Source organism: Chryseobacterium echinoideorum (genome assembly GCF_007474535.1).
Lineage (GTDB): Bacteria > Bacteroidota > Bacteroidia > Flavobacteriales > Weeksellaceae > Chryseobacterium > Chryseobacterium echinoideorum.
The window spans coordinates 173,014-230,684 of the sequence record NZ_VKNW01000008.1 but is presented as its reverse complement, the minus strand read 5'-3'; the positions used below and the strand labels follow the sequence as shown (position 1 = coordinate 230,684).

The 57,671-nt window shown below is 34.4% G+C and carries 57 protein-coding genes and 1 tRNA gene (1 of these 58 running past the window's edge); 32 read left to right on the top strand and 26 right to left on the bottom strand.

Going from position 1 to position 57,671, the window contains the following annotated elements; all coding sequences use genetic code 11:
• The first annotated feature begins 13 nt into the window (after positions 1–13).
• From FOL89_RS12145 to secG, 3 genes are all read left to right on the top strand, one after another.
• Positions 14–1,327, top strand: coding sequence for a M16 family metallopeptidase (locus FOL89_RS12145; protein WP_144283062.1), 1,314 nt, complete (start codon positions 14–16; stop codon positions 1,325–1,327).
• Between the two features lie 48 nt (positions 1,328–1,375).
• Positions 1,376–3,421: a M16 family metallopeptidase gene (locus FOL89_RS12140; protein ID WP_144283061.1), complete on the top strand. Its 2,046-nt coding sequence runs from the start codon at positions 1,376–1,378 to the stop codon at positions 3,419–3,421.
• 124 nt (positions 3,422–3,545) lie between these two features.
• Positions 3,546–3,896 carry a preprotein translocase subunit SecG gene (secG, locus tag FOL89_RS12135; protein ID WP_144283060.1) on the top strand — a complete coding sequence of 117 codons (351 nt, stop codon included), beginning with the start codon at positions 3,546–3,548 and terminating at the stop codon, positions 3,894–3,896.
• A 50-nt stretch (positions 3,897–3,946) separates the two neighbouring features.
• Here secG and FOL89_RS12130 read toward each other — a convergent pair whose 3' ends face one another.
• Both FOL89_RS12130 and recR read right to left on the bottom strand, forming a co-directional pair.
• Positions 3,947–4,786 (bottom strand): glycosyltransferase family 2 protein, encoded by an 840-nt coding sequence (locus FOL89_RS12130; RefSeq protein WP_144283059.1) that lies wholly within the window; start codon positions 4,784–4,786, stop codon positions 3,947–3,949.
• A complete protein-coding gene (recR, locus tag FOL89_RS12125) occupies positions 4,787–5,398 on the bottom strand; it encodes a recombination mediator RecR (RefSeq protein WP_144283058.1) in 612 nt (203 codons plus the stop codon).
• A gap of 120 nt (positions 5,399–5,518) precedes the next feature.
• Between recR and FOL89_RS12120 the strand changes: the two genes are divergently transcribed.
• From FOL89_RS12120 to FOL89_RS12080, 9 genes are all read left to right on the top strand, one after another.
• Positions 5,519–6,124, top strand: a complete 606-nt coding sequence (locus tag FOL89_RS12120) for an LURP-one-related/scramblase family protein (protein WP_144283057.1) — start codon at positions 5,519–5,521, stop codon at positions 6,122–6,124.
• Between the two features lie 54 nt (positions 6,125–6,178).
• Positions 6,179–6,670 (top strand): hypothetical protein, encoded by a 492-nt coding sequence (locus FOL89_RS12115; RefSeq protein ID WP_144283056.1) that lies wholly within the window; start codon positions 6,179–6,181, stop codon positions 6,668–6,670.
• Positions 6,671–6,823: 153 nt separating this feature from the next.
• The gene (locus FOL89_RS12110) at positions 6,824–8,269 is read left to right on the top strand and encodes an aminoacyl-histidine dipeptidase (RefSeq protein WP_144283055.1); all 1,446 of its coding nucleotides are present in this window, start codon (positions 6,824–6,826) and stop codon (positions 8,267–8,269) included.
• A gap of 138 nt (positions 8,270–8,407) precedes the next feature.
• Positions 8,408–8,806, top strand: coding sequence for an OsmC family protein (locus FOL89_RS12105; protein WP_144283054.1), 399 nt, complete (start codon positions 8,408–8,410; stop codon positions 8,804–8,806).
• A gap of 2 nt (positions 8,807–8,808) precedes the next feature.
• Complete coding sequence (locus FOL89_RS12100) at positions 8,809–9,090, top strand: GNAT family N-acetyltransferase (RefSeq protein ID WP_185146974.1); 282 nt, start codon at positions 8,809–8,811, stop codon at positions 9,088–9,090.
• A 285-nt stretch (positions 9,091–9,375) separates the two neighbouring features.
• Positions 9,376–10,950: a sodium:solute symporter gene (locus FOL89_RS12095; protein ID WP_144283053.1), complete on the top strand. Its 1,575-nt coding sequence runs from the start codon at positions 9,376–9,378 to the stop codon at positions 10,948–10,950.
• An 85-nt stretch (positions 10,951–11,035) separates the two neighbouring features.
• Complete coding sequence (locus FOL89_RS12090; protein WP_144283052.1) at positions 11,036–11,881, top strand: GIY-YIG nuclease family protein; 846 nt, start codon at positions 11,036–11,038, stop codon at positions 11,879–11,881.
• Between the two features lie 113 nt (positions 11,882–11,994).
• Entirely contained in the window at positions 11,995–12,846 is an 852-nt protein-coding gene (locus tag FOL89_RS12085; protein WP_144283051.1) for a transketolase, read from the top strand.
• Positions 12,847–12,933: 87 nt separating this feature from the next.
• Positions 12,934–13,878 (top strand): transketolase family protein, encoded by a 945-nt coding sequence (locus FOL89_RS12080; RefSeq protein ID WP_144283050.1) that lies wholly within the window; start codon positions 12,934–12,936, stop codon positions 13,876–13,878.
• 59 nt (positions 13,879–13,937) lie between these two features.
• Here the strand turns inward: FOL89_RS12080 and miaA are convergent, their stop codons facing one another.
• The gene (gene miaA / locus FOL89_RS12075; protein ID WP_144283049.1) at positions 13,938–14,858 is read right to left on the bottom strand and encodes a tRNA (adenosine(37)-N6)-dimethylallyltransferase MiaA; all 921 of its coding nucleotides are present in this window, start codon (positions 14,856–14,858) and stop codon (positions 13,938–13,940) included.
• Between the two features lie 181 nt (positions 14,859–15,039).
• Here miaA and FOL89_RS12070 point away from each other — a divergent pair, with 181 nt between their 5' ends.
• The 8 genes from FOL89_RS12070 (at position 15,040) to FOL89_RS12035 (ending at position 20,735) form a co-directional block, all read left to right on the top strand.
• Entirely contained in the window at positions 15,040–15,897 is an 858-nt protein-coding gene (locus FOL89_RS12070) for a YicC family protein (RefSeq protein ID WP_144283076.1), read from the top strand.
• Between the two features lie 84 nt (positions 15,898–15,981).
• Positions 15,982–16,545: a guanylate kinase gene (gmk, locus tag FOL89_RS12065; RefSeq protein WP_144283048.1), complete on the top strand. Its 564-nt coding sequence runs from the start codon at positions 15,982–15,984 to the stop codon at positions 16,543–16,545.
• 71 nt (positions 16,546–16,616) lie between these two features.
• On the top strand, positions 16,617–17,636 hold the full coding sequence (nadA, locus tag FOL89_RS12060; protein WP_144283047.1) for a quinolinate synthase NadA: 1,020 nt from the start codon (positions 16,617–16,619) through the stop codon (positions 17,634–17,636).
• Between the two features lie 116 nt (positions 17,637–17,752).
• Positions 17,753–18,139: a dihydroneopterin aldolase gene (gene folB / locus FOL89_RS12055; protein ID WP_144283046.1), complete on the top strand. Its 387-nt coding sequence runs from the start codon at positions 17,753–17,755 to the stop codon at positions 18,137–18,139.
• A gap of 26 nt (positions 18,140–18,165) precedes the next feature.
• Positions 18,166–19,527, top strand: a complete 1,362-nt coding sequence (locus tag FOL89_RS12050) for a DUF4403 family protein (RefSeq protein ID WP_228444908.1) — start codon at positions 18,166–18,168, stop codon at positions 19,525–19,527.
• Between the two features lie 21 nt (positions 19,528–19,548).
• A complete protein-coding gene (locus tag FOL89_RS12045; protein ID WP_144283045.1) occupies positions 19,549–20,058 on the top strand; it encodes an RDD family protein in 510 nt (169 codons plus the stop codon).
• A gap of 48 nt (positions 20,059–20,106) precedes the next feature.
• Positions 20,107–20,177, top strand: a tRNA-Cys gene (locus FOL89_RS12040).
• A 186-nt stretch (positions 20,178–20,363) separates the two neighbouring features.
• On the top strand, positions 20,364–20,735 hold the full coding sequence (locus FOL89_RS12035; protein WP_144283044.1) for a glyoxalase: 372 nt from the start codon (positions 20,364–20,366) through the stop codon (positions 20,733–20,735).
• A gap of 2 nt (positions 20,736–20,737) precedes the next feature.
• Here the strand turns inward: FOL89_RS12035 and FOL89_RS12030 are convergent, their stop codons facing one another.
• The 3 genes from FOL89_RS12030 to gldJ form a co-directional block, all read right to left on the bottom strand.
• A complete protein-coding gene (locus tag FOL89_RS12030) occupies positions 20,738–21,289 on the bottom strand; it encodes a DNA-3-methyladenine glycosylase I (protein WP_144283043.1) in 552 nt (183 codons plus the stop codon).
• 74 nt (positions 21,290–21,363) lie between these two features.
• Entirely contained in the window at positions 21,364–22,635 is a 1,272-nt protein-coding gene (locus FOL89_RS12025; protein ID WP_144283042.1) for a UDP-N-acetylmuramoyl-tripeptide--D-alanyl-D-alanine ligase, read from the bottom strand.
• 131 nt (positions 22,636–22,766) lie between these two features.
• Positions 22,767–24,356 carry a gliding motility lipoprotein GldJ gene (gene gldJ, locus FOL89_RS12020; protein ID WP_144283041.1) on the bottom strand — a complete coding sequence of 530 codons (1,590 nt, stop codon included), beginning with the start codon at positions 24,354–24,356 and terminating at the stop codon, positions 22,767–22,769.
• A 165-nt stretch (positions 24,357–24,521) separates the two neighbouring features.
• On the opposite strand from gldJ, the gene porU reads away from it, so the two are divergent.
• The 3 genes from porU (at position 24,522) to FOL89_RS12005 (ending at position 32,071) form a co-directional block, all read left to right on the top strand.
• The gene (porU, locus tag FOL89_RS12015) at positions 24,522–28,415 is read left to right on the top strand and encodes a type IX secretion system sortase PorU (protein WP_144283040.1); all 3,894 of its coding nucleotides are present in this window, start codon (positions 24,522–24,524) and stop codon (positions 28,413–28,415) included.
• A 56-nt stretch (positions 28,416–28,471) separates the two neighbouring features.
• The gene (gene porV / locus FOL89_RS12010) at positions 28,472–29,635 is read left to right on the top strand and encodes a type IX secretion system outer membrane channel protein PorV (protein ID WP_144283039.1); all 1,164 of its coding nucleotides are present in this window, start codon (positions 28,472–28,474) and stop codon (positions 29,633–29,635) included.
• 174 nt (positions 29,636–29,809) lie between these two features.
• Positions 29,810–32,071, top strand: coding sequence for an FUSC family protein (locus FOL89_RS12005; RefSeq protein ID WP_144283038.1), 2,262 nt, complete (start codon positions 29,810–29,812; stop codon positions 32,069–32,071).
• Here FOL89_RS12005 and FOL89_RS12000 read toward each other — a convergent pair.
• On the bottom strand, positions 32,052–32,666 hold the full coding sequence (locus FOL89_RS12000) for a 4'-phosphopantetheinyl transferase family protein (protein ID WP_144283037.1): 615 nt from the start codon (positions 32,664–32,666) through the stop codon (positions 32,052–32,054). The genes FOL89_RS12005 and FOL89_RS12000 overlap by 20 nt on opposite strands.
• A gap of 158 nt (positions 32,667–32,824) precedes the next feature.
• Between FOL89_RS12000 and ahcY the strand changes: the two genes are divergently transcribed.
• From ahcY to FOL89_RS11985, 3 genes are all read left to right on the top strand, one after another.
• Positions 32,825–34,141 (top strand): adenosylhomocysteinase, encoded by a 1,317-nt coding sequence (gene ahcY / locus FOL89_RS11995; protein ID WP_144283036.1) that lies wholly within the window; start codon positions 32,825–32,827, stop codon positions 34,139–34,141.
• A 145-nt stretch (positions 34,142–34,286) separates the two neighbouring features.
• A complete protein-coding gene (gene yiaA, locus FOL89_RS11990; RefSeq protein WP_144283035.1) occupies positions 34,287–34,676 on the top strand; it encodes an inner membrane protein YiaA in 390 nt (129 codons plus the stop codon).
• Between the two features lie 204 nt (positions 34,677–34,880).
• On the top strand, positions 34,881–36,554 hold the full coding sequence (locus FOL89_RS11985; RefSeq protein WP_144283034.1) for a BspA family leucine-rich repeat surface protein: 1,674 nt from the start codon (positions 34,881–34,883) through the stop codon (positions 36,552–36,554).
• Positions 36,555–36,602: 48 nt separating this feature from the next.
• Here the strand turns inward: FOL89_RS11985 and purE are convergent, their stop codons facing one another.
• Positions 36,603–37,106 carry a 5-(carboxyamino)imidazole ribonucleotide mutase gene (gene purE, locus FOL89_RS11980; protein WP_144283033.1) on the bottom strand — a complete coding sequence of 168 codons (504 nt, stop codon included), beginning with the start codon at positions 37,104–37,106 and terminating at the stop codon, positions 36,603–36,605.
• 175 nt (positions 37,107–37,281) lie between these two features.
• On the opposite strand from purE, the gene FOL89_RS11975 reads away from it, so the two are divergent.
• Both FOL89_RS11975 and FOL89_RS11970 read left to right on the top strand, forming a co-directional pair.
• Positions 37,282–38,193: a DMT family transporter gene (locus FOL89_RS11975; protein WP_144283032.1), complete on the top strand. Its 912-nt coding sequence runs from the start codon at positions 37,282–37,284 to the stop codon at positions 38,191–38,193.
• A 19-nt stretch (positions 38,194–38,212) separates the two neighbouring features.
• On the top strand, positions 38,213–38,572 hold the full coding sequence (locus tag FOL89_RS11970; protein ID WP_144283031.1) for a hypothetical protein: 360 nt from the start codon (positions 38,213–38,215) through the stop codon (positions 38,570–38,572).
• A 45-nt stretch (positions 38,573–38,617) separates the two neighbouring features.
• Here the strand turns inward: FOL89_RS11970 and FOL89_RS11965 are convergent, their stop codons facing one another.
• Together FOL89_RS11965 and FOL89_RS11960 are read right to left on the bottom strand one after the other, a co-directional pair.
• Positions 38,618–39,727 carry a 5-(carboxyamino)imidazole ribonucleotide synthase gene (locus FOL89_RS11965; RefSeq protein WP_144283030.1) on the bottom strand — a complete coding sequence of 370 codons (1,110 nt, stop codon included), beginning with the start codon at positions 39,725–39,727 and terminating at the stop codon, positions 38,618–38,620.
• 49 nt (positions 39,728–39,776) lie between these two features.
• A complete protein-coding gene (locus FOL89_RS11960) occupies positions 39,777–40,337 on the bottom strand; it encodes a DUF1543 domain-containing protein (RefSeq protein WP_228444907.1) in 561 nt (186 codons plus the stop codon).
• 185 nt (positions 40,338–40,522) lie between these two features.
• On the opposite strand from FOL89_RS11960, the gene FOL89_RS11955 reads away from it, so the two are divergent.
• From FOL89_RS11955 to FOL89_RS11945, 3 genes are all read left to right on the top strand, one after another.
• Entirely contained in the window at positions 40,523–41,263 is a 741-nt protein-coding gene (locus tag FOL89_RS11955) for a hypothetical protein (RefSeq protein ID WP_144283029.1), read from the top strand.
• Between the two features lie 142 nt (positions 41,264–41,405).
• Positions 41,406–42,236, top strand: a complete 831-nt coding sequence (locus FOL89_RS11950) for a sulfite exporter TauE/SafE family protein (protein ID WP_144283028.1) — start codon at positions 41,406–41,408, stop codon at positions 42,234–42,236.
• The gene (locus FOL89_RS11945; RefSeq protein WP_144283027.1) at positions 42,233–42,616 is read left to right on the top strand and encodes a DUF1634 domain-containing protein; all 384 of its coding nucleotides are present in this window, start codon (positions 42,233–42,235) and stop codon (positions 42,614–42,616) included. The genes FOL89_RS11950 and FOL89_RS11945 overlap by 4 nt, the downstream gene beginning before the upstream one ends.
• A gap of 16 nt (positions 42,617–42,632) precedes the next feature.
• Here FOL89_RS11945 and gloA2 read toward each other — a convergent pair whose 3' ends face one another.
• Positions 42,633–43,010, bottom strand: a complete 378-nt coding sequence (gene gloA2 / locus FOL89_RS11940) for an SMU1112c/YaeR family gloxylase I-like metalloprotein (RefSeq protein ID WP_144283026.1) — start codon at positions 43,008–43,010, stop codon at positions 42,633–42,635.
• Complete coding sequence (locus tag FOL89_RS11935) at positions 43,007–43,480, bottom strand: nuclear transport factor 2 family protein (RefSeq protein WP_228444906.1); 474 nt, start codon at positions 43,478–43,480, stop codon at positions 43,007–43,009. Before FOL89_RS11935 ends, gloA2 begins: the two co-directional genes overlap by 4 nt.
• 140 nt (positions 43,481–43,620) lie before the next feature.
• On the opposite strand from FOL89_RS11935, the gene FOL89_RS11930 reads away from it, so the two are divergent.
• The gene (locus tag FOL89_RS11930; protein ID WP_144283025.1) at positions 43,621–44,706 is read left to right on the top strand and encodes an endonuclease/exonuclease/phosphatase family protein; all 1,086 of its coding nucleotides are present in this window, start codon (positions 43,621–43,623) and stop codon (positions 44,704–44,706) included.
• A 232-nt stretch (positions 44,707–44,938) separates the two neighbouring features.
• On the opposite strand, the gene FOL89_RS11925 is transcribed toward FOL89_RS11930, so the two are convergent.
• The 14 genes from FOL89_RS11925 to FOL89_RS11860 form a co-directional block, all read right to left on the bottom strand.
• Entirely contained in the window at positions 44,939–45,514 is a 576-nt protein-coding gene (locus tag FOL89_RS11925; protein WP_144283024.1) for a hypothetical protein, read from the bottom strand.
• The gene (locus FOL89_RS11920; RefSeq protein ID WP_144283023.1) at positions 45,508–46,566 is read right to left on the bottom strand and encodes a diphosphomevalonate/mevalonate 3,5-bisphosphate decarboxylase family protein; all 1,059 of its coding nucleotides are present in this window, start codon (positions 46,564–46,566) and stop codon (positions 45,508–45,510) included. The genes FOL89_RS11925 and FOL89_RS11920 overlap by 7 nt, the downstream gene beginning before the upstream one ends.
• Before the next feature lie 14 nt (positions 46,567–46,580).
• A complete protein-coding gene (locus tag FOL89_RS11915) occupies positions 46,581–47,003 on the bottom strand; it encodes a hypothetical protein (RefSeq protein ID WP_144283022.1) in 423 nt (140 codons plus the stop codon).
• An 8-nt stretch (positions 47,004–47,011) separates the two neighbouring features.
• A complete protein-coding gene (locus FOL89_RS11910) occupies positions 47,012–48,781 on the bottom strand; it encodes an AMP-dependent synthetase/ligase (protein ID WP_144283021.1) in 1,770 nt (589 codons plus the stop codon).
• On the bottom strand, positions 48,781–49,797 hold the full coding sequence (locus FOL89_RS11905) for an NAD-dependent epimerase/dehydratase family protein (RefSeq protein WP_144283020.1): 1,017 nt from the start codon (positions 49,795–49,797) through the stop codon (positions 48,781–48,783). The genes FOL89_RS11910 and FOL89_RS11905 overlap by 1 nt, the downstream gene beginning before the upstream one ends.
• Positions 49,798–49,800: 3 nt before the next feature.
• Positions 49,801–51,957 carry a peptidase domain-containing ABC transporter gene (locus tag FOL89_RS11900; protein WP_228444905.1) on the bottom strand — a complete coding sequence of 719 codons (2,157 nt, stop codon included), beginning with the start codon at positions 51,955–51,957 and terminating at the stop codon, positions 49,801–49,803.
• 6 nt (positions 51,958–51,963) lie between these two features.
• On the bottom strand, positions 51,964–52,971 hold the full coding sequence (locus tag FOL89_RS11895) for an MvdC/MvdD family ATP grasp protein (RefSeq protein WP_144283019.1): 1,008 nt from the start codon (positions 52,969–52,971) through the stop codon (positions 51,964–51,966).
• Positions 52,961–53,920: an MvdC/MvdD family ATP grasp protein gene (locus FOL89_RS11890; RefSeq protein ID WP_144283018.1), complete on the bottom strand. Its 960-nt coding sequence runs from the start codon at positions 53,918–53,920 to the stop codon at positions 52,961–52,963. Before FOL89_RS11890 ends, FOL89_RS11895 begins: the two co-directional genes overlap by 11 nt.
• A 74-nt stretch (positions 53,921–53,994) precedes the next feature.
• Positions 53,995–54,192 (bottom strand): microviridin/marinostatin family tricyclic proteinase inhibitor, encoded by a 198-nt coding sequence (locus FOL89_RS11885; RefSeq protein WP_144283017.1) that lies wholly within the window; start codon positions 54,190–54,192, stop codon positions 53,995–53,997.
• A gap of 115 nt (positions 54,193–54,307) precedes the next feature.
• Positions 54,308–55,096, bottom strand: a complete 789-nt coding sequence (locus FOL89_RS11880) for an alpha/beta fold hydrolase (protein WP_144283016.1) — start codon at positions 55,094–55,096, stop codon at positions 54,308–54,310.
• A 48-nt stretch (positions 55,097–55,144) separates the two neighbouring features.
• Positions 55,145–55,759 carry a nucleotidyl transferase AbiEii/AbiGii toxin family protein gene (locus tag FOL89_RS11875; RefSeq protein ID WP_144283015.1) on the bottom strand — a complete coding sequence of 205 codons (615 nt, stop codon included), beginning with the start codon at positions 55,757–55,759 and terminating at the stop codon, positions 55,145–55,147.
• A complete protein-coding gene (locus FOL89_RS11870; protein ID WP_144283014.1) occupies positions 55,714–56,019 on the bottom strand; it encodes a DUF6922 domain-containing protein in 306 nt (101 codons plus the stop codon). The genes FOL89_RS11875 and FOL89_RS11870 overlap by 46 nt, the downstream gene beginning before the upstream one ends.
• A gap of 24 nt (positions 56,020–56,043) precedes the next feature.
• A complete protein-coding gene (locus FOL89_RS11865) occupies positions 56,044–56,763 on the bottom strand; it encodes a pyridoxine 5'-phosphate synthase (protein ID WP_144283013.1) in 720 nt (239 codons plus the stop codon).
• Positions 56,760–57,671, bottom strand: the 3' portion of a protein-coding gene (locus FOL89_RS11860) for a hypothetical protein (RefSeq protein WP_144283012.1). It continues 60 nt past the right edge of the window; the window shows 912 of its 972 coding nt (coding positions 61–972); its start codon lies beyond the right edge, outside the window — the gene reads right to left on this strand; the stop codon is at positions 56,760–56,762. Before FOL89_RS11860 ends, FOL89_RS11865 begins: the two co-directional genes overlap by 4 nt.

Sequence of the window (57,671 nt, the reverse complement as noted above, 5' to 3'; positions counted from 1 at the left end):
ACAATTTCTATTTATGAAAAAACGACTTCTTAGTGCTGCAGCGGCTGCCTTTTTTGGAGCAATGCTGAACGCACAGCAAATCAAGTTTGAAGAATATGATTTACCAAACGGTCTTCATGTCATTCTTCACCAGGACAATTCTGCACCTGTAGTAACAACGGGTATTATGTATCATGTTGGGGCGAAAGACGAAGTAGTGGGAAGAACAGGTTTTGCGCATTTCTTTGAACACCTTTTATTTGAAGGAACTCCTAATATCAAAAGAGGAGAATGGTTTAAAATTGTTTCGTCTAACGGCGGAAAAAATAATGCCAACACAACTAATGACAGAACGTATTATTACGAAACATTTCCTTCCAATAACGAACAGCTGGGTCTGTGGATGGAGGCTGAGAGACTTCGTCATGCACAAATCAACCAGGTTGGTGTAGATACTCAAAGAGAAGTTGTAAAGGAAGAAAAGAGATTGAGAATGGATAACCAGCCTTATGGAAATCTATTCACCAATGTACAGAAAAATCTTTTTACAAAGCACCCTTATCATTGGTCAACTATTGGTTCTATGGAAGATCTGAATGCAGCGAAACTGGAAGAGTTTCAGGCATTTTATAAGAAATACTATGTTCCGAATAATGCAACTTTGGTTGTAGCAGGTGACATTAAGCCTGAGCAGACAAAAAAATGGATTCAGGAATACTACGGAAGCATTCCGAAAGGAACTGTTTACCCTAAAAGCTTCCCTAAGGATGAACCAATAACAAAGGAGAAAGAAGTTACAGCTTATGATCCTAACATTCAGCTTCCTGCTTATGTTTTCGCCTACAGAACTCCGGGGAATAAAGAAAAAGATGCTTATGTATTAGATATGCTTTCTTCTTACCTCAGCAGCGGGAAATCTTCTGTGCTTTATAAAAAGCTGGTAGATCAGGAGAAAAAAGCGCTTCAGGTTGCAGCGTTTAATCAAGGTCTTGAAGATTACGGTATTTTTGCTTTCTTCGCTATTCCTATGGGAGCAACTACAAAACAGACTTTACAGACTGACATTGATGCTGAGATTAAAAAGCTTCAGACTACTCTTATTTCTGATGAAGATTATCAAAAGCTTCAAAACCAATATGAGAATCAGTTTGTAAATGCCAATTCAAGTATAGAAGGGATAGCCTCATCGCTTGCTACTTATAATGTTTTGCTTGGAGATACGAATTTAATCAATAAAGAAATTGATATTTACAGATCTATCACAAAACAGGATCTTCAAAATGCGGCTAAAAAGTATTTGAATTCTAACCAAAGAATCATCCTTAATTACTTACCTGAAAAAAAATAATCTAAAAAACTTAAGTTTTAAGAAGATTATCCATTAAAATTTTTACAAATGAAAAAGCAATTAACATATATAGCCGTAGCATTTTTATTCTCAGGAATGCTTTCAGCACAAAAAATTGATTTGAACGCAATGCCAAAGCCAGGACCTACTCCTGTCATCAACATTGCCAAACCAAAAACTTTTCAGCTTAAAAACGGGATGACCGTAATGGTTGTGGAAAACAACAAGTTACCGAGAGTAAACATGAGCCTTTCAATGGACAGACCTCCTTATTATGAAGGGGACATTGCCGGAGTAAGCGAAATCATGGCAGATCAGTTGGGTAACGGAACCACCACTTTAAGCAAAGACGAATTTAATAAAAAGGTAGACTTTCTGGGAGCTAATTTAAACTTCAGCTCAGGAGGTGCTGCGTCCAATTCTCTTTCAAAATATTTTCCGCAAGTTTTAAATTTAATGGCTGATGCGATTATCAACCCTAAATTTTCTGCAGACGAAATTCAAAAATCAAAAGAAAGATCAATTGAAGGCTTAAAAGCTTCAGAAAAAAGTGCTGATGCTATTGCATCAAGAGTTTCTAATGCATTAGCATACGGAAAAAACACTTCAAGGGGAGAGTTTGAAACAGAACAATCTATCAGCAAAATTCAATTATCGGATGTACAGAATGTGTACAAGAAGCACTATGCACCAGACAATGCGTATCTTGTAATTGTAGGTGATGTAAAGTTTGAAAAAGTAAAACCGATGGTTGAAAAAGCTTTTGCTAACTGGAAAAAAGCAGGAACAACATATCCGCCTCTTGAACCGGCTAATAATGTTGCCAAAACAGAGATCAACGTAGTAGATGTTCCTACCGCAGTACAATCAGTAGTTTCAGTAGAAAATCTTAACACGCTGAAAATGAGAGATCCCAACTATTTTCCTGCAACTATTGCCAATTACATTCTCGGAGGAGGTGGTGAAGCAAGACTTTTCATGAATCTTCGTGAGAAAAACGGATTTACTTACGGAGCTTACTCAAGCATGAGTGCAAGCAAGTACTCTCCTTCATTTTCTGCGCAGGCAAGCGTAAGAAACGAAGTGACTGACAAGGCAATAAAAGAGTTTATGAACGAGCTTAATGCTATCTCAACAGTAAAACCGGATGAACTTGAAAATGCAAAAGCAAAACTTAAAGGAAGTTTCATCATGTCTTTGGAACAACCTTCTACTATCGCAAGATTTGCAGTAAACCAAAAAGTACAAAATTTACCGGAAGATTTCTATACCAATTATCTGAAGTCAATCGATAAAGTAACCGCAGCTGATGTTTCTAATGCAGTAAAAACAACCATTACTCCAAATCAAAGCAGAATTTTTGTTGCCGGTAAAGCATCTGATATTTCTGAAAGTCTGGAAAAATTAGGTTATCCTGTAAAATATTACGACAGTAATGCAAATCCTGTTGCCAAACCTTCTGTACAAAAAGTTGATGCCGGGGTAACTGTTGCTTCTATTGCCGATAAATATATTACAGCTATCGGAGGTAAAGAAAATATTGCTAAAATTAATTCTTACACTGTAAATGCTTCAATGTCTATGCAGGGGCAAAATATTGATATTAAAAACATTAAAGCAAAGGGAGGTAAAGAATTACAGCTTGTCACAGCCAATGGAATGACTTTCCAAAAGCAGGTATTCGACGGAAAAACCGGATATTCTGAACAAATGGGACAAAAGGCAGAAATGACCAAAGAGGAAGTTGCTGACAGATTAAAAAACACTGAACTTTTTGAAGAACTTGGTTTCGCTAAATCAGGAGATTATAAATTGGCAGGAATCGAAAAAATAAACGGCGAAGATTCTTATGCCATTAAATCCGGAGACAGCACCTATTATTACAGCGTGAAAACAGGTCTTAAAACCGGAGAAACTAAAACAATGACCGCTCAGGGACAAACATTTACAATACCAACAACTTTTTCAGATTACAAAGATGTTGCCGGTGTGAAAATGCCTTATACAATAACTGTAAATCAAATGGGAATGGATATGGCCATGAAGGTAAAATCTTATGAAGTAAATCAGGCTAAAGACTCAGACTTCAAATAAGAATCAATATATTTTTTAATTAAACGGCAGCATTCAGCTGCCGTTTTTATTTTTTATGCCGATCTTATTTTGCTGTTCGGCAAAAAAACATTAAATTTGCCCATTCAAAAAGATATCAAAATTAATGGATACTATATTTACACTATTGATGGTTCTTATTATGATTGCCTGCGTGCTTCTGGTAATCGTTGTTATGGCTCAAAACCCAAAAGGCGGAGGTCTTTCAAGTACATTCGGAGGAGCATCTTCTGCACAGTTTGGTGTACAGAGAACCAATGATTTTATGGAAAAATCTACATGGACTTTAGGAACAGTAATTATTGTTTTAATTTTGATCAGTGTTGTAGTGACAGGTAAACCAAAGAAAACGGCAGCTCCTATTCCATCAGCTCCTGCTAAAACGGAAGCTCCTGCGAATAAAACAACGCCAGCTTCTACTACTAATTCAGCTCCGGCAAACGTACCTGCTAAATAAGATTAATTTAACTAAGAATAATAAAATGCAACTCAATTGAGTTGCATTTTTTATTTAAACTTTATTTTTTCGATTTTATATCTTAGCTTCAAACCAACTTTAAGAAAAGAATACTGCACAGGTTTTTGGTTTTTGTAATATTTATCAATAAAAATCTGCATTGCTCCGTAGAATCTCTGCAGATAAACCTCATCCTTTATAGTGCTTTCTCCCTTATGATGAAGAATTGAGGCTTTACCATAATAGTAATTTTTAAATCCGTGATTCAGCAAAGTATAGCAAATATCAATATCCTCTCCGTACATAAAATAATTCTCATCCAATCCTCCCACAGTATGATATATTTCCCTTTTTACCAGAAAAAAAGCTCCTGTGATCACTTCAGTCTCTGCAATTTCATATTCTCCGATATCGCTTCGGTAGTATGATTTTGAATTATTATTTTTAAATCCTGCAAAAAGTTTTTCAAAAGAATTGAACATATCAGGAACTGATCTTTTACTTTCAGGAAGAAAATTTCCATTCACATCATGCATTCTTACACCGAGACAACCAAATTCCGGCTTAGAATCTGCAAAGTCTAAAATTTTGTTTAAATATAACCCTTCAAGCTCTGTATCGGGATTTAAAAGAAGAAGATACTCTCCTTTTGCAGACCGTATTGCCTTATTATTCGCCTTAGAAAAACCGTCATTGGTGGAAGAAGCTATAAAATCAAAATCAGGAAATTCACTAATCAGACTTTTCCATGATACATCTGTAGAATTATTATCTATCACTATAACCTCATACTCTACCTCAACTCCATATTTCTGAATTGAAAGAAGACAGCTTCTTAATAACTGTGTAACATTGTAGTTAACGATAATAAACGAAAGCTTCACCATTATTTAGTCTTTTTCATTATAGGGCAATCTGTTGACAATAGACCTTCCCAAAGAAATTTCGTCTGCATATTCCAGCTCATCACCCACTGAAATCCCTCTCGCAATACTGGAAAATTTAACATGCGAATTTTTGAATTTTTTGTAAATATAATAAGCTGTGGTATCTCCTTCCATCGTTGCGCTTAATGCAAAAATAAATTCTTTTGCATTTCCCGCACTAAGCTTCTTCTCAATACTCGGAATATTAAGCTGATTTGGTCCCACTCCTTCCATTGGAGAAATTTTACCGCCCAGAATAAGATACTTCCCTGTATATTTCCCTGTATTTTCAATCGCAATCACGTCCCGTACATCCTCCACAATACAAATTACTTCATCACTTCTTTTGTGGCTGCTGCAAATGTCGCAGATTTCAAAATCTGAAAAATTGTGACATTCTTTACAGTATTTTATTTCATTAACAAGACTGATGATAGAATTTCCCAAGCCCGTCGCTCTGGAACTGGGCTGCTTAAGAAGATGAAGAGCTAAGCGCAAAGCGGTTTTCTTTCCTATTCCGGGAAGCCCTGAAATTTCGTCAACTGCTTTTGCCAATACTTTACTCGGATAATCCATATTTGCAAAAATAACAATTATACTTGATAACCAGAAGCTAAATAAGGCTAAAATCTATCTTAAACAAGAAGAGAAATTTATATAAAAAACCACTATCTTTGAAATGATAAAAAAAACAGAATGACATTGAACCACCTGAACTATCCGCTTGATTTTAAATTTAAAATTACCACTCTTGCCAGTGATTTCAATATTACAGATAAAAATGGAAACTATGTGGCGTATGTACGTCAGAAAATGTTTAAACTGAAAGAAGATGTGATCGTTTTCAACGATGAAAGCAAAACCAAAGAACTTTTCAGAATTCAGGCAAACCAATGGATTGATTTTAATGCATCCTATTCTATCAAAAGTATTGTGGATGAAAAAAGCTTTGGGAGACTTGCCAGAAAAGGAATGCGTTCTATATGGAAATCTACTTACAATATTTTAGATCAGGCTGATCAGAACAGATTCACTATTACAGAAGACAACCCATGGGTGAAGATTTTTGACAATATGGTGGGAGAAATTCCGGTTATCAGCATGTTTACAGGATATTTCCTTAATCCTTCCTACACCGTAAAAGGAATTGACGGCAAAGATTATTTCAGACTCAAAAAGATGCCTTCTATGTTTGGAAGAAGGTTTCAGCTGGAAAGATTAATTGACATAGACGATGAAGATGAAAGTCTTGTTATTCTGTCTTTATTGATGATGGTTCTTCTGGAAAGATCAAGAGGATAAAAAATAAGCTGTTGGCTTACAATTTGTAAACTGTAAATTTTTTAAAATTTATCAATGAAATATCTAATCATTTTATTTTCAGCTTTTATGCTGATTGCCTGTAAAAAAGAGAAAGAAAACATTTCGGAATCAACAAAAACAGACTCCATACAAACCGTTCAGGATTCTGTAAAAGGAAATCTGCAAAATACGGCTATCGCCATCGGAACATTTTCTTTTCCTAAAGAAATAAAAGAATGCTCTTGTTTTTTCTCTAAAAACAGAGAAGATTTTCTTAACGAAAAATATATTTATGCAGATGATGCCGGCAAAACAGCTTATATGATGCTAGACGGAAAAAGAATGGCAATGAATCTTATATCATCCAGCGATATGGAAGGCGATGATGAGCTGTCTAAAGAAATCGAAAACGAAAATTATAAAATATCTGTAAAAGGAAAAAAAATAAAAAACGAAGAGGCGTTATTATTTGAAGGCACCTTAACGATAGAAAAACCGGACGGAACCAAAAGCGTAATTCCTATTTACGGCGAATGCGGATGTTAAGCAATTAGCAATTAGCAATTAGCAATTAGCAATTAGCAATTAGCAATTAGCAATTAGCAATTAGCAATTAGCAATTAGCAATTAGCAAAAATACAGCTCCTGAATTTCGGGAGCATTTTTTTTATCCGTAAATTTGAGAAAAATAAAATTTTTATGGAATTATCCAACATAGAACCTCAGATTATCTGGAAGAATTTTTCTAAACTGAATGCCGTTCCGAGACCTTCAAAAAAAGAAGAAAAAGTAATTGCATTTATCAAAGAATTTGGTGAAAATCTAGGACTCGAAACCGCTGTTGATGATACAGGAAATGTTATCATCAGGAAACCGGCAACTCCCGGAATGGAAAACCGCCAATCTATTGTCATGCAGTCGCATCTGGATATGGTCTGCCAAAAAAATAATGATGTAAACTTCGATTTTGAAACTCAGGGAATTCAAATGGAAATAGACGGTGACTGGGTAAAGGCAAAAGGAACTACTTTGGGAGCGGACAACGGCTTAGGCGTGGCAACCATTATGTCGGTTTTAGAAAGTAAAGACATTCCTCATCCTGATTTGGAAGCTTTATTTACCATTGATGAAGAAACGGGGATGACCGGAGCATTAGGATTGAAACCAGGACAATTAACCGGTCAGATTTTACTCAATCTTGATACCGAAGAAGATGATGAAATTGATATTGGCTGTGCCGGTGGAGTTGATGTAACGATAACCCAGTCCTATGAGTTAGAAGAAGCAAAAGGACAGTTGATAAGAATTGAGATAAAAGGTTTGCAGGGTGGTCATTCCGGAATGGATATCCATAAAGGATTTGGAAATTCCAACATTATTTTAGGAAGATTTTTATATGAAGGATTGAATAATCAAAACATCCAATTGATTTCTATTGATGGCGGAAGTCTTAGAAATGCCATCCCGAGAGAAGCTTTTGCCATCATTTCTGTGAGAAATGCCAATGAGTTTATTGAAAACGTAACCAATGGATTAAAGAAAGAAATTCTTGAAGAATTTGCTTCTGTAGAACCCGGACTTCAAATCAATATAGAACACACAAGCAATACAGAAAAAGCAGTATCTGAAGCAGATTCTAAAAAAATAGTTTTAACACTCAAATCTCTGCACAACGGCGTATACAGAATGAGTCCCGATGTTGCTGATCTGGTTGAAGCGTCCAACAATGTCGCAAGAGTTGATCTTAAAAATGGTGATTTAAAAATTTTAAACCTATCAAGATCTTCGGTAGAATCTTCAAAAAATTCAGTAGCTGAGCAACTCAAATCAGTAGCAGAATTAGCCGGAATGAATGTAGAACTCAGCGGTTCATATCCCGGATGGAAGCCTAAACCCGGCTCCGCAATCGTTCAGCTTATGGAAAAGATTTACACTGAAAAATTTAACGAAAAACCTCATGTAGTTGCCTGTCACGCAGGTTTGGAGTGCGGAATCATCGGAGCCAATTATCCTGAAATGGAAATGGTAAGCTTTGGACCGACCATCAGAGGAGCTCATTCACCGGATGAAAAAGCAAGTATTTCTTCGACACAGAAATTCTGGGAGTTCACTAAAGATATTTTAGCCAATATTCCTTTAAAATAATTTTTGATTTTCTCTTAAATTATAAAGTCAAAATTATTATGTATTTTAGAAATCTGATAATTTATTTCTGATAGTGACAACCTGATTTCTATTTTTCAGGAAATTATTTTTATTGAAATAAAAATCTTTATCAAACGAATGGCAGTAACTGTAAAAGCAAGCTTAGGAACTACAAAGTATTATACAGAAGTTGTAGCCGGCGAAAATCACCTGATTACCGATGAGCCTCTTGACAAAGGCGGTCAGAATAAAGGTTTTAACCCTTTTGAAATACTGGCAACTTCTTTGGCAAGCTGTACTGCGGCTACGCTGAGAATGTATATCGACAGAAAAGAATGGGATGTAGAGACAATAAATGTAGAAGTAGAGCTTGAAAATTTCCCTTTAACGAAACTTGCAGTTTTCAAAAGAAACATCAGTTTTGACGGAAACCATCTTAGCGAAGAACAATTGAAAAGGCTTCATGCCATTGCAGATGCCTGTCCGATACATAAAATTCTGACTAACCCAATAGAAATTCAAACAAAATTTTCTTAAAAATGATAGAAGTAAAACAAAACGACGACAAAAAACACGGAAGCCTTGAAGCTTCAATCGACGGAAACAAAGCCGGACTCATGACCTACACATGGGCAGGCGAAGACAGGTTTATCATAGATCATACCGAAGTGGAAGAAGCCTATAATGGAAAAGGGGTCGGAAAAGAAATGCTGATTAAAGCAGTAGAATTTGCAAGAAAAAACAACAAAAAAATCATTCCTCTCTGTCCGTTTGCAAAAGCTACTTTCCAGAAAAATGAAGATTTGCAGGATGTTCTATAGTGTTGAGTGATGGAAGCTCGACGCTTGATGTCGTTTCCCACAGATAATACAGATTTTCACAGATGATTGAGGAATATCTGTTATCATTGCCACAAATACACGAATTTAATGTCTAATTTCTTTAGCAAAATTTGTGTGTTCGTGGCTAATTTTTTTCAATCACTTTTTAATTTTTTCTTTGCGGATTTTAATTTCGAATTAAATTCCAAAAACTTCCATCATCAAACATCCAACATCCAGCTACATTTGAAAAAAAACTATATTTGCTGAAAATTATTTGTAAGCATGAATTCAGGAACAATCCTTTTGCTATTTGTTTTTATATATTTCATCGGGCTTTTGGTCATCTCGTACTTCACAAGCCGAAACGCTGATAACCAATCCTTTTTTATTGGAAATAAAAAAAGTAAATGGTGGCTCGTTGCTTTCGGAATGATCGGAACCAGCTTAAGCGGGGTTACTTTTATTTCCGTTCCGGGAACTGTCGGAAAAATGACAGGAAGTGAATATATTTTCGGAGGGTTTGAATATTATATGATGGTGATCGGTTTTTTCATCGGTTATTTTATTGTTGCTGCCATCCTTCTTCCGCTTTATTATAAGATGAATCTCACTTCAATTTACACTTATTTAGGGAAGAGATTCAATGTTGAAGCGCACAAAATCGGTTCGGTATTTTTCATTGTTTCAAGAGCAATTGGCGCTACAGCAAGGTTGTATCTGGTTGTGAATGTTTTACAGATATTTTTACTGGAAGCATTGGGAGTTCCGTTTTGGCTGACTGCATTGGTGCTTTTACTGATGGTGCTTTTATACACTTTTGAAGGCGGGGTTAAAACCATTGTTATTACCGATACTTTGCAGACATCTTTTATGATAATCAGTTTGATTGCCTGCATCGTTTATATTTTATCTAATTTGAATTTATCTTTTGGTGAAGCGTACACGATTTTAGAGCAGAAAAATTATACTCATTTCATCAATTTAGATCCTAATTCAAAAACATTTTTTCTGAAAACCATTTTAGGTGGAATGTTCATTACTATTGCGATGACCGGGCTTGATCAGGAAATGATGCAGAAAAATATTTCGGTTGATAATCTTCAGAATTCTAAGAAAAATATGCTCACTTTTGCCGGAACTTTACTTATTGTAAATCTTGCTTTCTTGTTTTTGGGTGGTCTACTCTATCTTTTTGCCTTGCAAAATGGAGCGGGTTATGCTCAAATCACCAATATTGTAGACGGAAAAGAGGTTGTTTCTAATGTTTTCGGATTCAAAGATGCTTCGGGCAATGTTACCAATATTATGGGAGACGATTTATTCCCTGCTTTATCGTTGAACGGATATTTCCCAATGGCAATTTCTGTAATTTTTATTATCGGGCTTATTTCTGCACTTTTCCCTTCTGCAGACGGAGCTTTAACCGCCGTTACCAGTTCGTACTGCGTAGATTTATTAAATCTTAATGAAGACAAAAAGAAAACAGAAAAACAGAAAAAACGCCTGAGAATGAAAGTTCACTTAACTTTTACAGCTATTTTCTTTCTTTTAATTATGGTTTTTAAAGCATTAAATGATAAATCTATTGTTTATCTAATTATGGAAGTTGCCGGTTACACGTACGGACCACTTTTAGGACTTTTTGCTTTTGGAATTTTTACCAAATTTAAAATTTCGAGAAAATATTCAATTCTTGTAGTGACGCTTCTTGCTCCTGTTTTAACGTATTTGATTAATTATACCGTAACCGAAACCACTAATTACAGAATCGGTGTAGAATTGATTATTCTGAACGGACTCCTGACTTTTATAGGATTGTGGCTGGTTAAAAATAAGAATTATTTGAAGGTAGTATAAATTATCGTTATCAAAGAACTTTTTAGGTTATTTCATAAAGTATTATTGCTAAAAGCAAAACTTTATATTTTAAAAAAATTAAATAATGGCTTTCGGTAAAACAATTAAAATATTTCTAATAGACGGTGATCCAAATGGAAGAATGTCCTGCGAATTATCAAACTGGACGGGTAAAGCATATAAAATCCCTAGAATAAAAATTAAAGATTGTGTTGATCGAAAAGATTTAATGTCTACAGGAGTTTATCTGTTATTAGGAAAAAATGACAGTAATAAAGATTTAGTTTACATTGGGGAAGCAGAAAATGTTTTTAATAGATTAAATCAACACCTTTCCAGTAAAGACTTTTGGAATGAAGCAATTGTATTTACAAGTAAAGACGAGAATCTGAATAAAGCACATATTAAGTACCTCGAAAATAGACTTCATGAAACTGCAACAAAAACTAACAGATATATTTTAGAAAACGGATGTATACCTACCCAATCTTCAATTTCAGAATCTGACCGAGCTGAAATTGAAGAGTTTCTAAATTATATATTTCTATTAGTTAATACCCTTGGTCACAAAGTTTTTGAAGATAAAAGAGAAAATTCCCAATCTTCAAAAAACAAAGAAATTTTATACATTACATCTGCAAGAGGTTGCGAGGCTACAGGAGAACAAACATCTGAAGGATTTCTGGTTCTAAAAGGATCAAAAGTAGCCGATTCAGTTACACCATCATTATCAAATTCTTTTAAAAACTTCAGGGAAGAGTTATTAAAAAAAGAAATAATTGTGAATAATCAATTTACTGAAGACTTTATTTTTTCAAGTCCATCTTATGCTGCAGCTATAGTAATGGGAAGAAATGCTAATGGTTTAACAGAATGGAAAACCGAGGATGGAAGAATTCTTAAAAGTTTAGAAACTAATTTATTAATTTGAAAATAATAAAATATTAATTTATTAACACAAAATCCGGCTTCAACAACCGGATTTTTTACATTTCCGTAAACCATCAAAAAATTGTAAATTCGCACGCAAATAAATCTATCAAAATGAGTAAAAGTATTGAAGAGCTGAAATCTCTTACTACGCAAATCAGAAGAGACATTTTAAGAATGGTTCATGCTGTAAACTCCGGTCATCCCGGTGGAAGTTTAGGATGTACAGAGTATTTCACAGCACTTTACGGCAAAGTAATGAAATACAATCTTCCATTTACTATGGAAGGGAAAAATGAAGACCACTTCTATCTTTCCAACGGACATATCTCTCCGGTTTTCTATTCTACTTTGGCAAGATTCAACTTCTTTCCTGTGGATGAATTGAGAACTTTCAGAAAATTAGACTCAAGATTACAAGGTCACCCAACTACTCACGAAGGTTTGCCTGGAGTAAGAATCGCTTCAGGATCTTTAGGACAGGGACTTTCTGTTGCTTTGGGTGTTGCTGAAGGAAAAAAACTGGATGGTGACACTTCTTTAGTTTACACCCTTCACGGTGATGGGGAATTGCAGGAAGGTCAAATCTGGGAAGCTTTGATGTATGCTGCTGCCAAAAAAGTTGACAATATTATCTCTACCATAGATTATAACGGACAACAAATCGACGGAAGCACAGAAAATGTGCTTTCCCTAGGAAATCTTCACGCTAAATTGGAAGCTTTCGGATGGACGGTCTTAGAGGAGAAAAAAGGAAACGATCTCGAAGCGGTAATTGCTATTTTAGAATTAGCAAAATCTGAAACCGGAAAAGGAAAACCTGTTGCGATTATTCTTCATACTGAGATGGGGAACGGTGTAGATTTTATGATGGGAACTCACGCATGGCACGGAAAAGCGCCTAATGACGATCAATTGGATACCGCTTTCAAACAGTTATACTTAGAAGCTCCGGCAGATTATTAAACGAAATGATCAGTGATAATTGATCAATGATATTTCTCTACATCAATTATCAAACATCATTAATCAATAATAAATTTTAGAATTCTCATGAAATATACATATACAGAAAAAAAAGATACACGTTCTGGTTTCGGAGCCGGATTAGCAGAATTAGCAGATAAAAACCCAAATGTTGTTGCGCTTTGTGCTGACCTTATCGGTTCTTTAAAAATGGAAAAATTCATCGAAAAAGCTCCTGAAAGGTTTTATCAGGTAGGTATCGCAGAAGCCAACATGATGGGGATTGCTGCAGGGTTAAGCATTGCTGGAAAAATTCCTTTCACAGGAACTTTTGCCAACTTTTCTACTTCAAGAGTGTATGACCAGATTCGTCAGTCAATTGCATACTCAGATAAAAATGTGAAAATCTGTGCTTCTCATGCTGGTCTTACTTTAGGTGAAGACGGAGCAACGCATCAGGTTTTAGAAGATATCGGAATGATGAAAATGCTTCCGGGAATGACCGTAATTAATCCTTGTGATTACAACCAAACCAAAGCTGCAACACTTGCTATTGCAGACCATCATGGTCCGGTTTATTTAAGATTCGGAAGACCAACTGTTCCTGTTTTTATTCCGGAAGATATGCCTTTCGAAATCGGAAAAGGAATCATGCTTCAGGAAGGAACGGATGTAACTATTGTGGCAACCGGTCACTTAGTTTGGGAATCTCTGGTTGCTGCAGACGAACTGGAAAAAGAAGGAATCTCTTGTGAAGTTATTAATATCCATACAATTAAACCTCTAGATGAAGAAATCATTTTGAAGTCTGTTGAAAAAACCGGGAAAATTGTAACTGCCGAAGAACACAATTATCTTGGGGGTCTGGGAGAATCTGTTGCAGGGATGTTGGCAAGAAAAAGACCGACAAGACAGGAATTTGTTGCGGTAAATGATACTTTTGGAGAATCTGCAACTCCTGCAGAATTGATGAAAAAATATAAAATTGATGCAGCCGCTGTAAAAGAAGCTGTAAAAAGAATTTTAGCTTAATTCTGATTCTCTGATTCAATAAACTATAAAAGTCCTCCGAAAAGAGGACTTTTTTTGTATTATACTTTAGTTTTCTGCTGAATATATTCTAATAAATTCCTGAAATCATTTTCAGAATAACCCAGTGACAAATAATAAATATCATCAGATTTTCTATACCATGTCAGCTGACGTTTTGCGTATCTGCGACTGTTTTTTTTAATTTCAGAAACTGCAAAATCCAAATCCCACTCTCCCTCAAAATATTTAAAAAGTTCTGAATAACCAACAGTTTTCAAAGCCGTAAAATTTTTAAACTTCTCAAGACTTTTTACTTCTTCCATAAGTCCGTTTTCTATCATAAGATCTACTCTTCGGTTAATTCTATCATACAATTCTTCTCTGGGAGCTTCAATTCCAATTCTGATGACATTAAAATCTCTGGAATCCTGAGAAACAGCAATCTGCTCAGAATATTTTTTCCCGGTTTGCCAAATGATATCAATAGCGCGCAAAAGCCTTCTGTAATTATAAAAATCAACCACCTTAAAATATTCAGGATCAAGGTCTTTTAAAATTTCCTGAAGCTTCTCAATACCCTCTGTCTGTAAAATTTCCTGTAATTTTCTCTGATTTTCTTCGTTCGCTTCCGGCAGGTCATTCAACCCTTCAATTACCGCCTTTTCATACATCATGCTTCCCCCGACAAGAATGGCAAAATCATGTTGTTCGAAAAGTTCATCAAGTTTTTTCAGAGCATCAGTTTCAAATTGCCCGATAGAATAATATTCTTCTACCGAGAGATTGCCGATAAAATGATGTTGTGCTTGGGCTAATTCCTGTTCCGAAGGAGACGCAGTACCAATTTTCATTTCTCTAAAAAACTGACGCGAATCGCACGAAATAATTTCAGTCTTAAAATATTTAGCCAATTCTATTGCCAGTTTGGTTTTTCCGATTCCGGTCGGACCTACTACAGAAATCAAATTTTTCGCTTTCACTGCGCTAATGTACGAAAATGTGGTAAATTTATTTTTTAACTTAAAAACAAAAAACAGGTTAAAATTTCTCAAAATTAAGCAAAGTGAAAGTCTTCAATTTTATTTAATTCATTTTACCGTCAAAGTTGATTATGCCAAAACATGCACTGAAATGTTTATCTTTGTACAACAATTAAAAAGTATGATTTTATCAATGACCGGCTTTGGTAGAGCCGAAGGCGTTTTTGAAGGAAAAAAAATTTCAATAGATATTAAATCGCTCAACTCTAAGAGTTTTGATCTCAACATCAAAGTTCCTTTGCGTTATAAAGAAAAAGAATTTGAAATCCGAAAAATTCTGAATGACAGAATTATCCGTGGAAAAGTAGACTGCTATATCAATCTGGAAAATCTGGAAGAAAGCAGCGATGTGAAAATTAATAAAAATCTTATTGACTCCTATATTTCCGAACTTCGCAAAATTGCTGATGACGGACCTGACTTTGAATACCTGAAAATGGCAGTAAGACTTCCTGATGCTGTTACCTCAAGACCTGATGAATTGAATGAAGGTGAATGGGAAGCTTTGGCAAAAATTGTAAATACCGCCATAGATAAGTTTCAGGAATTCAGAAAAACTGAGGGAAAAACTCTTCATGAAGAACTTAAACGAAATATTCAGAATATTGACCTTTATCTTTCAAAAGTTTTACCTTTTGAAGAAGTGAGAATCAATTCTGTAAAAGAACGGTATCAGAAAACTTTAAAAGAATTTGAAAACGTAGATGAAACACGTTTTTATCAGGAAATGGCATATTTTACGGAAAAATTAGACATTTCCGAAGAAAAAGTAAGGTTATCACAACATCTTACATACTATATGGAAGTGATGAATAATGAAGATTTTAACGGAAAAAAATTAGGATTTATTTCGCAGGAGATCGGAAGAGAAATCAACACACTAGGCTCGAAAGCCAATCATGCGGAAATTCAGAAACTAGTCGTGATGATGAAAGATGATTTGGAAAAAATTAAAGAGCAGACATTAAACGTATTATAAAAGTTACAAGTTAATAATAATGAGTTATAAACTACAGATTTCAAAACTCATTATTTAAAATCTCATCATTCATAACTAAAAAAAATGAATAAGGTTATCATATTTTCAGCACCATCAGGAAGCGGAAAAACAACATTGGTAAAATATGCTCTGGAACAGTTTCCTGAACTGGAGTTTTCTATATCTTGCACTACAAGACAGCCGCGAGGAAGTGAAATTCACACCGTAGATTATCATTTTATTTCTCCTGATGAATTCAGACAAAAAATTTCTGAAAATGCTTTTGTAGAATATGAAGAAGTTTATACCGACAAATATTACGGAACTTTGAAATCTGAAGTTGAAAAAATCTGGAGTAACCAAAAAGTGGTTATTTTTGATGTAGATGTAAAGGGCGGAATCTCATTAAAAAAATATTTTAAGGAAAAAGCACTGTCAATTTTTATAGAACCACCTTCCATTGAAGAATTGGAACGAAGGTTGATCAACAGAAATACGGATGATGCAGAAACCATTAAAATAAGAGTTGCAAAAGCCGAAGAAGAAATGTCTTATGCTGAAAACTTTGACATCATTGTGATTAATAAAGATCTGGATGAGGCAAAAAATGAAATAAAAAATTTAATCGAAAATTTTATAAAGAAATAAAATCTCAATGGGAAAATGGAAGTCTAATCTAAAGAGAATTCCTAATTCCTATATTAATAACACTGACTTACATGAGTACAGAAACATTAGATAAAGCCAAAGCAAATCTTCCTGTAAAAGGATTTTTAGACATCAAAGAAATTCAGATTCCGCAGGGAGAAGATCTTGTAAAAGCAATTTTGAAGCTGAAAGAAGAAAAAAATGCCGTTATTCTGGCGCATTATTATCAGCCTGGAGAAATTCAGGATATCGCTGATTTTCTTGGTGATTCTCTTCAATTGGCGAGACAGGCAAAAGACACAAACGCCGATATGATTGTTTTCTGTGGAGTTCATTTTATGGCAGAAGCAGCAAAAATTCTGAATCCTACAAAAAAAGTGGTGCTTCCCGACACTATGGCAGGATGTTCTCTTGCTGACGGATGCAGTGGAGAAGGTCTTAGAAAAATGCGTGAACAACACCCTAATGCTTTGATCGCAACCTACATTAACTGCAATGCGGAAACAAAAGCAGAAAGTGACATTATCGTTACCAGCTCTAATGCGGAAACTGTAATTGAAGCTTTACCAAAAGACAGACCGATTATTTTTGCTCCTGATAAAAATTTAGGAAGATATTTATCTCAAAAAACGGGTCGCGATATGATTCTTTGGGACGGAAGCTGTATCGTACACGAAGCGTTCTCAATGGAAAGAATTGCAAAACAATTGGCAGATAATCCGGACGCAAAACTCATCGCACACCCTGAAAGTGAAGAAGCTGTCTTGAAACTGGCTCATTTTATAGGCTCAACTTCTGCACTATTGAATTTTGTAGAAAAGGATGATTGTCAGAAATTTATCATCGCCACAGAAGAAGGAATTTTACATGAAATGAGAAAAAGAGCTCCGCATAAAGAGTTGATTCCTGCTCTGGTTTTTGATGAAAGCTGCAACTGCTCAGAATGTTTCTACATGAAACGCAACACAATGGAAAAATTATATTTATGTATGAAATATGAGCTGCCGGAAATCCTAATTGATGAAGAGCTCCGTTTGAAAGCTCTGAAGCCGATTGAAGCAATGCTTGATCTTTCGAAAAGTATAAAATAAATTTTAAAAGCGGGTTTTTGGCTCGCTTTTTTTAAATGTCTTCTGTTACGAATACATGATTTTAGAACGAAACAATTTGTGTATTGTACAGATAATTTAATTACATTAAATAGCTAATCATGAGCAAAATATATCTCGAAGATGTAAAAGTCTACGCTTACCATGGCGTTTTACCAGAAGAAAATATCATTGGAACGTATTATATTTTGAATCTGGAAATTCATACCGATCTTTGGATTGCCGCAGAATCTGATGATCTAAACGACACAATAAGCTATGCGGAAATCAATGAAATTATACACGAAGAGATGAAGATTAATTCTAAGCTTCTGGAACATGTTGCTGGAAGGATTATCGCAAAAATCCGTGAAAAATTTGATCAGATTTCTTATATTAAACTTAAAATAACTAAAACCAGCCCGCCAATGAAAGGTGAAATGAAAGGAGCAAGCATTGAGCTGGAAAAAAGTTTTTTATTAGGAGGAATTGCAGAAAATAATTAATTTCACATCAACAAAAAAATCTTTGGGTGAAAATTAGTTATTTTTTCGTTGCATTACTTTTCTGCACTAGATTATTGAGCCAAACCAGCAATATTTCGGTAGCTTATAGTTTTCCAAAAATAAAATCAAGCATTACCATGCCGGTAACGATTCCGTTGTCGGAAATCAGTAATATGGTCAATGCTTCTATAAAAGATCTTATTTTTCAGGATGATTCTTATACCGATAATAATAATGATCAGTTTAAAGTAAAAGTCTGGAAGACCCGACCTATCAGATTAGTAGGTGACACCAACGGAAATATCCTAATTGAAGTTCCTTTGAAAATATGGGCCGAAAAAGGCATCGGCACACTCGGAATTTATTCTTATCAACAGACAACTTTTGAAACGGTGATGTATTTTAAAACTGCAGTCAGTTTAAAAAACAACTGGTCGGTAAGTACATTTACCCAGCCAATGGGATTTAAATGGGTAACAAAACCCGTTCTGGATTTCGGAAAAATAAAAATCCCGATTACTTCTTTGGTGGAAACCAGCCTTAAAGAACAGCAATATAATTTTTGTAAAACAATGGATCAGCAAATGGCTTCGCAGCTCAACTTCCAGGAGTATGCTGTCTTAGCATGGAATGCTTTTTCACAACCATTTAATATTTCTGAAGAATATAACACATGGCTCAAAATCACACCGGTAAACGTCAATATTACTCCGCTCAAATTCTATGGAAATCAGATAGATACCAATATCGGAATTGATATTTTTTCTGAAACTTTCACCGGAACAAAACCTGAATCCTCGCAGCCAGCAAAAGCAGTAATGGACTTTAATTTTATCCCGCTGCTTGCCAACGAATTTCTTTTGCAGACAACCGCTAATATTCCATTTTCAGAAGCTACGAATATTGCAAGAAGAATGTTTCAGAATAAAGAATATGATGTTCGTAATTCTAAAGTTAAAATCACCGACATTAAAGTCTATAAAGACGACAACAGAATTACGATAGAAGCCGAGACAGAAGGTTATGTAAACGGTACTTCTTTTATATCAGGAGTTCCTGTTTATGACGAGTCAAAGAGAAAAATTGTACTTTCAGAAACAAAATTTAAACTTAAAACTAATAATATTCTTCAAAAAACTGCAACTCTTTTATTCAGAGGAAAAATTGTAAAGATGATTGAAGACGAATATGGAATCCCAACGCAGGATATTGAAACTTCATCTAAGAAAAGTATTGAAGAAGCCTTTAATAAAGAATATTATAAAGGTTTACAATTGAATGGAAAAGTCTTTAATTTAAAACCTTCACAAATTCTGCTGAATGAAAATGGGATTACTGCCATCATTGATACCAAAGCCAATTTAAAACTTATCTTAAAAGGATTTTGATAAAACTAATAACTTTCAATCATGAGAAAATATTTACAAATCATAGATCGTAACAGAGCTTCGAAATGGAAAAGACTGGCAAATTTTGTAATTGACAGATTAATATTCAATCTTATCATATTGAGTATCGGCTTTGCAGGAGGACTTATTGATCGCTTATTAGATCAATATTATTTCACAGAAATTTTCTTAGAATATTCTGAAATTGCAAGATTTTGGGATATTATTATTACTTCATTAATTTATGTTGTTTATATGTTTTTAACTGAATATTTTACAAAAGGAAGAACATTAGCAAAATATATTACGGGAACCAAAGTAATTACCATTGATGGTGAAAATCCTGCGTTAAAAGATTACTTTATTCGAAATATTTCGAGAATTGTACCTTTTGATTTTCTTTCATTTTTAGGAGAAAACGGATGGCATGATTCATGGAGCGATACAAGAGTAATTGATATTAAAGAATATTCCACTGAGTTACAGCGTAAAAGAGATATTGAGGAAATCGGCAGCAAAGAAATTGCTTAAAAAATTTGTATCAAATTTAATTTTTGCTATATTTGCACCACTGAAAACGGTGCTTTGGCCGAGCGGCTAGGCAGTGGTCTGCAACACCATCTACAGCGGTTCGAATCCGCTAGGCACCTCAGAAAGCTTTCTCAACAGAGAAAGCTTTTTTTGTTTTATCAATCTTTTGTAATTATCTTTCTATATAAATTTTTAATCAAAAAAACTTGTGTTATATTCTTCAATTTTGTTGATTTTAATTTAAAACCTTTAATGATTAAATGATAAGTAAAAAATAATTTTTAACCAGCTTCAATAATAAAAAAATGGCATCAAAAATAGAACTTAGAGAAAATCTGAATATAGAAATTTCTGAATCTGTGACCGCAGAAGAATTGTTTCAAAACACCGTACTCCGACCTATTATCAAATTACAAAATGATATTTTTCTGACAAACTTTTTTCATTATCTGAAAAATACGAAGATAAACTGGGAATCATTTTCCAGCGAAAAACGGAATATTTTTATTGACAACAGCTTTCAGAAAGATAATATGCTAAAAAATATATACATCGGAATGACTATCGGAATGATGGATGTTGAAGAACTGCAGATATACTACACACAAAATAAAATGTTTAATAAAAGAATCATTAACATGATTACTGAAAGACTAAAAAGCCAGATTGTAGAATAGAACTATTCTTTTTTCCACATTGGTTTATGCTGTATAATTTCACGATTTACCCAGCAGCTTTCTTCATGAGCTCCTTTTAGAAAGCCAATACTCATCAGAAACTCGTTAACGATTTCTCCACCTGTAAACTTAAATGTTTTTTTGAAAATCTTCATCCATTCCTGTAAAGTTTTCGGATGATGATGCTCAAGCCATTTTTCAAAAGATCCAAATTCTTTCTGCAGTTCAAGAATGGTTTTAGCATTTTCAATAGCTGCGTTTACTTTGAGCTTATTTCTGATAATTCCAGTATCATTTAGAAGGCGTATACGATCTTCCTCTGTATAAAAGGCGACTTTTTTTATATCAAAATTATCATAAGCTGCTCTGAAACCATCTTCCTTTTTTAGAATTGTTTCCCAGCTTAATCCCGCCTGATTGATCTCCATTACAAGCCTTCCGAACAATTCGTTATCATTATGAATAGGAAATCCGTAATAATGATCATGATACTTCTTATGAAGCATTTTTCTGCTTTCAGGCTGCATATTTTCAATAGCGGAACAGTAACTCATTTTCAAAAGATTTTAAATATTTCTTCAAATATAATTTAACATTAAGACAACTGTATGTCAGTATAGATTTAAAATTATATAAAATCAATTGATTTTTCTAAAGCAATGCCTCGAGAACCCTTTAATAAAATATTATCTGATTCTACTGCATTATTTTCTAAATAACTGATGAGATCGTTTGTCGTTAAAAATGAAATTGAGAAATTATTTATTTTTTTAAACTCATTTCCAACAGTTATTATCTGATCAAAATCTAATTTTTTTGCGAGATTAAGGATATTTTGATGCTCTATTTCGCTTTCATCGCCTAATTCCAGCATATCTCCTATAATAATAGTTTTTGAGCCTTCAAAGGTATTAAAATTAAGCAAAGATGCCGTCATAGAGCTTGGATTAGCATTATAAGTATCCAGAACAAGCGTTCTATTTTCCTTTTTAACAATCTGCGAACGCATATTTGTTGGAGTATAATTTTCTAATGCCGATTTTATCTTAAAAATATCAACCCCGAAATAAAGCCCTAAACTTGCCGCTGCACATACATTGGTAAAGTTATAATCCCCTGTCAATTGGGTAATAATTTTCGTGTTATTATATTCTAAGCCCATAAAATGTTCTTCTGAGAAAAAATCAAAATAATAATCTGATTCTTTGTTTCCAAAAGTGATTTTAGAAGGATAGTTTGATGTTTTCTCTGTCTGAACAGGATCTTTTTCGTTGACTAAAACTACTTGATTATGATTCTGGATGTAATCGTATAATTCAGATTTCCCTTTAATAACTCCTTCAAACCCTCCAAATCCTTCGAGATGGGCTTTGCCGAAATTGGTAATGTACCCGATATTCGGCTTTGCAAGGCTACATAAAAATTCAATCTCTTTCTGATGATTGGCTCCCATCTCAATCACTGCTATTTCATGTTTTGGCTTTATCGAAAGTATCGTAAGCGGGACGCCAATATGATTATTAAGATTTCCTTGGGTGTATTGCACCTGATATTTCTCCGAAAGAACAGCATGAATTAGTTCCTTACTTGTCGTTTTGCCATTACTTCCCGTGAGACCTATTACAGGAATATTGATTTGAGTCCTGTGATAAATTGCGAGATTTTGTAAAAACTCTAAAGTAGAATGAACGTAAAATATCTTTTTATCCTTATTTTCAAATTCTTTATTTTCAACAATTACAGCCAAAGCTCCGTTTTCAATAGCTTTTTCAGCAACAGTAGCTGCATCAAAGTTTTCGCCGGAAAAAGCAAAAAAAACATCATTTTCAGACACCTTTCTGCTGTCTATTGTTACCTTTTCTGCATTCAAATATATAGGATAAAACTGTTCAGGATTCATAAAATTATTATCGGTTATGGTAAGAGCTTCGTGTTATTTGAACTGTAAATTTTAAGCTTAAATTGATGATTCAAAAATAAAAAACCTCCCGAATATATGGGAGGTTTTTTGAAAGTATTTTGATAAATATTTTATCTTCTAGTTCTAGATTTGTCGCTTACTCTTGCATCCTGAGCAACACGGAAACCAATCCATCCGTATGCAGAATTCTGGTTTTTGAATCTTCTTTGTCCCGGATCTAACCAATAAGCTGAATCCTGCCAAGAACCACCTTTTACCACTCTTACCTCGTTAGATATAGCAGAAGTTCTGTCTTTGGTATCTTTCTGTAGAATCACTCTTCCGTCACTATCAACAATAAATCTTGTTTTTGGCGAATTGTACATATCATAAGAAGAAGCAGAATCACTTGCATTTCTATAATCCAGAGAAGACATTCTGTCTCCATCTCTGTAATTTCTGTAATCTGCAACAGTTTCCCTTTCAAACTGACCAGGTAATTTTTTGTAAAGTAACCTTCCGTCATCTAAAGTATCAAATTCAATAGAACCTTCTTCAACCATTTTGTAAGTTCCGTCACCGTTTCTTACGATTGCCTGAGGCATATTTCCTCTGTAATAATTGAAGTCACTTGCTTCAGCATCAATGATTGGTCTATACACGTCTGCAGTCCATTCTGCTACGTTACCAAACATCCCGTAGATCCCTAAGCTGTTTGAAGGAAACTGTCTTACATCTGAAGTATTAGCAGCTCCGTCATTCTTCCATCCTGCAGGTCCGGAATAATCTCCTCTACCCTGCTTAAAGTTGGCAAGGATTTCTCCTCTTTTATCTCTCAACATTTCTATTTGAGGTGTTTTCTCTAAATAGTTGTTGTATTCTCTGTTTTTCTCCATGCCCAATGCTGCAAATTCCCACTCAACTTCTGTAGGAAGTCTGAATTTGGTAACCATTGCTGAAGATGGAGATCTATTGGCAGCAATCAATCTTTGGTTGGTCGTTTTAATACCATTTTTCTGCTGCATTCTTTTCTCATTAATATAGCCTTGCATCTCTGGATCATTCGATTTGAATTTATCCATATTGAAAGCTGTACCACCTTGGTTATTAGATTCGTTGATATACAAATCTTTTGAAATTATACCAGCCTGCATTAAAGCTTTTTCATTCGCTCTGTCAGTAAGCCATTCGCAATATCTGTTAGCCTGTGTCCAAGAAACACCTACAACCGGGTAATAGTCATATTCCGCAGAACGGAAATAGGTTTCGTTGTAATCATTTCTGGATAATTTATTATCCCAAAGAAGAGTATCCGGTAGAGCACCGTTATAAATTTCTTTGTAACTAGGATCACTTGGCGGGAATACATACTTCAACCATGTAAGGTATTCGCGGTATTCGTAGTTAGTAATTTCAGTTTCACCCATAAAGAACGAACTTACCTGCATTCTGCGAGGTGAATTGTTCCAATCATGCATTACATCATCTTTCACTAATCCCATGGTAAAAGTTCCACCTTCCACATATACCATTCCAGGCCAACCTTTTTGTTTTTGTTGCTTTCCTGCAAAAAACCAACCCTGTTTTTCGTTTGGTTTCCAACCTGTCTTGCTGACAAATTTTTTAGTACCACCGCCTTTGCTGGTACCCGAACCGCCACAACTGGTTAATGCAAGTGTAGAACTCAATGCTATTAATGAAAACAACTTTAGTTTTTTCATAGTCGATATAAATATTATTCAAAGTACAAAGAAAAAATAAATTATTCAATAAATCAAATAAAGATTTGATTTTTTTGAAAAATCTTAACAAATTAATTTTATGGTATCGTAAATTAATTATAAAATTTTCATTTATTTTGTAATTCAGAAATTTCAAAAACAAACATGAGACTAAAAACAACGCTTTTATTTGTATTTGCTTTTGTATCAATCTCTTGGGCTCAGCGAGTTTCCATCAGTTGGGACGGAGCTAAGATCCAGGATTTTGGTGATACTAAGAAGAATCTTCCGAATTTTAAAAATGAAGGTTTTTCTTTCAGCCAAAATAACATTTTTATTATAAATACACAAAAAGTAGGAGAAAAACAGCTACGTATTTCTAATCTGGTATGGGAGCCTGTATCCGTAAGGGAGCTGTACGACCTCAACAAAGATCTTCTTCAGGACAGAGATATTACAGATATTAATTACTATTACTCTGAAGGCGAAAGGCATGCAAGTCTCTATGTAGCTTTATTTAAAAATGTAAAAGGAAATATACAAAAACTATCTTCTTTTGATATTTCTGAAAGCAATTCACAGGCACCTTTAGCTGCCAGTAAAGTGGGAACTACACAAAATCCTTTGGCTACAGGAACTTTTTATAAAATAAAAGTTGACAAATCCGGAATTTTCAGGATTACCGCTCAGTTTTTAAGAGATAATGGCATTAATCCTTCCAACATTAATCCAAAAAATTTCAGAATCTACGGAAATGGCGGTATCATGCTTCCCGAATTTAATCAAGACACGAAATACAGTGCTTTACAGGAGAATGCAATTCAGGTTATCGGAGAAGATGACGGCGTTTGGAACGATGGTGATTATGCACTTTTCTACGCACAGGGACCCAATGGATATAACCTTTATAACAATTCTAACGGAAACGGCTTCAAAAGAACCGACACAAGAAATGATCAGAGTGAAAATGTAAAGAATATTTATGAAGATTTTTCTTATTATTATATCAATTTTGATAAAGGAGCAGGAAAAAGAGTACAAAATGTTGATGTAAATCTGCCCTCCACCACTTTAATTTCCAGATATGATGATTATCAGGTCATCAATAATGATCAGCGAAATTTATTAAAAGTAGGAAGAATCTGGGTAGAAGATCAGTCTTTTACAACTCCAAAAGCAGTAACATTTAATTTAAGCTCACCCATTCAGGGAGGTGATGTGGTGAGATACAGAACACAGGTTGTAGGATGGAAATCACAACAGAACAGCATAGAGTTTAACATTAATAATCAAAACCCAGCTTCTCCTAGTGTTCCTGCTAATCAGCCGGGGTATGCATTTGATTATTTTCCATTGAGATATTCAGGAACAATTTCAAATTTGTCTGGAAATACAGTTACATTCAATTATACACCTGATATAAGTACTAATCCCAACGGCGTTTTTCACCTTGATTATGTAGAATTACAGTATAAGCAGGATCTGATCTTTAATGGTTCTCAGATGAATTTCCGGGATTTTTCTATTGACAGCGGATCAAATTTATCATACGGTTTCAGCATTTCCAACATAGGAAATATGGAACAGGTATGGGATGTTACCGATATTGCAAATGCCAACAGAAGAGTAAATAAAGCTACAGGAAGCGGTAACTTTAATTTTGGCTACGCAGCAGCAGACCCAAATTTTAATAATGAATTTGTGGCTTTCCGTGCAGATGCAGCATTTTCGCCACAATTTGTAGGCAGAATCAGCAATCAGAACCTTTCTGCACTTCAAAATATAGATTACCTGATTATCACAACACCTCAGATGATGTCTCAGGCTCAGAGAATAGCCAACCACCATCAGCAAAAAAGCAATTTCACTGTTGAGATTGTAGATACTGACAAAATTTACAATGAGTTTGGAAGCGGAAGCAGAGATCTTACAGCGATCCGGGATTTTGTTACTAAGCTTAACACTCCATTAGGAAGTCTAAAGTATGTCTTAATCTTAGGCGATGGTTCTTACGATTATAAAGACAGGGTTTCGGGTAATTCAAATATAGTTCCAAGTTATCAAAGTGAAGAGTCTGCAGATTTTGTAAGTTCTTTCGTTACAGATGACTATATTGTTATGACAAAACCTCAGACATCTCAGTTTTTATCAAATAATATTCCTGACTTACCTGTCGGACGTATTCCGGCAGCAAACCCCACGGAAGCAGCCAATATGATTGATAAAACATTAGCCTATTACAACTCATTATCCGGACAATCTACTCCTTTTGGAGAGTGGAGAATGAAGCTTGATTTTGTTGTGGATGATGATAAGGATGGCGGAGAACCATTCCATACGGTAATGAATAATACTTTGCAAAGTACTTTTGAAGTCCCTGCAGATAATACCCTTAAAGAATATAATGTAAGAAAATTGTATCTGGATGCATTTACTGCGCAAAGTAGTGCGGGAGGACAACGCTATCCGCAGGTTAATCAGGCAATTTCAAACGACATCGGAAACAGTTTGTATCTTTTTTATTTTGGACATGGAGGAATCAACGGATGGGCGCAGGAAAGAGTACTTACCATCAACGAAATTCAGAATTCCAATAATTTTTCTAATGTGTACAGCCGTTTCCCATTTGTATCGACAATTACCTGTGAATTTACACTTTGGGATGAGCCATCCACTTTCTCAGCGGGAGAGCAATTTATCAAACTGAAACAAGGCGGTCCTGCAGCAATGATTACTTCCAGTCGTGCAGTAGGGGTAGGATATGGTGTAGATTTCACCAATCTTTACACAAAAGAAATGTTCAGAATGGTGAATGATGATTTCATATCTATAGGAAATGCTCATCTGAATGCTAAAAAACTAAGAGTTGATGCCAATCACCTTAAAGTAAACGTATTGGGAGATCCTGCCATGAAATTGAGCAGACCTCAAAGATTGCTTGTTATTGATAATATTGAAACTCCTGTTCCGGGATTAATCCGAGGTTTGGATTTTGTGAAAGTAACTGGTCATATCAACAATACCAATGGAACGGTAAATACAACTTTTAACGGCAGAGTTGTTATTAATATTTTTGATAAAAGATTAAACAAAACTACTTTAAATAATGATGTTAATTTGACTCCTGTCCTTCAATATACGGAAGAAGGAAGTGCTATCGTGAAAGCTTCCGGAACAGCGGTAAATGGTGTTTTTACCGTTGAGTTTTATGTACCGAAAGACATTAATTATGCTGTTGGACAAGGAAGAATTTTAGGATATGCTGATAATAAATCTTTTGATGTTTTTAATAATCAGTTTGTACAGGTTGGGGACATCAATCCGAACGGAATTAATGACAATGAACCCCCTAAAGTAAAACTATATATGAATAACACTAATTTTGCCAATGGTGGAATTACCGATCAAAACCCTATGCTTTTAGCCTGTATTACTGATGATACCGGAATAAATTCCACAGGCTCTGGTATTGGTCACGATATTACTGTATATTTGGACGGGCAAATTATCAATACCATTGTTTTGAATGATTTTTATTCTTCAGGGGAAGGAAACGGCTGCGTAAACCCATCTTTGGCAGATTATCAGAAAGGAAATGTAACTTATCCTTTTCGAAATCTTTCAATAGGACAACACCAGCTGACATTTAAAGTTTGGGATATAAACAATAATTCGACCACCGAGACGTTAAACTTTGAAGTTAAAGATGAGGCAGATCAGCATTTGGTTATCAATCGTCCGCTGAACTGGCCCAATCCTTTCACCAACAAAACTTACATTCATTTCGAACATAATTGTGATGATATTCTGGATGTAAATGTTCAAATTTATACGATTACAGGAAAATTGGTAAGAACATTATCAAATGTTGTAATTGCAGAACCGTTCCTACAGGGCTTTAGAACGCCACGTCAGGCAATAGAATGGGACGGAAAAGACGATTTTGGTGATACAGTTGCAAAAGGTACGTATATTTTTAAGATATTTGCAAAAAGTCAAAATCAAGAAAAATGTAAAGGAGGTGCTACAGCTGTAGAAAAAATGGTACTTTTGAAGTAAATAAATAATTAATTAAGAATATCAATAAAAAACTGATAATATATAAAAGACAACATATGAATTTAACTACTAAACTGCTTTTAGGGATTGGTTTGAGTGCTGGGTTTCTAGGCTATGCACAAGATTTGAGTCAGGTAAGACCTGTGTTAACAGGAGCACCTTTCCTAAGAATTGCACCTGATGCAAGATCAGGAGGTATGGGAGATCAGGGTGTGGTAACATCACCTGATGCTTTTTCACAATTCTGGAATGCTGCAAAATATCCTTTTAGCAGAACAAGTTCTTCTGTAGGTTTGAACTACACTCCATATATGGGAAAACTTACCAATGATGTATTTTTATTGTATGGTGCTTTCCATAAATTTTTAGGTCAGGAAGAAAGATCTACAATTTCTGCGAGTATCTATTACTTCAATATGGGTGAGGTAGACCTTACTACTTTGGTGGGTAACGATGTAACTTCATTGGGTACTTCAAAACCAAATGAATTCTCTATTGACGTTGCCTATGGTCTGAAACTAACAGATTCTTACTCAATGGCCGTAACGGGTAGATTCATCCGTTCAGATTTAGCCGGAGGGTTCAATACAGATACAACTCTGAAACCTGCAAATACTTTTGCGGTTGATGTTTCAGGTTACTATACTTCTCCTAGATTCTCAAGCCTTGGAGGAATGGACGGAAAAGTGAATGCTGGTTTCTCTATTCAGAACTTAGGTCCTAAATTAGATTATACAGGGGATGAAAACTCGAGATCTTACCTTCCTACAATGGCAAGATTAGGGGTAGGTTATGATATGTATCTTGATGATATGAACAGAGTCGGAGTTTCCGTTGAAGGTTCTAAAATTTTGGTTCCTGGATCAGAATTAGTAGGAACAGATCCTAACACAAGACAGCCTATTTACGCAGTTCCGAATGTAGGGGTAATGTCCGGAATCGGAAAATCATTCAAAAACCCAAACTCTATTATGTATAGTGGTGCTGTGGAATATTCTTATGACAATGCATTTGCAGTAAGAGGAGGTTATTTCCACGAAAGTGAAGAGCAGGGAGCAAGACAGTTTGCAACTGCGGGTATTGGTTTGAAATACCGTTCTTTCGGACTTGATATTTCTTACTTAATCAACATGTCTAAAATCAATACAGCTTTGGATAATACCTTACGTTTTGGCTTAACATGGAATATTGGCGACGAAACCTCTAATGTAGATTATTAAAAAACACTCCATATATTCGCAAAAGCCTCATTTGATGAGGCTTTTTTTATTGCCAATAAAAACATAAATTAATTCAGAGTTAACAATGACTCGTTAGTTTTAATCTATCTATAAATTTGTCATTTCCCTGCAAAGTAAAATTGACAATTCACATATTCCCCTTATTTTTGCAGTATGAACTATTCTTCGGAACTAAAAAAAATCGTAACAAGCCAATATGTGTATTCTGCCATCAGAATCACATTAGCAACGGTGCTTCCGTGTCTGGTTCTCTCCTATTTCGGAATTCTTAAAGATTATTTTCTTTTCCCTTTAGGAACAAGTTTCGTTGCACTGACTGATCAGCCGGGTCCTTTTATAAGACGTAGAAACTCGCTTGCCTTTGCTATATTCTGTTTTGTTTTTGTAGCCTCAATCGCAAGTCTGGTTAAAGGCATCATTCCCCTTGTACTTTTAGAAATTATAGCATTCGGAATGTTTTTCTCTCTCATAGGCGTTTACGGACAAAGATTAGCCGCTGTAGGATCTTTAGCTATGGTTGTTCTCGCAATATTTGTTGACGGGCATTTAGCAGGAGCCAACATTTTCAAAAGCCTCCTGATTTTTGCAGCTGGCTGCATTTGGTTTTTATTGATCTTTCTTGTTGTAACGACCATACAGCCTTATAAACTGGCAAGTCAGATGATTGGCGAAAACTATTTACAGCTATCAGAATTTTTAAAAATTAAAGCGAATTTTTACCAGAAAAATCCTGATTTTGATAAGCTGTATTCTCAGGTTATTGCAAAACAAATAGAAATTAAAAATCTTCAGGAAGAAACACGCGAAACTGTTTTTAAAACAAGAACCATCGTCAACGAATCTACCACTATCAGCAGGCTGCTTATGCTGATGTTTCTGAATTCTATGGATCTTCACGAAAAACTGATGACTTCTGAAAGTGATTATAAAAAATTACAGGATAGCTTTGATGAGACAGGGATTTTGGTAAAAACTCATGATTACCTCAACATTCTTTCGGATGAAATTTCAAACATTGGCATTGCGCTTCAGAGCAGTACAAGAGCAAGACCTATTTATAATCTTGAACTGGAATTTCAGGAGCTCAACATCCAATATTTTGAACTCAGAAATCGTCATATGACTTCAGAAACTTTGGAAAATTTTATGATCCTTCGTCAGATTATGATGAGAATCAATGAAATTACTAGAGAAATACAAGAAATTTATAAGGTTTTTTCGCAAAATGTAAAACTGGCTAAAAGTCTTTCAACAGGATTAGATTTAAAGAAATTTCTTCCCAATCAGGAAAAAATTAATTTTAAAGTTCTTAAAAGTAATATTTCGCTCAATTCATCTCATTTTCGTCACGCAGTTAGAGTAACGGTTGCCTTACTATTGGGATACTTATTTTCATTCATGCCATTTTTAGAAATTGGTCATACTTACTGGATTTTGATTACCATCATTGCCATTCTAAAACCCGCCTACTCCATTACTAAGCAGAGAAATTTGCTCAGATTTTATGGGACCGTTGCAGGAGCGGTTATTGCCTATGGGGTTCTTTACTTTATTGAGATCAATGCTGTTTTGTTTGCGATTCTTCTTGTAAGTATGGTACTGTGTTTTACTTTTCTGAAAGCAAAATATTTCTGGGCAGTACTTTTTATGACCATTTATATTTTTCTGAGTTTCAATTTTCTAAATCCCGGAAATATCAATATCATCTTTAAAGACAGAATTGTTGATACCATTATTGCAGGAATCATTGCTTTTGCGGTTTCATATACCATTCTTCCTGTTTGGGAACATACTCAGAATTTAGATTTAATGAAAAAATCTGCGGAAGCCAATCTTACCTATTTTCACAGTGTAATTTCTAAATTTATCAATGATAAATACAGCATGGAAGAATACAAAGTCCGCAGAAAAAATGCAATCATTTCTTTGGCAAATCTTTCGGATAATTTTCAGAGAATGATTTCGGATCCAAAAAATCAGCAGAAAAAAATGGAAGTCGTACATCAGTTTGTGACCACTTCACATCTGATCACAGCTTATACAGCTTCACTTTCACAATATGCAAAAAAAGACCAGGTATACACCGAAATAGATGCCGAAAGCTGGACAAAAAAAATTGAATCTGAAATGAATCAGATTACCGTATTACTCAACGGAGAAAAAATAAGTGAAACCCTAAAAATGGAAAGCCGCATTGAGCCGGAAGATTCTTCGCTGGAAGATCTCATCCTGAAAAGAAAAAAAGAAATCATGGAAAACGAATTCTATGACCGCCGTGATCCGGGTAAAATTTCCAGATTGACCGAGCTGAAAAACATCCATGACGTGTTGGAACTCATCTATGATGTAGCCAAAGAACAAAGAAAAGTAATTGAAAAATACAGAAATGAAGAAACTACTCTTCCACAATCGTGAAGCAGTAATCATCAAAAAACTCTACTCTTGCTTTTAATTCGTCTGAGATTTTATCATCATGTACTCTGCATTTGATATGAAAAAGATGTTTCAGCTCAAAAGGTCTTACTTCATAGTGTTTTTTCAAAGACCAGTGTTTTGAATGATGAATTTTATACATACTTTCCTTCACACTCCAGATAATTGTATAGAAAGTAACCTCATTATCAAAGGGGATAAAACCTCTTTCGTTTTCATAAGTAAATTTATCTATTACTCTTAAAATCTTAGGATTGAATTTCTCAATATCAATTCCGATTTTATTTTTAGAAATAGCAATTGCTGCGTAAGGAAAAGAATGTGTGATTGATATTTCAGCATCTTTAGGAGACAAAAACGGTTCTCTTTCTTTGTATAATATTTTTGAATGCGGTTTTAGACTTTTTAAAAGTTTACGTACCATCAATACTTCCAGCAACTTTTTTGGATGATAATCTTTTACTTTTTCAGCATTTTCAGGTTCAAGAAGCTCGTTGATATCAAGTTCTTCACTTTCATCATATTTCCATACAAGGATTGTGGCATTGTCATCTGAAAAATCTCGGTATAGAGGCATTCAATAAATTTGTGATAAAATTAGTAAAAAATACATTTTGGTTAAAAAATAAAACTCTATGTATAATGTCATGTGTATGAACTTTGTACCGTGTTTTTTTATCTAAAAGATATGTTGTAATTTTGTTGCTTGATTTATAATTTAATCATCATTAAGATATGAGTACAACAACACAATACGTTCCTTACAAAGTAAAGGATATCTCCTTAGCAGAATGGGGAAGAAAAGAAATTACATTAGCAGAAGCTGAAATGCCTGGTTTGATGGCAATCCGTGAAGAGTACGGTCCGTCTCAGCCATTAAAAGGGGCAAGAATTGCCGGATGTCTTCATATGACGATTCAAACCGCTGTTTTAATAGAAACTTTAGTTGCTCTGGGTGCAGAAGTTACCTGGTCATCTTGTAACATTTTCTCTACTCAGGATCATGCCGCTGCCGCTATTGCTGCTGCCGGAATTCCTGTTTATGCATGGAAGGGTCTTAATGAAGAGGAATTTGACTGGTGTATTGAGCAGACTATTTTCTTCGGTGAAGACAGAAAACCATTAAATATGATTTTGGATGACGGTGGAGATTTAACTAATATGGTTTTTGATAAATATCCTGAACTGACTGCAGGAATCAAAGGTCTTTCTGAAGAAACGACAACCGGGGTTCACAGATTATATGAAAGAATGAAAAACGGAACTTTGGTAATGCCTGCAATCAATGTAAATGATTCTGTTACCAAGTCTAAATTTGATAATAAATACGGATGTAAAGAATCTGCAGTAGATGCTGTAAGAAGAGCTACTGACGTAATGCTTGCCGGAAAAAGGGTTGTAGTTTGCGGATACGGTGACGTAGGTAAAGGTACTGCTGCCTCTTTCAGAGGAGCTGGTTCTATCGTTACAGTGACTGAAATTGACCCAATCTGTGCATTACAGGCTGCAATGGACGGTTTTGAAGTTAAAAGATTAGACACTGTTGTAGATAACGCAGATATTGTAATCACTACTACAGGTAACTTCAATATTGTTAGAAAAGAACATTTCTTAAAATTAAAAGATAAAGCAATCGTTTGTAACATCGGGCACTTCGATAACGAAATTGATATGGCTTGGTTAAACGAAAACTATGGTCACACAAAATCTGAAGTGAAGCCACAAGTTGATATTTATACTCTTGAAGGAGGTAAAGAAGTAATCATCCTTGCAGAAGGTAGATTGGTAAACCTTGGATGTGCTACGGGTCACCCGTCTTTTGTAATGTCTAACTCTTTCTCTAATCAAACTTTGGCTCAAATCGAACTTTGGAACAATTCTGAAGCGTACGGAAACGAAGTGTATATGTTGCCTAAACATTTAGATGAAAAAGTAGCTGCTCTTCACCTTAAAAAACTGAGTGTTGAACTTGAAGTTCTTTCTCCTGAGCAGGCTGATTATATCGGTGTTAAAGTTGAAGGTCCATTTAAGCCTGAATATTACAGATACTAGAATTAGCAATTAGCAAAAATAGAACGCTTCGGAATAAATTTTTCCGGAGCGTTTTTTATTGGAGACTACAATTCTGATATTTTTTTCTCTATTCAACCAAAAATAATATATTTGAATTAAAATATAAACTTTAAAAAAACAATTAATGAAAAAACAAAATGTTTCGGGAGCTTTTGTAGCAGCTTCATGGATTGCTTTGGGAGCCGGAATGATTGGCTATATTACAGGTTTGGTAAGAGCAGAAATGCAGCTAAATGAAAAAGGATATTATTTTACTATTCTTCTGTATGGTTTATTTGCTGTGGTTTCTTTACAGAAAGCAGTCCGGGACAGGATGGAAAACATCAAAGTTACCGATATCTATTACGGAATTTGTTGGTTTGCAACAATCTCATCAATCGTTTTATTGGCAGTGGGACTTTGGAATGCTACTATTCTCCCGAGCGAAAAAGGATTTTATGGCTTCGCCTATTTGCTTGCATTATTCGGTGCAATTGCCGTACAGAAGAACACCAGAGATAATATGCAGGAATAAAATAACTTAGACTCACCAAATTTGGTGAGTTTTTTATTTTTGCATATATTTATTTCACAAAATATTGACAATAAATACATTCTAAGAACTTAAAATCTGCAAAAAAGCATTATCCTTTTTTTATAATATTTAGAAAAAGAAATGAAAGGAAAGACTTAAATACACACGGTAAGATTTTAAAATTAACATTAAACAAAATATGATATGAATAAATCAATACTTACTTTAATCATCTCGCTGTTGTGTTTCTTGGTAAAAGCACAAAATGAGTTTATCACCACTTGGAAACCCTATATTTTCCAAAATCCTGCTGCTCCCAATGCACCTTTTCCTTCAACTTCGACTCAAGCGTGGGCTCCATTCCGAGGAAATAATTATACTATTTATTGGGAAGAAGTAGGATTTCCTTCTCATAATTTTACCATGACTAATGTAACTTCTACCAATCAGGTGCTTTTAGATTTTGGAACTCCATTAAATCCTGCCACACAAAACGCCACTTACCTAGTAAAAGTAAGCAACGGAAATGGTAATTTCCACCGTATTTCTTTCAGAGACGATTTTCAGAACCCAAACCAAAATATTTCATTGGGAGACGCTTCAAAAATTATAGAAATTAATCAATGGGGCTCTACAATCTGGTCTTCTATGAGAGGTGCCTTTCACGGATGCCGAAATATAAACATGACCGCAACAGACACTCCGAATCTGAGCAATGTTTCAGATATGTCTTACATGTTTGGAAGTTGTGAAGCATTGGTAGGAAATTCTTCTTTTAACAATTGGAATACTTCTGCTGTTACCACTCTTGAAGAAACGTTTAGTGGCTGCCTTCTCTTTAATCAACCTATTGGAAACTGGAATACCTCTAATGTGCAGAATATGAAAAGTACTTTTTCGTTGGCACAAAATTTCAACCAACCCATAGGAAATTGGAATACTTCTCAAGTTACCACTATGGAAAGTATGTTCAACACCGCTAAAAACTTCAACCAGCCCATTGGAAACTGGAATACTTCCAATGTTTTACATTTTAGATATATGTTTTCTAATGCTTGGTATTTTAATCAGCCTATTGCCGGTTGGAATACTTCCCAAGCAATTTCAATGGAAGCTATGTTTTTATTCGCAAAAGCCTTCAACCAGCCCATTGGAAGTTGGAACACATCAAATGTTACCACTATGCAACAGATGTTTTTTGGCGCAACAGTTTTTAACCAACCTATTGGCAGCTGGAATACCTCCAATGTAACGGTATCACACGGAATGTTTTTTACTGCAACAGCATTCAACCAAAATATCGGCAGTTGGAATACGTCACAGATTACCAATATGCAAAATATGTTTAATGGAGCTTCAAACTTCAACCAAAATCTCGGAAACTGGAATTTATCATCTCTTACTTTAGGACAAGGAATGTTTTTTAATTCAGGTTTAAACTGCCAAAACTATGACAACACGCTTTACGGATGGAGCCAAAATCCTTCAACACCAAATAATATCAGCATCACAAGTGCTTCTCCACTAGTCTATACTCATCCCGCTGCCGTTGCGGCGAGAAACAGCCTCATCAACAATAAAGGTTGGACAATTGCAGGAGATACTTATGATGCACAATGCGAATCAATACTTTCTGTAAAGGAACAAGAAAAACTAAACGAGTTTAATATTTATCCAAATCCTGCAACAGATTTTATTACGCTTAAAAATGTAAAACTTTCGGAAAACTTTATGATTTTTGATGCAAGCGGAAGAATTGTTCTTCAAGGAAAACTGAATAACAGCGAAATTGATGTTAGAAGTTTAGAAAAAGGAAACTACCTTTTGCAAATTGTCTCTAAAAACAAAACTGAAAATTTTAAATTCATCAAAAAATAAAAAACAAAGCCTCAAGAAATATGAGGCGTTTTTTATGATTTTAAAATCTTATTTATCGTAATGATTAGGATGATTAGCTTTAATATCATCTACCGTTCCCAACACTTTATCTTTCAAAGAATCCTGATAAACCTGCAGTTTTTCAGAAATTTCATGATCTGCACTTCCCAAAATTTTAGCGGCTAAAATACCGGCATTTAATGCTCCATTCAAAGCAACTGTCGCGACAGGAATTCCGCCGGGCATCTGCAAAATAGATAAAACAGAATCCCATCCGTCAATAGAATTACTGGATAAAATAGGAACACCTATTACCGGTAAAGTAGTACAGCTTGCTACCATTCCCGGAAGATGTGCCGCTCCGCCAGCTCCTGCTATAATTGCTTTCAGACCTCTTTCTTTGGCAGATTTTGCATAATCGAACATCCTTTCCGGGGTTCTGTGTGCAGAAACTACAGTCAGTTCGTAAGGTATGTCTAAAGATTTAAGGAAATTTGCTGCCTGTTCCATTACCGGTAAGTCGCTCTGACTTCCCATGATGATTCCTACCATTTTTAAATTTTATTAGAGGCTCAAAGATAAGAAAATGAAGTGACTTACAAATTACCATATATTTTTAACTAAAATTAGGTAATATTAACACACAAGTAACCAATACAAAAATGCCAATCGCATTGTATTCATTTTAAAATAAATACCTTTGCAGCTTCATTTGATTCGCTTTACTTTGAAAAATTACACACTCACTTTAGCGATTTTTACCGTTGCCATTGTCTGGGGAACTACTTTTTTGGGCATCAGAGTAGCGGTAGAAACGATCCCGGCATGGTTTGTTGCAGGAATACGGCAGTTTTTGGCAGGAATAATTATGCTCATCATTTTATTGTATCAGAAAAAACTTGCATGGATCGGGTGGAAAAACTTTGGTTATCAAATCATTTTTTCAACATTAATGCTGATCGTAGCCAACGGAATGACAACGGTAGCCGAAGAAGAAGTTACCAGTAGTCTTACCTCTCTGATAAGCGCCTGTTCACCAATTGTAGTCTTTCTCGGGAGCGTAGCTTTCGGACTTCAAAAATTCAGTATTCGTGCATTAATAGGAGTACTGTTAAGCTTTTGCGGAATTCTATTTATATTCTGGGACGGAATTTCAGAGATGGCAAACCCCGCTTATAGAATGGGGATTTTTTATCTTATTATTGCTATTGGAGGTTGGGCTTCGGGAACCATTTTTACCAAAAAACTTAATATTCAGAGCAGAAACATCACACTCAATCTATTTTATCAGTTCATATTTGCAGGAATTATACAGCTTTGCTTTGCTTTCACATTAACAGATGATTATCAATTTGAACAGTGGAGTACGAAAAGTATTGCAGCAATGATTTATTTGGCGGTATTCGGATCAGTAGCTGCTTTTTTTGCATTTCACTATGCATTAACGAGAGTTTCCGCAGTGCAGGTTTCTATTTTGGCATACGTGAATACGATTATTTCTATATTTTTGAGCTGGCTTATTTTAGATGAACAAATTTCAGCTAAATTTATCGTTGCTGCTGTTTTTATCATTTTAGGAGTATTTGTTATCAATTATAATCGTGAAATGTTTAAAAAGAAAAAAATTGAAGAATTTTAAAAACAAAACTCAATTATAAATGAAAAAAATAGTAATCAGCATTATTTCTATTATCGTTTTAATCATTATTTCAATTACTGTTTACTGGAATCTCCCGATAGAAATCACCAGAAGATCTGATATTCAAAAGGGAAATGAGATCGTTCAGAATATAGAAAACTATAAAGCAAGCAGCGGCAAGCTTCCGGAAGTGAATGATTGGCAGACATTAGAAAAATTGGGTTTAGAGAAAGACGAAGCGACAAAACCGATCTACCAGAAAGATGAAAGCGAAAACTATGAATTATATTATCCAGATGGTTTTGACGGACCTTATTTAATCTATATTTCACAGGAAAAAAAATGGTCGATTGATTATCCTAAAATTACTTCCCAATAAAAAAGACCACCAAAAAGCAGTCTTAATCAATATATTTTAACATTTTCAAGCAATTACTCTTACCATTGCCTTGACGTTAATTAATTTTTCCATCAGTTCTTCTCTGGAATCTGCCAATACATTGATGTGTCCCATTTTCCGTCCCGGTTTGGTTTCGGTTTTTCCATATAAATGAACATATGTTTTAGGAAGTTTCAACACTTCTTCCATTCCTTCATAAATTACTTTTCCCGAAAATCCTTCTGCTCCGACAAGATTTAGCATCCCGCTGAATGTAAAAGTATCTGTATCTGCCAAAGGCAAATTTTTTAAAACACGATACATCTGCTCAAACTGCGAATTAGCATTTCCTTCCTGGCTCTGATGTCCCGAATTATGCAGTCTCGGCGCAGTTTCGTTTACCCAGACTTTTCCTTCTTTATCTAAAAACAATTCAATCGCAAAAAGCCCCGGAGAATTAACAGCATTCAGAAACTTCTCAGTGATAGCACTGATTTGATTTTCAACATCTTCACTCAGAAAAACCGGGCAAATATTAAAATCAAGCAAATTTAATTTCGGATCTGCCACCATTTCCGTTACAGGAAAAGTTTGTGTTTCTCCATTTTCATTTCTGGCAACAATTACCGAAAGTTCCTTATCAATATCCACCAGCTTTTCAAGAACAGAATCCTGAGTCCAGAGTTTTTTCATGTCCTCATTGGTGCGGATAACCTGCACTCCTTTTCCGTCATAACCGCCTGTATTCATTTTTTGTACGAAAGGAAGCGGCATCTTGATTTCATCTGAACTTCCATCCATTACTTCAAATTCAGGACTTGGAATATTGTGTTCCTGATAGAATTTTTTCTGAAGAATTTTCTGTTGGATTGTTTTAATAATTTTGGAATTGGGAACTACTTTTATTCCTTGGTTCTCAAGTTCAGCCAATGCATCGGCATTGACGTGTTCTATTTCTATAGTGACCACATCTTTATCTTTTCCAAATTCGATAACAGTTTCGTAATCATTGAAGTTTCCCTGAGTAAAATATGAGATATTATGACAGGGCGCATCCAAAGCCGGATCTAATGTGTAAAATTCGTCGTCGTATTTCAACGCTTCCTGAATCAGCATTCGTCCCAGCTGACCACCCCCTAAAATTCCTACTTTCATTTTTATTATGATTTATTACTAAAATTTATTTTAATGCCAGTAAATGGTACTATACTTTATCAATTTTAAAATAACCTATTTCTGTTATATTCTGTTGATTTTCCGCTTCAGATTTTATTAAAACGATTGAATATTTTTCTTTCATTTTTTGTGGAAGAATATCATTTACTTTAAAAATATCATCAATGTCAACTCCGTGTTTATCATCAATATGACTTACCGCACCTTCAAAGCCCATCGTTTTATAAAAATGGGTCTTTTTTGCTTTTTTTACGACCTCAGCCATAGAATTCCCTGCCAGTAAATGCTGCTCATGAAACTCTTCAAAAAAACCTTTTTTGTATCCACCTAAATTGATAAAATAGAGCTGATTTTCTGATATCTGATCAGTTTTTTCTACAATTTTAATTTCAAATCCATCAGCGAACTGCACTTCCTGATAACAGTCAATATGGATTTTCCCTTTCGCTTCTTTCCAAAACTCTTTCATATCCGGAACAAGTTCTTTAAGACTTTCTGCAATACCAAAAAAAACGTCATGCTGCTCAATATTTCTGCCTTTGGGAGTAGCTCCCAGAATAATATAGAATAATTTCAGATTGGTTTCCATGGTTGCAAAAATACACCAAATTTATCTTTTTTTTAATGTTCGGCAGATGATACGCATCGTTCATAGCTGTGATTTTATGATTCTAAGTTCAAGATTATTCTTATTGACAACTCGAAAAAAAACATTCCGAATTTTAAAATTTAAATATAAATTTTGCGTTAGATGAAAAACTTTTGATAATAACCATGAAAAAATCTCTTAAAACTGCGATAATAGCTATACTTTTTTTCTCAGTACACTACTACTATTCGCAGTCAGAGTACTCGTTAGGAATTACTGTAGGCTCAGGCGTTAACTTTTACAAAAATAAATTATCCGCTGACAAAACTCGCTTCAGTCCAAACAAACCAATATCATTCTATGTCGGAGCAAAACTCATGAAAAATTTAGACGAAAAAAACAAACTGTTTGCTGATTTCTCAGTCACAAGAAAAAAAATAGAATACGAATACAACCTCAATGAACCAGAAATTCCATTTACCAATAAAGAAATTTTTGGACAGAAATATGACTGTATTTCGATTTTTGTGGGATACAGAAAGTTATTTTCTTTGAGGGAAAGTTTTGTTTATATTGAAGGAAGTCTAGGTGCAGACTTTAACAATAATGTGATGAGCTATAATGAAGGAAACGGAGAAACACAGAATGGACTGAACGGCAATATTGATTACGAAAATTCCTACAACACAAATCTGGGCGAGAAAACGTACACTATAAGCTCTAATATTGGATTGGGCTTAAATTTCGGGCAACGGAATCAGTTTGATGTTGGATTGTCTCTTAATATTCCTCTCCAAAAAATTCAGTCCCGAGAATCGGATTATCATTATATTTGGAATTATCAGAACAAAAAATATGTACATCAGCTTAAATATCTCGGGAATATCTACTATCCAAGTCTAAGGCTGACATACTATGTTTTTTAGAAATCAGCTGATAGTTTACTAATTGTAAACTTTTCTTCTCTAAATAATGAGCTGACAATGCTTTTCAGGCTCTTTAAATAAGGTAAAAAATAATATCAGGCTAATGTTTGCCTGAAAACCTCAATAGTTTTATATTTGTAACATGTCGGAGATTATCATACTTTTTCTTGGCGCTATTTCAGCAGGTCTTTTAGGTTCACTTACAGGTTTAGGAGGCGGAGTCATCATCATTCCATTATTAACACTGGGTTTCGGGATTCCGATGCATTACGCCATTGGCGCATCTCTTATTTCGGTAATCGGAACTTCTTCGGGAGCGGCAGTAGCTTTTGTAAAAGAAGGATTTACCAATATGCGGATCGGAATGTTTCTGGAAATAGCCACCACAGCAGGAGCTATTGTGGGAGCTTTGGTTTCCGGAATGCTGAATCCCAATACCATCGGAATTATTTTTGCCAGTATTCTCTTGCTGACTGTGATATTAAATCTAAAAGGAAAACCTGATCATCAGGAACCTTTAATCAAAGGAAGCCTTGAAGACAGACTGAAATTATTCGGTACTTTTCCCGATAAAGGAATTATAAAAAGCTACGCAGCGAGAAATACAATTCCCGGTTTTTTTATGATGATGTTTGCAGGGGCCATGTCCGGACTTTTAGGAATCGGTTCCGGGGCGTTGAAGGTTTTGGCAATGGATAATATGATGAGACTTCCTTTTAAAGTTTCTACCACAACCAGTAATTTTATGATCGGAGTAACTGCGGTTGCAAGTTCATTAATCTACTTTCAGCGAGGTGAAATTATTCCCGTCATTGTAGCTCCGGTTTTGGTAGGTGTAGTGGTAGGAAGTTTTATAGGATCTAAAACATTAATGGTTTCCAAAACAAAGAAACTGAAAACATTTTTTGCAATCGTCATCACGATTCTTTCTGTATATATGATGTATAACGGTATCAGAAGCAATTTCTCATGAGAAAAGATTTTACAGATATAGACCTTAACCGTTCCGTAGGAAATCTTCTTCGATTAGGAGTTATTTTGTCGGTTATCACTTCTTTAATTGGTTTTGTAAAACTGTTTATGGAAGGTTTTAAAATGCCTAGAAAATACACCATGCTTGAAATGGGAAATTCTTCAGAAAAAGTTTGGGGACATTTTTGGGAAACCTTGATGAAAGGAGAAGGAATGGCAATCATACAGCTTGGAATTCTGATGCTGATTTTCACCCCTTTGATGAGAATCGTTTTTGCTTTGATTGGATATTTGAAAGAAAAAGATTATGTATATGTTGTCATTTCTATGATTGTTTTGGCAATTATGGCAATTAGTTTTTTCACAGGATATGCAAGTTAAGAAATTTCAATTCAGATCATAGCTCATAAAACTCCAATGGTAATTCATCCGGATCCTGAGTAAAGAAAAATTCTTTTCCAGTAAATTCATCAATACGGATTTCTTCGCATTTTAAGCCTTTACGAATCAATTCTTCCCATTTATTTTGAACATTTTCTACAGAAAATGCCAAATGTCTCAATCCGCAAGCTTCCGGTCTTGAAGGTCGTTTTGGAGGATTGGGAAACGAAAAAAGTTCAATTACATACTCCTCTCCTATTCCTAAATCTAATTTATAAGATTTTCTCTCTTTTCGGTAAAACTCCCGAATGATATTCAATCCTAATATTTCAGTATAAAACTTTTTAGACACTTCGTAATCTGAGCAGATGACAGCGATATGATGAATTTTCATTTTAAAATTTCTTTACAGTTTTCTTTTCTTCTTGTATCAATTAAATAGTGAATTTTCCATCTTCCGTTTTGTCTTATCAACTGAAAACTGTTAGCTCCGCAATGTGAAAACTTCCCTTTAAAGTAAAACGAATACGGCGTAAAAACACTTGCTAAATCACCATCAATACTGATATTTGCAAAAATTATTCTTTCATCAAGATCATTTTTAGAAAATTTGGAAAATGAAGATATAAACTCTTTCACATCCTCTGTTTTTGCATTTCCATCCTTTGTAATTGTCTGCAATATAGCTTGATCTGTAAATAAAGCCTGTACCGTTTCAGAATCTGTATTTTTCATTGCTGTAAATAGCGAATTGATAACTTCTTTCACAGAATTTTCATCAGAAGTCTGTCCAAAGCAGAAACTGTTTATTAGGATTAAAGTAAATAATATTCTGTTGGTCATATTGAGACTATTTATATTCATTAAATTTTATGAAATGGGTATTAAAAATTTAAAATTAAAAAAAAATTGAGAACAGTTTTTGTTAAATGAATAAAGTTTAAATCTGATTATTACCACAATCAGCCAAAAATAGCTTAAATTTATCTCTTTATTAAAACTACATGCCGACTGTTTATTATATACTTGTTATTCTGTTGTTTCTATTTTCTGCTTTTCCAAGAATCCCAAGTCAGCATTGGGTTTTCAGAGTTCCTGATTTTGGAAAAATTCAGGTCACCATTATTACATTTTTGGTTTTTCTGATGGGATTTGCGATCAAAAGTTCGCTTTCATACTTTTGGTATTTTCAGAGTTTTCTGATACTTCTTTTCATTTATCACGGTTTAATTCTTATTAAATATACCCCACTGTACCGGGTAAGAAAAAATCATCCGGGAAAAAATTCATCTAAGAAAATTCATTTTATATCTGCCAATATTTATCAGTTTAATACAGATTATCAAAGATTTATCAATCTTATCAACACCTGTAAGCCTGAAATGTTTTTAACGATGGAAAGCAATGACGATTGGGAAAACGCTTTGAGGGTTCTGGAGAAAGACTATCCGTATCATCATAAAGTAACGCTGGAAAACACCTACGGAATGCATTTTTATTCCAAAATTAAAATTGAAGAATCTAAAACTCACTTTTTTGTTGCAGATGACATTCCCAGTATTGAAGCACATTTGAAAACAGATGATGGTTTCAGCTTCGTATTTTTCGGGGTTCATCCGCCACCGCCAAGCCCGACAGAGGAAGAAACATCAAAGGAAAGAGATGGGGATCTTCTGTGTACCGCAAAAAGAATCTGCGAAATTGATCAGCCGGTAATTGTTGTAGGAGATTTCAATAATGTCGCCTGGTCTAGATCTTCCATATTATTCAGAAAGACCAGCAAACTGATTGACCCGAGAATTGGTCATGCTTTTTTGTCAACATTTCACGCAAAATATAAACTATTCAGATTTCCGATTGATCTGATGTTTCACAGTGAAGATATTTTCATAGAAAAATTAAAAACCTTAGAAAATTTTGGTTCAGATCATCTTCCTGTTTATTGTGAGTTTTATATTGATCATAAAAACCACGAACAGGAAGAACAAATTGATACAGCTGATGCGGAAGAAAAACAGGAAGCCGAAGAAATGATTCAGGAAGGAAAAGAAGAAAACGGGGAGCGTGACAAAGAAGCAAAAGAAGACTGATTATGAAATTAATATTTGCTATCGTGTTCTATAAATCTAAAAATTAAAAAGCAAATAAGTTTGCTTTTTTAGCCATCGTACCAAAAATATCAAAGATTTTTAAAATCCTAAAACAATTGATTGCTTTGTTTTTTTATCAGGCTTCAATAGGTACATCTTTTTAATAATTCACGATAATTAACATAAAAGGTAGTATAATTATTATACATATAATAATTTTTTTCTTTTAAACCTAAAGAATTGTATTATCTAAATAACTGTCGGTTTTTACATAACTCATTTCCAAAACATCATTAATGATGGGTTTATATGCAGGTTTTTGACTGTTGTATTTTCTATAAAAAGAGTTGAACAAAACTTTTAATTTAACCTTTGAAATTGGTAAATCTTTAAATTCAAGAAGAAAATCTTCATTTTTACATTTTACAAAAATTCTTAAAATTAAGTTTTTATGCCGCAAGTGGTAGAATTCAATCTCATTCCAAAAAATTGTTCTGCTGTTTGAGAAAGTTATTCCTTTTTTATTTAAAACAATTTCGGGATTTTTTCTGAATTTTCTTCTTAGAAAAATGTTCAAACCAAAACTAAATACAACACCAAACAATATCAATAACAAAAAAGTAGGATTAAAATTACTCTGTTTAAAATATTGTAAACCTATAAAAGTAAAAATTGATGGAATAATGAAATATTGTGCATACGAAATTTTACTTTTTTCCACCACGACTTTATCCGGAATCTGCTTCTTACAAAAATGATTATTGATTCTAGATATTTTTCGCTTCCTAATATGAAAGTTTCTTACCATTTCATCACATCCTTCACAACTCCATTGTTTTGGGTATGCTGCAGCAATTCAGATTGAATAAATGATTTTATTTGTTCTTCGGAACCGTCATTCGGGAACAGTAAATGAACATTTGCTCCTGCATCCAAAGTAAAAAATAATGGTAAATTTGTTTCTCTTCTGAAATCCCAAATTTTATTAATCACTTCTAAAGTTCCGGTTTTCATTAAAATAAAAGCTGGTTCGCTCATCATCATCATCGCATGAAGAGTTAAAGCTTCATGCTCCACCAGTTTAATGAAATCTTCCATATTTCCGGATTTCAGGATTTCCTTCATCGGAACAAAATTCTCTCTGGCTTCCTGAAATCTTCTTTCTGCAAAAGGATTAGAATTCATCAGCCCATGACCAACCGTTGAAGAAACACTCTTCACACCTTCATGAATCAATAAAACCCAATCGTTAAAATCTTTGAAAACAGGATGAATTTCAGCATCAGAATATTTAACCGCAAATAGATCCGAACTTCCTGCCACCTCATCCGATTTCCCCCAAACAACCAATCCGCTATAGAGACTTCTGCATGCACTTCCGCTTCCCAATCTTGCTAAAAAAGAAGCTTTTTTCAATGACTCTTCTTCTGAAGTTTTTCCAGTGAACTCTTCATCAAGCTTCATCAGACATTTGGCAATAGCTCCAAAACCAGATGCAGAACTCGCAATTCCCGAACTGTGAGGAAATGTATTTTCTGTTTTGATGATGTATTTCCCTTTTAAAATCCAAGGTAAATACGGTTCAATAGTCCTGAAATATTTTTCAATTTTTTCAGCAAATTTTATTTCTTCATTTCCAGCTAAAAAAGTTTTAACAGAAAATGATTCGTTAGCAAAAAACTCTATTTCAGTATTGGTTTTGCAATGGTTCAAAGTAAAACTGATGCTCGGGTTTGCCGGAATCTGGTCTTTATATTTCCCCCAATATTTAATTAATGCAATATTAGACGGACAGCTCTCTGAAACTGATCTATTTTTTACTGTGAAATTATCTTTTCCTAAAAATTCTTTTGTTGTCATACCTTAAAATTAATTTAGTTATTTCCGATTAAATGCTCAATAACCTCTTGATCTTCTTCTACAATATGATCTGTAATATGATAAACATCTTTTATCCATGGATGATTCAAAGCGTCTTCTCTTTGTAGTATTTTCCCTAAAATATCAGAATTCCATGGAGATTCATTACCGTCTAAAATACGTACATAAGAAGTATTATCATCAAACCATAGTTTAAATAAAAATGAAGTTCTACATTCTGGAACTTCATCAGTCCCCCAATCCCCTATAGATATTAATCCTAAAACGTCTTTATCGCTATGACCCTTAGTAAAAGAAATATAATAGATTGCAAAAGCATTCTCATCTTCGTACACAAAACGAGTAAGCTTTATAGTTGTATTTCCGCAACACTCACACAATTCATAATTGGGCTCTTCAAATTCTATTTTCAACATTCTCTTAATCAATACATTTTTTCGATCACATCAGCATACTTCTTCAGTACAACATTTCTTTTTACTTTTAAAGTAGGAGTAATTTCTCCGTTGCCGATCTCAAATTCAGCCGGCATTAACGTAAACTTTTTTACTTTTTCAAAATCTGAAAGATGCGATTGAAGTTCTTTTATTTTTTCTTTATAGAAATCTACAATTTCTTTTTTGTTGACAATCTCTTCCCAATTGGTAAAACTGATGTTGTTTTTCTTTAAAAAGTCTGTTAAAAACTCAAAATTCGGAACAATTAAAGCAGAAACAAACTGGCGTCCTTCTGCAATTAAAGTGATCTGCTGAATAAAATTATTATTGGTAAGAAGATTTTCTATCTGCTGCGGCGCAATGTATTTTCCGTTGGAAGTTTTCATAAGATCTTTGATACGATCTGTAATGAAAAGATTTCCATGATCATCAAATCTTCCTGCATCCCCGGTTTTAAACCAGCCGTCATCAGTAAAAACTTTTTCGGTTTCTTCAGATTTTTTATAATATCCTTTCATGATACCATTTCCTTTTGCCTGAATTTCGTCCTGTTCTCCGATTCTTATTTCAACTCCGGGCAAAGGTTTCCCACAACTGCCGTGTTCAAAATGAGTAAAAGGCAGAGCCGTTAATGTTGCAGTTGTCTCGGTTAAACCATAACCCACCGTTACATGAATACCGATAGATTCAAAAAAACGGGTTACTTCAGGTGATAAAGAGGCTCCTCCACATGGAAGAAACCAAAGCCTGCCACCCATTTTCTCCTTTACTTTACTGAAAACCAAAAGATCGGCAACAGTTTCTTTTATCTTTAATCCAAAAGGGATTGCTTTTTCATTTCTTTTTAATTCCGCAGTTTGCCATCCTGTTTCTAATGCCCAGCTGAAAATTTTCTTTTTTAAAGAAGAACCTTCTTCTGCTTTTTCTAAAACTCCTGCATAAATTTTCTGAAAAAATCTCGGAACAGCGCACATCATCGTTGGTTTTACTTCTTCCAGAGTTTTGGCAATATCTTTCGGATCTTCCAGAAAATAAACTCTTGCACCACCATAAAGGCACAGTAAACTCCAGCTTCTTTCAAACACGTGGGTTAAAGGTAAAAACGCCAGTGACAATTCTTCTTCAAAATTCCTGAATTTAAAATAATCAAAGTGCGCATCAAAAGCATTGATAAAATTACCATGCGAAAGCATCACTCCTTTTGGTGCTCCTGTAGTACCTGATGTATAGATCAATGTTGCAGTGTCATCATCTTCTTTATTGGCAAATTCAAATTTTGGAGACGATTTAGCAATAAAATCTTCCAAGTAAAAACTGTTGAATTCTTTTTTAATCCAGACTGCTTTTTTAGAAACAATGATGGTTGTAAGCTGAGTATTTTGTTTTTGTAAAATTTCTAAACAAGAATCGTACTGAGACTGATTTCCCACCAAAATCATTTTCGAGCCTGAATCACTGAGAATGAACTCTGTCTGTTCACCATTATTGGTTGAATAAATAGGAACAGTAATGGCTCCTACCGATAATACAGCCAGATCGAATATCATCCATTCTGCTGAATTGTCTGCATAGATCGCAACTTTATCATTCTCTCCAATCCCCGAATTTTTCAGTGCATTGGCAGTTTTATAGATAATTTCGCTGAATTTCTTCCAGCTTAGTTCCTTCCACCCCGAATCTTTTTTCTTAAAGCCAACTGCTGATTTTATAGGATGTTTTTCTACATTTTTTCTGATGATTGCCTCTGCAAGATTCATTACTTTTTATTCAGCTTTTTGTCGTTAATATAATGATTAAGATGAAAGTCTATACTTTCTGAAACAGGAATAAACTGATACCCCAGTCTGTCTTTTATTTTTTTATTTGAAATGAAATTCAGGTTTGAAACCGCCTCTATATTTGTTTTTGTTGCCATTCTCAACTGGGGGAAAATCCATCCGAACAATATATTGACAACTCTGCCGATCTGAAGAAGATTTTTGGGGATAATTTTAGCTTCTTTAAGACCTAATTTTTTTCTGATCTGCTGTCCTATTTCAGCATATTTTTTAGTCTCGGAAACAATCACAAAACGCTCACCGAATTTTTCTTTCTCCATCAGACTTAAAGCAATTTCTGCAACATCTCTTACATCTACGTAACTCGTACCTCCGGAAAATGTAAAGCTGTTATTTTCAAAAGTAGGAAAAACATCTCCGCTGCTTTTCCCCCAATTACCGGTTCCTATAATCATTCCCGGATTGATGATGATGGTATTCAAACCCTCCGCAGAAGCGCGCCAAACTTCCATTTCTGAAATATGTTTTGAAATCGCATAGGCAGAATGATCTTCCTTAGGATTAAAATCTGAGCTTTCATCAAGCTCTCCGTTTTCGTTGAATAAATCTAAAACTGCAATAGAACTTACGTGAAGAAATTTTTCAACAGAGGAGCTTTCACAGGCATACAAAAGATTCTCAGTACTTTTTATGTTGGTTAGGCAAATTTCTTTACTGTCTTTGGGGTCGTACCCTACTTTGGCAGCACAATGATAGACTTCCGTAACATCTTTTAAGGCAGCTTCAACAGAATGAATATCTTCAAAATCAACATCCAACCATTCAATTCTGCTGAAAAAATCATCAGAATTTTCGGTGTAATAACGGTAAGAATTTTTTACTTCCATTAAATTACTGGTCGGTCTTTTGGCTGCACGTACGTTTCTCCCTTTCTTCAAAAGTTCTAAAACGATTACCCGGCCTAAAATTCCTGTAGCACCTGTTACGAAAACCATTAATTATATTCCTACTTGATTACTTACTAAATTAAAATAAAACTTTTTCTTTTCCAGCAATTCGGCATGAGTTCCTTTTTCAATAAAAGTTCCGTCATTCAAAACAAGAATCTGGTCTGCATTTTTTACCGTACTAAGACGGTGTGCAATGATAATCACGGTTTTTCCTTTAAAAAAATTAAAAAGATTTTCCATGATTTCCTTTTCATTTTGTGCATCCAGAGCACTCGTTGCTTCATCCAAAAGAAAAACAGACGGATTTTTGTAGATTGCTCTTGCGATTAAAATTCGTTGTTTTTGTCCTGTACTCAGACCAATTCCATCGTTTCCGACAATGGTATCCAAACCTTGCGGTAACTGCTGAATTAGCTTCTGCAAATTTGCAACTTTTACGGCATAATTCAACAGATTTTCATCAATATTATCCTGTTTCAAAGTTATATTTCTGCGAATACTTTCAGAAAAGACAAAACCTTCCTGCAAAACAGTTCCCGTGATCTTGCGCCATTCATTAAGGGAAATATCCGATAACGTGGTTCCGCCGAAATCAATCTGTCCTGAATCAGGTTCATAAAAACGAAGAAGAAGTTTAAAAAGCGTAGTTTTTCCGCTTCCGCTTTCTCCTACAATTGCTGTTACTTTTCCATGAGGAATAACGGCATTCAAATTTTTCAGAATATCAAAATCTCCAAAACCGAAGTTGACATTATTGAGTACAATATCACTATTATTATTAATTTCTTTAAGTTTCTGAGCTGTATTTTCTACCGGTTTGGTATGAACCTCTGCAATTCTTTCCAGACTCAATTTTGCATCCTGAGAAATTTCTATGAAATATAAAAGCTGATCGAAAGGCGAATTCATCTGACCAACAATAAAACTTATGGCGAGCATCATCCCCAAAGTAAGATCGCCATCAATGACCGAAAAAGCTGCAAATCCTGTGATGAGAATATTTTTGAGCTGAGAGATAAAACCTGCACCAATCATCTGATATTGCGAAAGCTTTAATGCTTTTTTATTTCTTTCAAAAACGTCATGCTGCAGATTTTCCCATTTTGTTCTCTGGAAGTTTTCTGACTGATTAATTTTGATTTCAGACATTCCCAAAACCATTTCGTTTAAAATATTTTGATTCTTACTGTTAAGAACAAATTCTTTCTGGTCTAAAATTTTTCTCCGGTTTAAAAAAACAGAAATCCAGATGACCGAAAGCGCACTCAAAACAAAGAATATCAGTAAAATGATGAGATTATAAATTCCCAAAACCACTGAAAAAACGATGAGATTTAAAAACGAAAAAAGAATTGAAAGCGTATTGGTAGAAAGAAAAGAATTGATTCTCTGGTGATCTAAAATCCTCTGCTGAATATCACCCAGCTTTTTTGATTCAAAATAAGAAACCGGAAGTTGTATGAGTTTTTCTATAAAATCACTGATCAGTTTAATATTGACTTTCGTATTGACTTTAAGCATAATCCAGCTTCTTATCAGCTCCATCATGCTATTTCCGGAAAAAAGGAAAATCTGAGCAGCGATGATCATTAAAACCAGATTTTTATCCTTAGAATTGATTCCTTTATCTACGAGATTCTGTGTAAGAAAAGGAAAAGCTAGGGTGATAATGCTCGTCAGAAGCAAGGTAAAAACCAATACAATCAAAGACCTTTTGTGAGGTTTGAGATAAGAGAAAAGAAAACCAAAACCTTCCTGAACTCTCTCTTCTTTTTTATCATAAAAATTCTGAGTAGGCTGCAGCAAAAGAGCTTTCCCTGTTTCATTATTCTGAAGCCAGTTACTTTTAAACTCATCTTCAGAGAGCAAAACTTTACCATATTCAGGATCAGCAATAAGTATTTCACCCTCTTTTTCCTGTGGAAGTAAGACTACAAAATGTTCTTTCTTCCAATGCAGAATGCAGGGTTTCGGAGCTTCGGACATCAACTTTTCAAAATCAGTTTCTACTGCAAGAGCTTCAAAACCCAGTTCCTGAGAAGCAGAAATGAGATCATGAAAACTCACTCCTACTCTGGACTGAAGCGTAATCAGGCGAAGATATTCCGCTGAAAAATTCTTTCCGAAATATTTTGTAATTATCCTAAGACATGTCGGTCCGCAATCCATCGAATCCAGCTGTCTGTAAAAGGTAATTTTTGCCACGAAAAATTATTTTAAAACCATGTTGTTTCTTCTGGGTACTTTTCCGCAGAGAACATCGGCAATGCTTTTGGAAATTGCATGGTCATCCAAAAGATTATCTAACCAAAAAAATTCACCTGCTGCATTGATTTCGATAAAATAATATTCATCTTCGGGCGAAACAATCATATCAACGGCGCCATAATCGACGTGATAAACATCAAGTAAATTCAGAAGTTTCTGTTCTATATCTGCAGGAATTTTCGTTTTTTTCCATTTATCAATCAAATTAATACCGTCTTTTCTCCAATCTGTTTTTCCATCTTCAGATTGTTGAGAATCAATTTCAAACGCATAAATATCCTGCCCGACTATCGTAATTCGCAGCTCTTTTTTCTTTTCGATTTTTTTCTGAAACTGCATCGGGCAATATACCAGTGAATCTAATCTTTCAAGGCTTTCTTCATCAATAACATTGGTAAAAACTACATTCTCAACACCATCTTCGTAAATCGCAAAGCCAGTCTGCATTTTACCAACTACATTCTGATGTTCCATGATGAATCTTTTAGCTTCTTCAGGATCATTAGTAATGCATGTTTCAGGAATTTTGAACCCTAATTTGTGAGCTATCTTAAGCTGCTCTTCTTTGCTGTCGATTCTGCGATAAACACTTGGTTTTCCTAAAGAATAGCAATCCAGAGATTCGATAAAACCAAAAAGCGTATGCCTAATTTCACCCATTGCAGGGCCGAAAAATTTGGCTTCCAGCTCTTCTTTTAAGCCAGTCCCTATATTGTAAGCTCTTCTGTACCAAACTGTAGCAAGATCATCTAACTTAATTTTGTTGTCTTGTGTTTTTAGATACGAAATCCATTTTCCGTCCTCAAAAACGGTAGAAAGATGATTTTTTAATGGATATAAATCCACATCAAAACGAATCACTTCAAAGTTATTCTGGGTTATAAATTCTACAACTTTTTCTAAGGAAAAACTGTCTTGTGTATGGGTGATAATTAATATTTTATTGTTCATTGGTCAATATTCTGTTTATAAGATAATCTGCAATTCTCTGTGCTATAGGAAAATTCAATTCTTTCTGCAGCATTCCCCATTCTCCTTGCGGGTTTACCTCAAGAAAGTAATAATTTCCGTCAGTACTTTTAATCATATCAATGGCTCCAAAAATCAAATTCATTTCTTTCATCATCGAATTTAAATTTTTTCTGATTGTTTCGGGCAGTTCATATTTTTCCCAGAAAAAACCTGACCGGGAAACCCTCCAGTCTGCATGAGTTTTGTTATTGATTTTTCCGGTAAAAAATTCGCCGTTGATATACACTATTCTCAGCTCATATTCTTTTTCAATATAGGGCTGAAAAATCATCGGACAAGTGGTAAGATTAGATAAATCCTCAAGGTTACTTTCGTCAAAAGGTATTGTAGAGATCATTTCCTGACCATCCATGGATCTGGAAATCGTTCCGTGAAGTTTTGCAATTGCTTTCCCATTACAGAACTCATAAAAAAATTCTTTTACCGCATCTTCATCGTTTGAAAAAAGTGTTTCGGGAATTATTAAGCCATTCTTCTTGGCAATTTTAAGCTGCAAAATTTTATTGGATTCAATTTTTTTTTCAGCCTGCACAGGATTAATCCAAGGAAGATGCTCGAGTGCTGTAAAAATATTAAGTTTTAAACTTTGGTATTCGGTCAAAAAAACATGATGATAATTTTCATCAAGATCTTCCGGAATATTAATATTCCACGTTTTGCGATGCCAGACTGCTTTTATAGCATCAGAATTAATTTGATTTCCAGACTCATCTGTTATGATAAATGAATCATCTTTAAGATTTAATTTCATCTGATGATTCAGGCAGTCGGAATTCAACCGAAAAAAAGGAATGTTTTTCGACGTGAGGTATTCAAAAAAAATATCAATATTGTAAAAGTCCTGAGAATGAGTAATACAGAGAATCATATTTTAATCATAATAAAAAAGGAAACTTGACGTCTAAGTTTCCTTTTAATATAAAGTTGTTAATATGCTTTTACTTAAATATCGCTACCTTCATCTCCATCTGATGGATACTTCATCGTTTGCTGATTATCATAAGTAGGTTTGGTCACTGTATCTTTCAAAGGAGTGGTAAGTCCTGATCCTGAAGCTCCCCCTTTCACCGCTTTAGTATCTTTAATTTGATTTTCTAAAAACGAAGCAAAAAACGGTTTTTTTAACTTTTTCTTTTCCATAATGAAATATTTTATTGATTTGACCTTACTAAGGTAGTAATTATTTAGTGATTAACAAAAACAAAAAATACTATTTAAGAAAATTTTAACATTACAGTTCGCTAATTTTTCGTTTTTAATGTAAATCTAAAAATTCCTTTACAACGGCCGCAAAATCAACAGGATTATCTGCCTGCACCCAATGTGCTGCATTTTTAATTTTTATAAATTTGGCTCTGGGAAATTGCTGTCTGATGGAAAACTCATCCTGCGGTAAGATATAATTTGATTTTTCTCCCGCAATAAATAAAGTTTCACCTTGAAAAACCCCGAATTTTATAGCGTTAGATACAAATTGATTATATTTTTCTGCTAAAGTTTTGAGATTAAATCTCCAGTTGAGCTTTTTAGAATCGCCGTTTTCTTCCCAATACAGGTTCTTAGCCAGAAATTGAATGGTAGATTTTTCAGGGATATATTGTGTCAAAACTTTTTCTACTTCACTTCTTGATTTCACCTCATCAAAATCAACCGTTTCAAGCGCCTTAATAATTCCCTGATGATGTGGAGGATAAGCTTTCGGAGAAATATCTACCACAATAAGTTTCTCAACTTTTTCAGGATAATTGACAGCAAACTGCATGACCGCTTTCCCACCCAATGAATGTCCTAAAACGTGTGCTTTCTCAATACCATAATGGCTCATATAATTAGCAATATCATCGGCTAAATCATCGTGAGACATATTTTCGGAATGAAAACTTCTGCCATGATTTCTCAAATCTATTAAGTGAACAGGTATAATTTCTCCCATTTCTTTTCCAAAGCTTCCCCAATTGTCGAGCATTCCGAATAATCCGTGAAATACTAAGAGCGGTGTTGACGATATATTTTCGCCAAATATTTTTGAATGTAAAATGTCCATTTTTTATTTTTTGGTTGATGGAAACAATTTGTTTCAATCTTTCGATAACTAAAGATTTAATTTAAGGTATTCTGATATGATTTTCTTTTTACACTCTCCCCAATCAAAGTTTACAAACATTTTAGGCTGAGGAAAAATATCTGCATCAACAAAATAAGTAATAGATTTCAACATCATAAAATCTGTATGATCCACATATTTTTCATTATAAAAGCTTATCATTTGCTTCAAACTGTATTTATCAAGCAGGAAATACAGATCTATAAAATCTTTTTTACTGCCTCTTCCTTCTATTGCATTAAGTTTCATTGCAGCAATGTCTTTTTGAGAAGCGATTCGCACACCATCAGCAATAATATATTTATCTAAGAAAGGATATCTATGATTTACAAAATCAACTTTAATCCCATTTACAGAACAGATCAAAACACTTTTACTACCAGAAATTTTTTCTACTTTACCCAATTTTTGCAATTCCTCAATAATTTTATTTTCATCAATTTCTTTGTTGCCAAAGAAATCTAGATCTACAGAATTACGATGACCAATTTGCAAAGCCAAAGCTGTTCCTCCGACTAAAATAAAGCCAGAAAAAAAATCCGAACTCATTATTTCATTTAGGAGTTCCAGTAATTCTTCACTGACTGTCTGTGTTTGTAGCATCTGAATTCGGATTTATCAATATTAAAAATTGTAGACAGAAATGATAGAGATACAGCGTCGAGACTTCTTAAATTCAAAGAAATATCCTTGATTTTTTCTTTTCCGTATAATAATTTTATAAGTTCCCAATCTTTCAGCCTGCCGTATTCCACAACACGACCTACCATAAACTCTTTATATTCCTGAAGGTCAAAAGTAGCCAAATCCACATCCCAAAAGAGATGAGGAGAAAAGTCTTGTATGGTAATTTCAGAGTTCATAATATTTCAAATTTAAGCAAATTTCTACCACTTTGCCAATCTTTTCAGGTATGCTTGAATTGTGTTTTCCATTCCCATATATAAAGCTTCAGAAATCAAAGCATGACCAATAGAAACCTCTAAAAGATTCGGAATATGGTCTGCAAAATATTTTAAATTTTCTAAGCTTAAATCATGCCCTGCATTAATTCCCAAACCATATTCAGCCGCTTTTGCAGCAGTTTCGACATAAGATTTAATCGCTTCTTCTTTATTTATCTGATAATTCTTCGCATAAGCTTCTGTATATAATTCGATTCTGTCTGTTCCTGTTTCTGCAGCGAACTTTACCATTTCCGGATTAGGATCAAGGAAAATAGAAGTTCTGATTCCGGCATTTTTAAATTCAATAATAATGGATTTTAAAAAATCCAGGTTTTTCTCACAATCCCAACCTGCATTTGAAGTAATGGCATCATCGGCATCGGGAACCAGAGTTACCTGTTCAGGTTTTACATCTATAACCATGTTGATGAATTCACGGTGAGGATTTCCTTCAATATTAAATTCGGTATGAACCAAAGGTTTGAGATCATAAACATCTTTTCTGGTAATGTGTCTTTCATCCGGTCTTGGGTGGATAGTAATTCCGTGCGCACCAAATTCCTGAATTTTAACTGCGGCTTCTGTTACACTGGGCATTTCTCCGCCTCTTGCATTTCTTAAGGTAGCTATTTTATTAATATTTACACTTAGTTTTGTCATTTTGAAAACAATTTTTGAAAAACGGTCTTAAAAGATATTGCATTGAGAGGAAATTCTGCCAATACATGAATTATACTCAATACAAAAAGGAACAACAAGCCCGTCTGATAATTTATAATATACAAAGCTATTGATAAAATCCAAATTCCTATAACTAAAACCATTTTTTTTGGCTGTAAAGACCGAGCCCATCCTATTACTGATGTTTTAGAAAACCAATTGAGATAATGATAGGTGTACGCAAACGCAATAAAAATCTGTACTTTTATGATTAATTCTGCTGTTTCGGCTTTACCCGTTAAAAAAAGCAACCATTGGCTGACAAGTTTAAAACCTGTTAAATTAAAAATATTTTGCGATTCAGATCTTTCTAAAGCCAAGACTTCAACAGGAAAAAAATAAATGATTAATGGTATCATAATAAGTACAGTAATACTTAAAAGACCGAGCCTGTTTTGATTTGAAAGATAGCCCGAAACCATAAATATGAGAGTAAATAGGTAAACATGAATTATTGTCGGAAGAAAAAGTCCTAGCAAAATAATTATTATCGGTTTAAAAAAATAAATACCCACAAGAATAAGAAGGCAAATACCCAAAAAAATTTTAAGCAAACCCGATTTTACTTTAAAAATAAAATAAGCACTTAAAATAAAAAACATTACCAGAATAAGCCCTATATAAATTCCATTTTCTGCTACATACAGATTAAAGATCTTGAGATAATTTAAAAATAAAAATGCAGACAATGAAACACATATAAATACAAAAATATTTACTGAAGTTTTGGGAATAAAAAAATCTTTATTGTTCAGCCACTGTAACTCCGTAAGATAATGTAGTGGTCCCAAGACCGCATACGAAAACAAAAAAACATCAAATGGAAGTATGCATGAGATCACTGCAGC

What these genes read in the sequence shown, in the direction of transcription:
- FOL89_RS12145 (WP_144283062.1), top strand. Translation starts at nt 14, where the DNA reads ATGAAAAAACGACTTCTTAGTGCTGCAGCGGCTGCCTTTTTTGGAGCA.
- FOL89_RS12140 (WP_144283061.1), top strand. Translation starts at nt 1,376, where the DNA reads ATGAAAAAGCAATTAACATATATAGCCGTAGCATTTTTATTCTCAGGA.
- secG (WP_144283060.1), top strand. Translation starts at nt 3,546, where the DNA reads ATGGATACTATATTTACACTATTGATGGTTCTTATTATGATTGCCTGC.
- recR (WP_144283058.1), bottom strand. Translation starts at nt 5,398, where the DNA reads ATGGATTATCCGAGTAAAGTATTGGCAAAAGCAGTTGACGAAATTTCA.
- FOL89_RS12120 (WP_144283057.1), top strand. Translation starts at nt 5,519, where the DNA reads ATGACATTGAACCACCTGAACTATCCGCTTGATTTTAAATTTAAAATT.
- FOL89_RS12115 (WP_144283056.1), top strand. Translation starts at nt 6,179, where the DNA reads ATGAAATATCTAATCATTTTATTTTCAGCTTTTATGCTGATTGCCTGT.
- FOL89_RS12110 (WP_144283055.1), top strand. Translation starts at nt 6,824, where the DNA reads ATGGAATTATCCAACATAGAACCTCAGATTATCTGGAAGAATTTTTCT.
- FOL89_RS12105 (WP_144283054.1), top strand. Translation starts at nt 8,408, where the DNA reads ATGGCAGTAACTGTAAAAGCAAGCTTAGGAACTACAAAGTATTATACA.
- FOL89_RS12100 (WP_185146974.1), top strand. Translation starts at nt 8,809, where the DNA reads ATGATAGAAGTAAAACAAAACGACGACAAAAAACACGGAAGCCTTGAA.
- FOL89_RS12095 (WP_144283053.1), top strand. Translation starts at nt 9,376, where the DNA reads ATGAATTCAGGAACAATCCTTTTGCTATTTGTTTTTATATATTTCATC.
- FOL89_RS12090 (WP_144283052.1), top strand. Translation starts at nt 11,036, where the DNA reads ATGGCTTTCGGTAAAACAATTAAAATATTTCTAATAGACGGTGATCCA.
- FOL89_RS12085 (WP_144283051.1), top strand. Translation starts at nt 11,995, where the DNA reads ATGAGTAAAAGTATTGAAGAGCTGAAATCTCTTACTACGCAAATCAGA.
- FOL89_RS12080 (WP_144283050.1), top strand. Translation starts at nt 12,934, where the DNA reads ATGAAATATACATATACAGAAAAAAAAGATACACGTTCTGGTTTCGGA.
- FOL89_RS12070 (WP_144283076.1), top strand. Translation starts at nt 15,040, where the DNA reads ATGATTTTATCAATGACCGGCTTTGGTAGAGCCGAAGGCGTTTTTGAA.
- gmk (WP_144283048.1), top strand. Translation starts at nt 15,982, where the DNA reads ATGAATAAGGTTATCATATTTTCAGCACCATCAGGAAGCGGAAAAACA.
- nadA (WP_144283047.1), top strand. Translation starts at nt 16,617, where the DNA reads ATGAGTACAGAAACATTAGATAAAGCCAAAGCAAATCTTCCTGTAAAA.
- FOL89_RS12045 (WP_144283045.1), top strand. Translation starts at nt 19,549, where the DNA reads ATGAGAAAATATTTACAAATCATAGATCGTAACAGAGCTTCGAAATGG.
- FOL89_RS12035 (WP_144283044.1), top strand. Translation starts at nt 20,364, where the DNA reads ATGGCATCAAAAATAGAACTTAGAGAAAATCTGAATATAGAAATTTCT.
- FOL89_RS12030 (WP_144283043.1), bottom strand. Translation starts at nt 21,289, where the DNA reads ATGAGTTACTGTTCCGCTATTGAAAATATGCAGCCTGAAAGCAGAAAA.
- FOL89_RS12025 (WP_144283042.1), bottom strand. Translation starts at nt 22,635, where the DNA reads ATGAATCCTGAACAGTTTTATCCTATATATTTGAATGCAGAAAAGGTA.
- gldJ (WP_144283041.1), bottom strand. Translation starts at nt 24,356, where the DNA reads ATGAAAAAACTAAAGTTGTTTTCATTAATAGCATTGAGTTCTACACTT.
- porU (WP_144283040.1), top strand. Translation starts at nt 24,522, where the DNA reads ATGAGACTAAAAACAACGCTTTTATTTGTATTTGCTTTTGTATCAATC.
- porV (WP_144283039.1), top strand. Translation starts at nt 28,472, where the DNA reads ATGAATTTAACTACTAAACTGCTTTTAGGGATTGGTTTGAGTGCTGGG.
- FOL89_RS12005 (WP_144283038.1), top strand. Translation starts at nt 29,810, where the DNA reads ATGAACTATTCTTCGGAACTAAAAAAAATCGTAACAAGCCAATATGTG.
- FOL89_RS12000 (WP_144283037.1), bottom strand. Translation starts at nt 32,666, where the DNA reads ATGCCTCTATACCGAGATTTTTCAGATGACAATGCCACAATCCTTGTA.
- ahcY (WP_144283036.1), top strand. Translation starts at nt 32,825, where the DNA reads ATGAGTACAACAACACAATACGTTCCTTACAAAGTAAAGGATATCTCC.
- yiaA (WP_144283035.1), top strand. Translation starts at nt 34,287, where the DNA reads ATGAAAAAACAAAATGTTTCGGGAGCTTTTGTAGCAGCTTCATGGATT.
- FOL89_RS11985 (WP_144283034.1), top strand. Translation starts at nt 34,881, where the DNA reads ATGAATAAATCAATACTTACTTTAATCATCTCGCTGTTGTGTTTCTTG.
- purE (WP_144283033.1), bottom strand. Translation starts at nt 37,106, where the DNA reads ATGGTAGGAATCATCATGGGAAGTCAGAGCGACTTACCGGTAATGGAA.
- FOL89_RS11970 (WP_144283031.1), top strand. Translation starts at nt 38,213, where the DNA reads ATGAAAAAAATAGTAATCAGCATTATTTCTATTATCGTTTTAATCATT.
- FOL89_RS11965 (WP_144283030.1), bottom strand. Translation starts at nt 39,727, where the DNA reads ATGAAAGTAGGAATTTTAGGGGGTGGTCAGCTGGGACGAATGCTGATT.
- FOL89_RS11960 (WP_228444907.1), bottom strand. Translation starts at nt 40,337, where the DNA reads ATGGAAACCAATCTGAAATTATTCTATATTATTCTGGGAGCTACTCCC.
- FOL89_RS11955 (WP_144283029.1), top strand. Translation starts at nt 40,523, where the DNA reads ATGAAAAAATCTCTTAAAACTGCGATAATAGCTATACTTTTTTTCTCA.
- FOL89_RS11950 (WP_144283028.1), top strand. Translation starts at nt 41,406, where the DNA reads ATGTCGGAGATTATCATACTTTTTCTTGGCGCTATTTCAGCAGGTCTT.
- FOL89_RS11945 (WP_144283027.1), top strand. Translation starts at nt 42,233, where the DNA reads ATGAGAAAAGATTTTACAGATATAGACCTTAACCGTTCCGTAGGAAAT.
- gloA2 (WP_144283026.1), bottom strand. Translation starts at nt 43,010, where the DNA reads ATGAAAATTCATCATATCGCTGTCATCTGCTCAGATTACGAAGTGTCT.
- FOL89_RS11935 (WP_228444906.1), bottom strand. Translation starts at nt 43,480, where the DNA reads ATGAATATAAATAGTCTCAATATGACCAACAGAATATTATTTACTTTA.
- FOL89_RS11930 (WP_144283025.1), top strand. Translation starts at nt 43,621, where the DNA reads ATGCCGACTGTTTATTATATACTTGTTATTCTGTTGTTTCTATTTTCT.
- FOL89_RS11925 (WP_144283024.1), bottom strand. Translation starts at nt 45,514, where the DNA reads ATGGTAAGAAACTTTCATATTAGGAAGCGAAAAATATCTAGAATCAAT.
- FOL89_RS11920 (WP_144283023.1), bottom strand. Translation starts at nt 46,566, where the DNA reads ATGACAACAAAAGAATTTTTAGGAAAAGATAATTTCACAGTAAAAAAT.
- FOL89_RS11915 (WP_144283022.1), bottom strand. Translation starts at nt 47,003, where the DNA reads ATGTTGAAAATAGAATTTGAAGAGCCCAATTATGAATTGTGTGAGTGT.
- FOL89_RS11910 (WP_144283021.1), bottom strand. Translation starts at nt 48,781, where the DNA reads ATGAATCTTGCAGAGGCAATCATCAGAAAAAATGTAGAAAAACATCCT.
- FOL89_RS11905 (WP_144283020.1), bottom strand. Translation starts at nt 49,797, where the DNA reads ATGGTTTTCGTAACAGGTGCTACAGGAATTTTAGGCCGGGTAATCGTT.
- FOL89_RS11895 (WP_144283019.1), bottom strand. Translation starts at nt 52,971, where the DNA reads ATGAACAATAAAATATTAATTATCACCCATACACAAGACAGTTTTTCC.
- FOL89_RS11890 (WP_144283018.1), bottom strand. Translation starts at nt 53,920, where the DNA reads ATGATTCTCTGTATTACTCATTCTCAGGACTTTTACAATATTGATATT.
- FOL89_RS11885 (WP_144283017.1), bottom strand. Translation starts at nt 54,192, where the DNA reads ATGGAAAAGAAAAAGTTAAAAAAACCGTTTTTTGCTTCGTTTTTAGAA.
- FOL89_RS11880 (WP_144283016.1), bottom strand. Translation starts at nt 55,096, where the DNA reads ATGGACATTTTACATTCAAAAATATTTGGCGAAAATATATCGTCAACA.
- FOL89_RS11875 (WP_144283015.1), bottom strand. Translation starts at nt 55,759, where the DNA reads ATGCTACAAACACAGACAGTCAGTGAAGAATTACTGGAACTCCTAAAT.
- FOL89_RS11870 (WP_144283014.1), bottom strand. Translation starts at nt 56,019, where the DNA reads ATGAACTCTGAAATTACCATACAAGACTTTTCTCCTCATCTCTTTTGG.
- FOL89_RS11865 (WP_144283013.1), bottom strand. Translation starts at nt 56,763, where the DNA reads ATGACAAAACTAAGTGTAAATATTAATAAAATAGCTACCTTAAGAAAT.